Raw genomic sequence first — 54,652 nt, forward strand, 5'->3', positions numbered from 1 at the left:
CGCAGGCCGCGTCCGGGACGCTCGCCGCGCCCTGGACGCTGGCCGTCCTGCTCGCCGCCGCGGCCGTCTGGTCGCTGACGGTCGGCAACTACCCCATCTCGCTTGCCGACCAAGGGAAGTATCTCCTGCATGCGCTGGGCCTCGCGTCGCAGCCGGCCACGGAACAGACGAAGCTCGTCGCCGTGGTGCTCGGCGACATCCGCGCGCCGAGGCTCTTTGCCGCCGTGCTGATCGGCGCGGCCCTGTCCACCTCGGGCGCGGCCTACCAGTCCATGTTCGTCAACCCGCTCGTGTCGCCGGGGCTGCTCGGGGTGTTGGCCGGAGCGTCCTTCGGCGCGGCGTGCGGCATGCTCGCCGACCTCCCCTGGTCGGCCGTGCAGGGCTGCGCCTTTGCCGGGGGCATCCTCGCCGTGGGCCTGGCGCTCGGACTGGCACGCCTCAGTCGCGGCGACCGGCTGCTGCTGCTCGTCCTCGGCGGCGTCATCAGCACCGCGCTTTTCACGGCGCTGCTTTCCGCCGTCAAATACGTGGCCGACCCCACCAACCAGCTCCCGGCCATCACCTACTGGCTCATGGGCGGGCTGTCGCGGGCGGACAAGAATACGGTCATGCAGGCGACGCCGCTTTTCGCGTGCGGCATGGCCGGGCTGTTTCTTTTTTCCCGCCAGCTCGACCTGCTGAGCCTTGGCGACGAGCAGGCGCGCAGCCTGGGGCTTTCCGCCGGCAAGGTGCGGCTGTGGCTCATCGCCCTGTCCACGGTCTTAAGCGCCGCCACGGTCTCCATCGCCGGGCTGGTCGGCTGGGTGGGGCTCATCATCCCCCATGCCGGGCGGCTGCTGGTCGGGCCGTCCAACCGGCGGCTTCTGCCCACGGCCGCCCTGCTCGGCGGGCTGTACCTGCTGCTCGTGGACGACGTATCCCGGCTGGCGTTCGGCGTGGAGATTCCGCTCGGCATCCTCACGGCCCTGGCCGGCATCCCCTTTTTCCCGCTGGTGTTGCGCAATGCCCGCAAATCCTGGGGCTGACATGCCCGTCTTCACGGCGGAGAAGCTGGCCTTCGCCTACAACGGCGCACCGGTGCTGCGCGGGGTCTCGTTTGCGGTGGGCGCGGGGGAGCTCGTCTGCCTGCTCGGACCCAACGGCTGCGGCAAGACCACGCTTTTAAAGCTCCTGCTCGGCCTGCTGCCGCCAACGGCGGGGCGGGCGACGGTCGGCGGCCGGCCGGCCCACGCCCTGCCGCCCCGGGAACTGGCCGCGGCCGTGGCCTACGTGCCGCAGGCGCACCAGGCCGCCTTCGCCTACACCGCGCTCGACATCGTGCTCATGGGCCGCGCCGCCAGATCGTTGTGCTTCGGCCCGCCGCGCGCCGCGGACAGGGACATCGCCATGGACGCCCTGCGCCGCTTTTCCATCGACCACCTCGCGGGCAAGCCCGTCACGCAATTGAGCGGTGGCCAGCGCCAGCTGACCCTGCTCGCCCGCGCCCTGGCCCAGGGCGCGCGGGCGCTGGTGCTCGACGAGCCCGTCACCGGCCTCGACTTCGGCCACCAGGCGAAGTTCCTCGAAATCCTGCGCGAACTGTGCGCCGAGGGCTACACCTGCGTCATGACCACGCACTTCCCGGACCATGCCCTGTGGGTAGCCGACCGTGTGCTCATGCTGCGCGGGGGCCGCATCGTGGCCGACGGCGCGCCCGAGGCGGTGGTCACGGGCGAGCTGCTCGGCCGCCTCTACGGCGTGGACATATCCGTTTTCCCCATTGCCGCGTCCCTGCGGGTCTGCGTCCCGGACCGGATCAGCCGGTTGTGCCGGGACGCGGCCGGGGGCGCATAAGGAGCCTCCCATGCAGTGTCCCGTCTGCGCGCGCGGCTGCGTGCTCGCGCCCGGCAAAAGCGGCGCCTGCGGCCGCTACGTCCTTAAGGACGATGCGCTTGTCGAGCGCTATCCCGACCGCTACCTGATCGCCAGCCCCATCTCCGTGGAGACGATTCCGCTTTTGCATTTCCATCCCGGCGCGCCGTTTTTCCAGATCAGCACGGTGGGCTGCAATTTCGACTGCCCGGGCTGCATCGCCACGGTCACGGCGCGGGAGATGCGCCCCGACAGCCCGGCGCTCATGCGGCTCACGCCGGAAGCCGTCGTGGACAGGGCCGTCGCAAAGGACTGCCGGGGCATCGCCTTTCTCATGAACGACCCCCTGGCCTCCTATTACACGTTCCTGCGCGTGGCCCGCGTCGCCAAGGCGCGGGGGCTCATGGTCGCCTGCGCCACCAACGCCTACTTCACCGAGGCCTCCCTTGCGCCGCTGCTCACGCTGCTCGACGCCGTCAACATCGGCGTCAAGGGCGCGGGCCCGGACGGCATCCGCGCCTGCGGCGGCGGCGATCCGCAGGTGGTCCTCGGCAACATCCGCGCGCTCGTGGCCGCGGGCGTGCACGTGGAGGTCGCCTGCATGGACCGCCTGGACAACCGCGACGACACGCGGCTGCTCGCGCGCACCCTGGCGGCGATTTCCCCGGCCATGCCGCTCCAGCTCATGCGCTACGTGCCCATCGAAACGGCCGACCCGGCCCTCGAGCCGGCCATCGCCGACACCGAGGCTTTTGCGCGGGAGCTGCGGCGCACCCTGCCCCACACCTTCGTCTTCAACACCCCGGGCACACGCGGCCTGGACACGCTCTGCCCGGACTGCGGCGCGCCTGTCGTCGCCCGCGACTTCTACGGCCCCATGGGCGCGCGGCTGCTTTCGCTGGCCCCGGGCGTTCCGGACGACGCCGTGCGCTGTGGCCGCTGCGGCAGGGACGCGGCCATCGCCGGCCCGGTTTCGCCGCCGGCCATGCGCGAAGGGGCGTTCCAGGGCGGCTACCCGTTCACGCGGGGCCTTGAGATCGTGGAATCCATGTGCCTGGCCATGGGCGTGCGCGAGCAGGCGGAGGTCGTGCGCGCCTTCGAGCATCTGCTCGGCGAGGGCATGCTCACGCGCCTGCACCACGACATCCAACATATCGACGGCTATTTCGGGCTGATCCGCCATTTCGGCAAGGCGCTCGGCCGCGAGGCCCAGGCGGCGCGGCTGACGGACTACCTGACGGCCATGATCGAGCCCGTCCGGCAAGGCGTAACCGGTGTCGCGCATCGCCCCCGGGCCTACTACGCCATGGGCAAGCCGCTTTTCGCCATCATGGGCTCGCGCTTCGAAAACCACCTCGTGGGCGTGGCCGGCGGGGAGAGCTGCAACACGACGCTCGACCTCAAGGGCCGGCCTGGGCGCAGCATCACCCCGGAGACCTTGGAAAAGCTCGATCCCGAGGTCATGTTCATCTCCTCGTTTCTCTCCAATACCCCGGAGGCCTTTCTCGCGGACTGCCGCGCCCTGGGCATCGACGTCGCGGCGGTGCGCGACGGGCGCGTCTTCACATCCCCCGTGCCGGCAAGCGACTTCGGCGCGCCCAAGTGGGTGCTCGGACTACGCTTCTTAGCCAACAAGCTGCACCCGGACCGGTTCGCTTTCGACATCGAGGCGGATGCGGCCGCGTATCACCAACAGTTTTTCGGCGTGGCGTATCCCCTGGCCACGGTCAACCGCTCCTTTGCCAAGCCGAGCCGTCTGTGGCGGTTCGACGCGGCCCGGGCATAGTCTTCAACGCCTCCAAAACAAAGCCCCCGTCAAAAGGCGGGGGCTTTGTCCTGCATCGGGCAGGCCGTTTCGACGCGGCCTCAGTTGGTCGTTTGCGGCTGGCCGGACTGCCCGGCGAGGCCGGCCAGGATTTCCGGCCGCATGATCTCCTCGTTGGGCATGGACACGTATTTTTCGATCAGCGCCTGCCAGAGCTTGTAGCCGTCCGGCCGCAGATGCACGCCGTCGGTGGTCAGGGCCGCGTTGAGCGCGCCGTCCACCGTGAAGTGGCTGTAGAGGTCGACGTAGACGCAGCCCGGAATCTCGGCGCAAAGCGTCCGCAACCCGGCGTTGAGGTCGCGGATCTTGTCGTTGGACAGGTCCGGCCGGTTGACCACCGGCAGCACGCTTTGCACGAAGATCACGGTCTTGGGCGAGCCCTGGTGGATGCGCCGCAGGATTTCCCGGTATCGGGAAAGGATGCTGGCGTTGGGGCTCCAGATCTCGTTGATCCCCTCCAGAATGAAAATCTTCTCCGGCTTCATGCCGACCACAGGGGTCAGGGTCTTGAGGATCTTGGCCGTGGTGTTGCTCACCACGCCCTTGTTGACCACCTCGGGAAAGCCCCCCACGTACTTCCAGCCCGCCGTCTGGCTGCCGCCCAGAAAAACCGTCTTGGCCAGCGCCTCGGTCGCCCCCAAAAAAAGAAGCGCCGCCGAAACGACGCCAACCCGAAACCATCCGGAAACCATTTCTCCCCTCTCCTTGCACATACAAATCCGGCCCCGCGCCTCCCGCGAGTACGGATCGCGGAATAGCACGGCCCGAATCGATTGAAAAGACTCCACGCCCGGAGTAGGGTTTCCCCAAAGGCTGTGGCGGGGGCCTCACGAAGCCGTCGGCGAGGACGCCAAGCGTCGTTTTGACGCATCGCAACCCCCAATCCGCAACCCGGGCGGCCGCCTCGCGCGGCCAGGGCCCCGTTGCCGCGAGTCCGTATGAGCGCGCAAGACAAAACGTCCCTCAAGCTGCTTGAAGAGGCCATGGCCCAGCGGGCGCGCTGTTTCCTTTCCCTGCCCGTATCCGTCACCGGCGTGCGCGAACTGGACTGCGCCATGCTGGAATCCTCCACGCGGGGCCTGCTGCTGGAAAGCCAGGGCAAGGCCGCCTGTGGCCCACACTGGACGGGGCTCGACGTCACGGGCTATTTCCGGGTGATACTGCGCCGCAGCGGCATCGACGAAACCTTCTACACCTTCGACAGCCGCATCAAGGCGGCGGCCAACGGGCGCACGGGCATCGCCCGGCTGCTGCTCGAGGAGCCCGCCGCGCTGGTCTTCGGGCAGCGCCGCAAGAGCCTGCGCGTGGAGCCGGACATCGAGCGCATCGCGGCGGCGTTTCTCTGGCGCTACGACAAAAAGGAGGGCTTCGTCCTGGACTGCCCGGCGCTTAAGCGCGTCGATTTCCAGGGCGGACTGGCGCGCATCGCCGACATCTCGGCCGGGGGCATGCGCCTGACCGTGCGCGGGGCGCTCGTGCGCGAGCGCAGCCTGGAACTGCCCCAGGGCCAACGGGTGGTGGTGCATCTGCAACTGCGCGAACCGCGCGAACCCGGGGAGCACGAGTTCTGGATCGTGGCCCGCGTGCGCCACGCGGCCCGGGACTGCCTGTGCGGGGATGCGATCTACGGCCTCGAATTTCTCGCCAGTGGCAGCCTCGACGCCAAGGCCGGCAAGATCCGCTGGCAACCCGTGCAGGAGCACATGATCGGCGGGCTCGCGGACATCTTCCACCACTGGGACCTGGACAAGCGGCGGCAGAAAGTGGACTGAGCCGGCTCTACCCCGCGGCGGCCCCGGCGCGCAGTTCCCGCAGCGTCATGCCGCTGGCCGCCACGCGCCACAGCCCAAGCGCCGTCACGGGCAGGTACTGCAACAGGTGCATGGCCAGGGCCACGGCAAAGGCCCGGTCCCGATCCACGCCGAACCACCCGAGCGCGAGCACCATGGACGCCTCGTACACGCCCATGCCCCCGGGCGCGCCCGGCACGGCGAAGCCAAGCGTGGCCACGGCGAAAACCGTCAGCACCATGGGCCAGCTCCAGGGCAGCCCGGCCATGAAACAAAGCCCCAGGGCATAGAGGGCGAGATAGGCCGACCAGGCGGCCAGGGTCCAAAGCCCCAGCGCGCAAAGGAATCGCGGGCGCAGGCTGGCCTGCAACAGCCCCAGCATCTCGGCCGCGAACAACCGCAGCCGCGCGAACGGCACGAGGCGCAGCAGCGCATGGGCCGCACCCGGGCGCACGCGAAGCAGCCCCAGAAAGCACCACACCCCGCCGACGAGGGCCAGCAGCGGATAGAGCACGAGCCCCTGACCCAGAAGCGCCGCCACGGCGACGCCGAGGACCAGCAGGGCATTGAGGTCGAAAAACCGTTCCCAGAACACGGCCTCGAACGCCTTGCCGAGCGATGCCCCGCTTTCCCGGCGCAAATACAAGGCCTTGGCCATCTCGCCCAGGCGCGCCGGCAGCACGTTGTTGAGCGCGAGCCCGATCAGGCAGGCCCAAAGCCCGGTCAGGGGCCGGATGCTCCCGGACATGAGAAAACGCAGCCGCAGCCCCGGCACGATGGTCATGGCCGGGACCCCGAGCAGGTAGAGCGCCACGGGCACAGGGCGAAAAGCGGCCAGGGCGCGGCCCAGGCCGGCCAGATCCACGCCCCACAAGGCGTAGGTCATGCAGCCCCCCACCAGCAGCAGGCGCAGGGCCAGGGAAAAATGCTTGTTCATCGTCTCCGCCAAGGAAAAAGGCCATGGGAACGTCTTCCCATGGCCTTTTTCCCGGTGCGAATCAAGCGCGGCTCATTTCTTGGGCAAGGAGGCGTAGTAGGCGGCGAGGTCGGCGATATTTTCCGGGGACTGCTTCTGCATGATGGCGACCATGGCCTTGTTCTCGCCCTTGCCATCCTTGAAGGCCTGCATCTTGGCCGTGAGCGTCGCGGCGTCCACGCCGTTGAGGTCGCCCTTGCTCTTATGGCAGGCGCAACCCTTGGCCAGGGCCTCTCCCTTGGCCGCGTCGCCGGCCGCTCCGGCGGCCACGGCCACGGCACAGAAAACCAGCGCGAAAAAAACCGTTCCGATACGTTTCATGGCATCTCCTTGGCGTCTCCAGCGGTGCATCCCGTCGCCCCACGGCGGCGAAGCCAGGGAACATGCATATCCCACGGGGAAAAAAATGCAATCCTCTCCATCGGGTTCTCTTGCGTTTCAGAAATTTTTGTTGCAATTCACCCTGCCCAAGGTAACCTCTCCAGTCGAGGACATCCGTTTTCGCAAAAGGAATACCGCAATGTCGTCCCGCCCCCTTCTGGCCGTCGCCGCCGCCCTGCTGCTGTTCGCCTGCGCTCCCGCTTCCTCGGACAAGGCCCTGCGCGAGACCCTGCGGGAACATCCCGACATGGTTCTCGACGCCCTGAGCCAACGCAAGCCCGAACTCTTCGCACTGGTGGTGCAGGGACAACAGGAAGGCCAGGACGCCGCACGGGAAGCCAAACAGGCCGAGGAGCTCAAAAAGCCCCTGACCCCGGCCGTGGACCCGGCCCGGGCGTTGCGCGGTCCGGCCGACGCGGACACCCTGGTCGTGGTCTACTCCGACTTCCTGTGCCCCTACTGCGCCCAGGGAGCCAAGACGCTCAAGGAATTCATGGCCCGCCACCCGGATTCCGTGAAGGTGCTTTTCAAGCACTACGCCACGGACGACCTGTCCCGGCAGGCGGCGCTGGTCTACGAGGCCCTGGCCGCCCAGGACCCGCAGCTCGCCTTCGCCTTCCACGACGCGGCTTTCGAGGCCCAGCGCGAGATCGAACAGGCCGGCGAGCCGGCGCTGTACGCGCTGGCCATCAAGCTCGGGGCCAATGTGCCGCGGCTCAAGAAGGACCTCAAGAACCCGGCCCTGGCCAAGCGCATCGACGACGACGTGGCCGAGGCCCGCTCCTTCGGCATCGAGGGGACGCCGACGTTCGTCATAAACGGCGTGTCCGTGCGCGGCGCGGCCCCGCTCGGAGAGTTCGAGGACGTCCTGCGCCAGGTGGCCAGGAACAGCGGCGGCCAGGAAGCGCCCTGCGACACCTGCAACAAAAAGAAGAAACCCTAGGGCCAAGGCCCCTTCCGACGCCGAGGTCGAACACCGCCATGCCCACCATCCTGCGCATTCTGGCCCTTGGGGCGTTTTTCGCCATGGCCCCCGTTCTCTGCCTGCCCCCCCCGGCCGTGGCCGACGAACCCAGCCGGCCGGCCAGCCAGGAGATCGACGAGGCCACTCTCGTGGCCATGATGGACGACGTCATCAAGTATTACGACGAGACGCGGCCGTCGGAAGGCCGTATCCTCGAACTGCTGCCGGCCTACGAAAAAAACAAGGACAGCCAGGAATACAAGAAACTGCGCTTCCTCTTCGACACGCACCAGAAGGTCACGACCAGCCTCAACAACCTGATCGACGTCCTCTACATCTCGCTCAAGCACGGCAACTACGACGACGAGGAACTCAACAACTACCTCTACAACCGCTGCAAGAACATCATCACTTTCTTAAACAACATGGTCTACTTCCTGACCGCCCGCAACCAGGAAATGGAGTTGTCCCCGTCCGTGGACGTGCAGCGTCTCTACGAAAGCTACCTGGTGCGCCTGACCACCCTGCTCTACGAGCTCAACAAGCTCCTGGCCCATTTCCACAAATAGGCCGCCCGCCTGCGCCTGAAGGCGGCGTCTTGACAGCCGCCGGAGGCTTTTTATTTCTGGGGAAGCGCCCGGCGCACAAGGAAGCGCGGCGCGGGAGGCGGAACCATGGCCAACGGCTGGGCCGGCGACGGCGCGGTGCAGGATCAGATCGCCCATTCCATCGCGGACGAGGTGTCGCGCATCCGCAGCCTGCTGCCGCAGGGCGAGGGCTGCGACACGTGTGAGGCGTGCGGCGAGACAATTCCCCTGGCGCGGCGCAAGGCGCTGCCCGGCGTGCGCCTGTGCGTGGCCTGCCAGCAGGAACGCGACAAGGAACAGACCGCCGCTTCCCCCTACAACCGCCGGGGCAACAAGGACAGCCAGCTGCGCTGATGCCGCGCGCCTGGATCTTCCTCTCCTTCAGGAAAAGGAACGCGTGAGCGCCGGCTTCGCAGCCGCGGCGCGAGGGCTGCTGCGTCAATGGCAGCGCAGGCCAGCGGCCACGCCCGGCGCGACCTCGAACAGAAGTGGCGAAACGCCGGCAGCCGCGCGCACCTCGTTTCGGGCCGCAAGCGCGGCCCGGCGCTCGCCGTAACGTCCGGCCAGCACCCGATACCGCTTCGTCTTCCCCTGCCCTTCCTCGACCAGGCAGGCCGGAATGCCCCTGCCGCGCAGCTTCGCGGCCTGCCCCTGCGCATTGGCGGCATCGGCGAAAAGCCCGGTCTGCAAGGCCACGAACCCCTTGGGCGCATCCTTGCCCTTCCCCTTTCCCGCCGGCTCCTTGGCTGCTACAGCGGCAGGCTTTGGCGTGGCAGGGACAGGCGAGCCGGCCTTTGGCACAGGCGACGCGACCGTCTTCCCGGCCGCGGATGTCTTTTGGGGTGCCTCCGACGGCGCAGCCGAGGCCGGAGCCTTTTGCGCGATCGCCGGCGCTTGCGGCGTTGCCGCCTGATCGGGCGCGGCAGCGCGTGGCGCCAACGCCTTTGCCGACGCCGGGGGGGGCGGCGGCGCGACAGGTGCGGGCATTGCTTCCGGCGCAGCTTCGGGCGCGGGTTCCGTCTGCGCCTGCTCCCCTGCGTCTGAAGTCGCGGCGGCAGTGACGTCGGGCGTCGCGGCGGCTGTCGGGGCAAGTTCGGGGGCGGCCTGTTGCGGCTGTGCGGCCGCCGCGACGCCTATGGCTGCGCGCACGGCGAACGGCGCCGCGTCGGTATCGGCGCCCGTAGCGGCGGGCTCCGGCATGACGAAGGTTTGCGACGCAACGGGCGCATCGCCGTCGAAAAGCTCGAGCTGCCACGCTCCGGGCGCGGCCGCGCCGGGCGGGAAAAAGGCATAGGTCACGGCGGCGGGCTCGCCGCGGCGCGCGGGGACGAACCAGCGATCGACAACCGGCGCGCCGTCCGTCCCGGACGGGCGCGTGAGCCGCGCCTCGAGGAACAGGGGCGCGCCGCCGGCCTTGCCCGGTGGTACGAAGCGACAGCCGAGGCCCTTGTCCGCAGGGGAAAGGCTCTCTCCCGGGCGCAGGGCCTTGTCTCCGGGCCATGGCTCCCCAGGTCCCGGCGCGACGGACAGGCCGCCGCAGAGCGCAAACCCGGCGTCGCCCCGCTGCGGTGCGGCCGGGACGGGCAACGGCGGGGAAGCCTGCGCGGCGGGAAGCGTGCGGGGCAGGGCCAGGGCGGCCAGGATCAGGCAGGCCGCCAGGGCGCGGCAGGCGTGAGTGCGTACGGGCATGGCAAAGGCGGCGTCACTCGGCAAGGTGCTCGAGCAGCCGTCTGGCCGCTTCGTAGCCGGGCTCGATTTCCAGGGAAATGTTCAGGAACTTTCGCGCTTCGCCCAGATTGCGGCAGCGGTGGTAGGCCGTCGCGATGTTGTAGCCCACGGACGGGGCCTGCCGGGCGAGATTGGGGTCCACGGCCAGGGCCTTCTCGAAATGGTCCAGGGCGATGTCGTACTGCCTGCCTTCGGCGTGGGCCACGCCGATGTTGTAAAGCAGGCCGGCGTCGCCCGGAGCGATCTCCAGGGCCTTGCGGTAGTTGTCCACGGCCTGCTGCCACAGGCCCTGGCGGCGCAGCAGGATGCCCCGGTCGTTGAACATCCACAGGTCGGCCTTGCCGAGCGCCCCGCCCTTGGCTTCGATGGCCTCGGTGACGAAGCGCAGGGCCATGTCCTGGTCCTTGTCGCCGATGGCCCGGGCGATCTCCATGAGCGAATCGCTGACCATGTCCGAGGCGACCCGTGTGACCACGCGCCGGGCCTCCTCGAAATACGTCTTCGCCTTGTCCGTGTCGCCGCTGGCGAGGTACATGCCGCCGATCTCCACCTTGCGCTCGAAATTGAGCGGCGAAAGCGTGTCCAGGCGGCTTAAGTAGGCCAGGCGCTTGTCGCTCTCCCCGGATTCGCGGCAGAGGTCCACGAGCTTTTTGAGCGGCTCGATAAAGAGCTTCTCCGCCTTTGCCGCGGCCAGGTAGTGCTTTTCCGCGGCGGCGTAATCGCCGCGCTTGAGCGATGCGTCGCCCATGAGCAGATGGCACTTGAGGCTGTCGGGCTTGATCTCGAAGGCCTTGGCCGTGATCCGCTCGGCCTGGTCCAGGTCGCCGGCGGCGATGAGCTCCGCCGCCCGGTCGAGCAGGACGCCAAGCTGGTTGTTGGGCTTGATGGCGAAGGCGATCTTTTCGATGAGGGCGTTGGCCGAAATGGGCTTGGTGATGATGCTGTCGGCCCCGATCTCGTGGGTGAGGACGAGCTCGTCGCGGGACATCTCGGTGCTGACCACGATGATGCGCACCCGGTCGCCATAGAAGGTCTTAAGCACCTTGACGGGCTTGATGCAGGCGGCCTTGCGGATGCGCCGCTCGACGAAAAGCACAAGTGGCGCGGGCGCGCGCCCCACCGCCTTGTTGACGAACGCCACCAGCGCGTCGTAGCCGGCGGTTTCGCGAAAGGCGGTCTTGACGTCGATACGCAGCCCGCCCAGGGTGAACTTCACCATGCGGGCGAAGCTCTCGTCGTCCGTGGCCGCCGCGGCCATGCCGCCCTCGGTGAAATAATCGAGGACGATGCGCTCGTATTTCTTGGCCGTCTGCTCGGCCCGGACTCGCATGATATTCGACATGACCCCGTCCGCTCCCCTCACGCGCCGCCCGATGCGCCGCGCACCCGGCGCAGCAGCGCCAAAAGCTCGGGATCGACGATGCCGAGCCCGGATTCCTCATTGGCCGGGGCCAGCACCCGAAGCGGCGCGGGGCAGCATACGCCGATCCCGCGCAGGCGCTCGACCAGGCCCGCATCCACGACCTGCCCGGCCACGGCCACTTTTTCACCCGTGCCAAGACAAATGTCCTCTTCCAGGATCATGCCCGCCGTCAAGCCTGACAACGGCGCTTCGGCGCGCCGGTAGCCCTCGCGGGAACCGGCCAGGAGACCGAGCAGTTCCAGCGCCTTGGGGTCGTACACCCCTTCCCGGGCCTGCATGGCCGCAAGGGCCTCGTCGCGGCCGACGCCCGACGTGAGCAGCCGGTCGTAGTCGAGGGCGACCTTGAGCAGGCGTGCGCCCAGAGGAATGGCCGCGCCGCGCGGGCCGTCGTCCTCTCCGGCGAAGGCGCGCTCCTGATGGCGGATGATGTCGGCCACCTCCCCGAGCTTGGGGATATTGGCGAGCAGATCGGCGCCGATGCCGGGATGGCGGGCGAAAAGCGCGGCCCTGTCCCCGTCCAGGCCACCGTCGGCGCGCAGGGCGGCGAACATGGACTCGGGCATGACCACGGCCCCGAGCTGGGACAGCGTGACCGCAAGCTCGATGCGCCAGACATCCGGGGCGTCCAGGCAGCGGGCCATGTCCGTCACCAGCCGCCGGACCCGGGCGGCGCGGCCCATGGCTTCGGCGTTTTGCAGGGCGAGCAGGTCCGTGAGCAGCTTGATGATGCCGCGAAGCGCCCCCTTGAGAAAATCCCTTTCCCCCGTGGCCTGCTGGTAATGGGCGACGCCGGCGGCCAGGGCCTCCTGCATCGTCTCCTCGGCGCAGGGCTTGGCCAGGAAACGGAAGACCTGTCCGACGTTGATGGCCTCCATGGCCGTTCCCAGGTCGGCGTAGCCGGTGAGCAGGATGCGCGCGCTGTCGGGGCACACCCGGCGCAGGCGGTCGAAAAATTCCAGCCCGTCGAACCCCGGCATGCGCAGGTCCGAGACGACCACGGCATACGGGCCGCCTTCGGTCACCGCCTCCAGCGCGCGCATGGGCCCCACGGCAATGTCCACGGCGTACTTGCGCCGCAGCTTGCGCTTGAACGCCGCGGCCATTTCCGCGTCGTCATCGACGAACAAAATTTTGTGCTTCACGCCCATGCGCCCACATTCCTTGCTGCCGCGCCCTTCGCGTCATGGTTTACGTGCGCCGCCCTCCAGCGGAAAACGGATGAAAAACCGCGCCCCTTCCCCTGGCCTGCTTTGGAAATCGATGGCTCCGCCATGGCGGACCATGATGGCGTTGCTGATGGCAAGGCCCTGTCCCGTCCCCTTTCCCGCCGGCTTGGTGGTGAAAAACGGGTCGAACACGCGTCCGGCATGGGCCGGATCGATGCCCGGCCCGTTGTCGGCCACGATCACCGTCACGGCATCCGGCTCGAGCGCGGTGTCGATGGCGATGCGGCCGCGTTTCCAGGGCTCCCGTTGCGCCTGCTCCTCGAGCGCCTGGGCGGCGTTGAGGACCACGTTGAGCAAAACCTGGGACACCTCGTGGGGTTGACCATAGACCAAAGGCAATTCCGGGGCGAGGTTTAATTCCACTTCCGCGGCCTGCTTCCAGGCGTTGCGGGTGATGGTCACGATGTCGCGCACCTGGGCGTTTATATCGAAAAAAAGCGCCTCGCCCGTGCCGGGATGGGACATCTGGCGCATGGCCGCCACGATCTCGGACACCTGCCGGATGCCCTTGCGGGTGTTGGCGATGGCCAGGGGCACCTCCTGGCGCAGGTAGTCCATGTCCAGCTCTCCTTCCAGTTTCCGCACCCGGTCCAGGGCCTCGGCCAGTGCCCGCCTGTCCGGGCCGGGGTCCGACGCGCTGCCGGCGACGCGCGCGGCCGCGTCGGCGAGCGCCGCCTGGGCGGTCAGGAAGACAAGCAGTTCGCCGAACGCCTCGTCGAGAAACCCCGCATTGTAGCCTACGTACTGGATGGGGGTGTTGATCTCGTGGGCGATGCCCGTGGCGAGCTGGCCGATGGCCTGCATGCGCCGCTCGTGCAGGGCCTTGAGTTCCCGGGCCTTGATCTCCGAGAGGTTCTGGCCGAGCAGGAGCACCCCGGCCTCGCCCCGGGGCTCGGGAACGGGATTGACCGTGAGGCCGAGCAGCCGCTCGTCGCCGCCGGGAAGGCGGCAGCGCACCTCGTCCACGCGCACGGGCTGGAGGGTGCGGCGGCTTTGCGCCACGGCTTCGCGCACGCAATCCCCTTCGAAATCGAGGCCGACGTCGAAGAAATCCCGACCGGCCACCTGCGCGGAAACCAGGCCGAACACGGCCTCGGCGCTGGCGTTGAAGCGCCGGATGCGGTTGTCGCCGTCAAGGCTCACCAGGATGGACCGGATGGAGGAGAGCAGCATCTCGATGTCCTGGGTGACCATGGCCATCTCGCGCTCGAAAGCCTGCCGCCGGGTCATGTCGCGCACGATCTCGGCCAGGCCGATCAGGACGCCCGCCGCGTCGCGCAACGGATGGCAGACGATCTCCAGGCTCCCTTTGCCGCCGCCCAGGCCCGGCACGACGGCCACGCGGGAGGTCTTTTCGCCCGTGGCCAGGGCCTCGGCGGCGGGACAATCCGCGCAGATGCCTTCCGGGGCGTCCGGGCTTGCCTCGCACGGCTCCCCGACCGCGAAGGCCCTTGACGGGAAAAGCCCGCGCATGGCCGCATTGACCGCCAGGACGCGGCCCTTGGCATCCAGGAAACATACGCCGACGTCCACGGCTTCGAAGAAAACGCGGAAAAAAGGCGCCAGGGGATCGGGCGCGCAGGCGGGGGCCTTTTTTCGCGACCGTGCGCGGCTCATCCGGCCCTCTCTTCGAGCCAGACGGCCAGGGCGGCATCGCCCGCAGGGGTGACGCCCCGCACGAAAAGGCAATCTCCGGCGGGGCGGTCAAACGCCCGTTTCCTGTCCACCCTGCCTTCGGCCAGGCACAGGGAGGCGTCGCGCAACATGTCGCCGCATTCCCGCAGCACCGTGTCGAAAACGCCGTCCATGCCGCGAGCCCCGGGGGCATCCCCCAGGCCTGCGGCAACCGCAACCGCAAGGGTGGACGAAAACCCGAGCGCCGCTTCCAGGGCGCGGCCGTCCGGAACCCGCCCCACGAGAAGCGCGCGTTGCGGAAACCCGTCCCAGTCGAGGGGCGCGCCTATGCCCTGCGCCTCCAGGGGCTGGCCGGCAAAGCGCCGCACGGCTCCGGCCAGGGCGGCGAAAAGGGTCTCGGCCACCTTGTTGTCGGCGAAAAAGTCCTGGAGATAGCGCAGGGGGAGTGGGCCCTGCGCGCCCCGAGCGACATGGCGGCCCATGAGCTCCTGGTAGCGCTCCCGGCTGATGTGCCCGCGCAGGAGCAACGCCTCGCCGAGATAGGTGTGCTGGACCTTTTGCAGGAAAAGCAACGCGTCCAGGTCGCGCCGGGACAGGCAGCGCTCACGCACGGCGATGTCGCCGAAAAGTCTCGGGTCGTCCCGTTGCCGCTCGCGAATGGCCATGACCTGCTCGGGAGTGAGCGCCCCCCGGTCCATGGCCACCTCGCCGATGCGGCGGTTGTTTTCGCGCTGGAAGCGCAGGCCGTCCTCGAGCTGCGCTTCGGTCACGGCTCCCTGCTCCACGAGGAAGCGCCCCAGAAAACTCATGCCACGCCCCTTTTCACGGCCCCTCCGGCCGGCTTGTCACCGCCCCAGGCGGCTCGCCAGGGAAAAATCGGGATACGGCTCCGCCTCTTCCTGCTTCTTTTCGACGGCGCGCCGGAGGTTTTGCGCCTCGGCGAAACCGGGATCGAGCGCCAGGGCCATATCCAGGAATTTCCCGGCCAGCCGGGGCTTTTCCTTTTCGTAGTAGGTCCTGGCAATGTTGTAGAGCAGGTGCTCGTCGCGCTTGGTCAGGCGGTACGCCTTGAAATAATAGCGCAAGGCCTGGGCATACATGCCATGCTTGCGCATTTTGATGCCGAACTCGTTGAAAAGATGCTTGTGTTCCTCGCCGAAGGCCGCTTCCAGGGTGATGATGCGGCGGCAAACGAGGTTGGCGTTGTCGAGTTCGCCCCGGTCGAGATAGGTGAGCCCCAGGCCGAAGGTGGCGCGGATATGCTCCTCGTCCACGCGCAGGGCGTTTTTGTACTCGAACTCCGCGGACATGTGCTCGCCCTGGCTGCGATGCGCGTCGGCCGCGTCCACGGTTTCGCGGACCTGGCGCATCATGGGCGCGACCTTGTTGAGGTAGAGATCCGGCTCCGGCAGATAGTTCGCGAGCAGTTCCTCCCTGCTCACAAGCCGCGCCTTGCCCGAAGGGATGAAGTGTTTGTTGAGGTTGCGCACGACGAACGATCCGTCCGCTTGCTCCTCGGCGAAAACGAAGATGTTCTGCTTGACCTTGCGCTTGGTCGTGCCGAACCCGATGACGGATTGGGACTGCGTGGAAAAGACCCCTTTGAACTGCTCGCCGGGCTTCCCGACAGCTTCGTTCCCGGAGCCAGGAGATGCATCCATGCTGCGCGCCTGGTTGGAGGTTTCCGACGAGGCCGGCGGCGGCCCGCAAGCGCCCTGCTCTGGACGCCGCCCGGAGCGGTCTTGCTATCCGTCCAGAATCTTGGCGAACGCCAGCTTTTCAGCCGGCGGCACGAGCACGCGCCAGCGGGCCTTTTTCCCTGAGACGGCCCCGAGGTCGAGCAGGCGGCGAATGGAAAGGGTATTGAGTTCGAGCCCCCGTCCGAACACCAGTTCGCCCTTGAGGTCCGCCACATCCTGATCGAGAAGCATGCCCGCCGCAAGCCCGTCGCCGGAAACCAGCCTGGGCTCGTAGCCGTCGGGCATGGTCGCTAAGGACTCGAGCGCATCAAGCACCTCGGGGTCGTACCAGCCCTCCCGGCCGTACATGCGTTCGAGGCTCTCGGTCACGGCATTTTCCGACTGGCGCTTGAACCGGTACAGGGCCTCCAGGGTGTCGAAATCGAGGGCGACCTTGAGGATGCGCGCGCCAAGGGGGATGCGCTCCCCCTTGACGCCGTCCGGAGGCAATCCGCCGCCGTCGTAGCGTTTTTCCTGGTAGGCGATGATTTCCGCCACTTCGCGTAGGCGGGGGATGTTCGCGACGAGGTCCGCGGCGACCTTGGGATGCATGGCGAACTGGTAGGCCTTGTCCCCGGGCAGAGGTTCACCCCGGTAGGCCTTGCGCAGGATGTCGGCAGGCAGGCCGGCGCAGCCGATCTGGGAAAGCATGGCTGCCAGTTCCAGCCGCCAGGCGTCCTCGAAGCCCAGATACGCGCCCAGTTCCATGGTCAAGCGCTTGACCCGGGAGGACTTGCCGAACGCCTCCGGGCTCACCATCTCGAGCAGGTTGGTCAGGAGCTTGATGGTGCCGCGCACCGTGCCGCGCAACAGCTCCTTTTCCGCGGCCTGCAACTGGTACTGGCGCAAGCCGGCGGTCAGCGCCTCGGCCAGGTCCTCTTCGGGACAGGGCTTGGTCAGGAAGCTGAACACCTTGCTCTTGTTGACCGCGGCCATGGCCACGGCGATGTCGGCAAACCCCGTCAGGATGATGCGCACGGCATCGGGGCGCAACTCCCTGACCCGGCCCAGAAACTCCACCCCGTCCATGCCCGGCATGCGCAGGTCCGAAACGACCACGGCCACGTCCAGGCCTGCCGCCAGCATATCCAGGCCGACCTGCGGCCCGGCCGCGACCTCGACGTCGTAGCTTTTACGAAAGGCGCGCGCATACGCCGCCAGGATTTCCTGGTCGTCGTCCACGAACATGATGCGCGGTTTTTCCATGGGGCTCCGGGGCCGGCCGGGTGTCCAGGAGCCGGCGGCCCTACCCGCGTTTCCTAGGCCATGCGCCACGCTTTTTCAAGACGGGCGGGCAGCCCTCAGGCAAGGGGCCAAGCCACGCCGTCGCGGGCCGCGATAATGCCCGCAGCATCCGCAGCCTCCTGGACGGCCTTTTTCCCGGCCAGTCGCGCACGCTCCACCAGCCGGCCGTAATCGCGCCACTTCTCCGCTGCGGCCAGCACCGCCGCCGCCACTTCCGCCGCGCTGTCCGCGGTCACGCCGATCTCGTTGAAAATGTCCGGATACTCGGCCTCGGTGGGCGTGGGGTCCTGAAGCAGAGCCGTAGCCTGCGCCTCCTTGGCCTGGTAGGCGGCCATCTGGCCGGCACCGGGCGTCAGCACCGTCTGGCGCAGTCCCTCGGCTTGGGCATCGATGGCCGCGCAGGCGGAAGTCCTGGCCGCATCAAGGTCGATCGCCCAGGGCTGCCCGATCTCTATGGGTGTGCCGTCGGGGACGGAGAGAACTAAACAACCAGGATAGAGGCCGGAAATATTCTGGGTGTCGCCATGATATGCCACAATGTCATTGTCAAAGATGATGAGTTGCATATTCCCACCTAGAAAGATGACGATATATAGGAGTTGCTGTTTCCGACCGTATTCAAGGCAGGAGAATAATCCGTGCCATTCCCTCGCGTAATCATGTACGCCGTAACGGCCAGGATATTGGACCAGCTGGCCGCCCGGACGCCTATCGTGGTGCAGTTATCGACAATCGTCAGGACGTTTACCGATATGATGCCGCCGATATACGCGTAAAGTCCATATTGAGTGCCCTTGATCACGCCGCCTTGCACGCCGACGCTTGCCGCTTCTTGTGCGAAAATCCCGTTTTGTCCTCCGTAGACGATGAGACTACCGACAAACGTTTTGCCCTGGCTCCGGGCTTTCACGGCCGTCGCTGTCCCGGACTGATCGATGCGTATCCCCGCCAGCAGTTTGAGCCCCTTTAGGATGTCGATCATCACCAGTCCGCTTGCGCCGGACAGCACACACCGATTGCACGGCTTGATGACGATGCTGCCGCCGCCGACCGTGGCCGAAGCAATCGTTTCCGCCGCGCACGTGATGACGGTGTTTGTGCCGTCGAAAGCCACCCCGGAGGCCAGATAGCCACCCTTGAGGCCACTCGTACTGCTGCCAGTCAGGCCGAAAATGTCGCCATCCTGCAGGACGCCCGTTCGGTCGCCGGCCACAGTGATCGTCTTGGCCGTGGTGTCGATGCTTGCAATGGGCACAGTCATTTCGGTCGATGTGTTGCCAAGAATCTGGATCTTGTCCGCGTCGGGATGGTCGATGGTGATCGTGCTCGACACCAAATACGTCCCGTCCGCCACCTGGATCGTCACCGTCACGCCCGAGGCGATCAGTTTGTTGCGGATGCTTGCCAGCGCCCGGGAGATGGAGGCGAAAGGGGCGTTCGACGAACCGTCACCCGTGGAATCGCTCCCTGTCGTGGCCACATGGAGTGTCGTGTCCGCGGCGATGAGCCCCTTGGCAGATCCGGCAAGCCCGGCCGGGGTGACGGCTTTATCGACGCAGGCACCTGCCTGCGTCTCGGCCACCGTGGCCAGCTGCACCTTGCCCTTGCCGCCTGTCGCGGCGTCGGAAACCCAGGCGTCGACCGTTCCCGACGCGTCGGACATGACGATTTTCGTCCCGCCGGGTGTTGCCGTGGCGTTTGCCTGGTCCTGCACGACGCGGGAAGCGGCATCAAGGGAAGCCAGACCGGATGCGGCGGCCTTGGAGGCGAGAAACGCATCGATGACGGCATGGCTGTTGGCCCCGACGCCGGAAAGCGCGCCGTGGGCCACCACGCCGCCATCGGCCGTACCCGTGTGCCCATGGTTGGCCAGCGACGCCGGGATGTCGTTGCCGTGGAGCACGGCCGCAAGATTTGCCGTAAGCCCGTCGGCATCCAGGGTCAGGGTCACGGTGGTCCGGTCCGCATCGGCGACGTAGAGCGCCGCAGCCACGGTGCCGTAGCGCGCGCCGTCCGCGCCGCAGTCGGCAAAAATCCGCACGCCGGGCGAAAATTCGGCCGTCCGATCGCCCGTGACGGCAAAAGCGTTCGATTCCAGGAAACTGGCGGTCATAAGGCTCCCTCCGCAAATCCGGTCCGAGCAGGATGTTGGGGTGTGGCTGGCTCCGACGAAGATCAGGAGAACCGCGCGCGCACGGCAAGGCACGCCGTGCGGCCGACGCCGGCCCAGCCGCCGAGCGTCAGCGAGGCCTGGATCCGGTAGACGCCGGCCTCGGCCAGGTCGCCGGCCTTCGTGACGTAGCGGATATGGCGCGTGACGCCGTCTTTTTCCACGAGGCTGCCGGCAAAGGCACGCACCGCGCCCGAGGGCGCGCGCACGAGCAGGGCCGGCGCGCCCGCGCCGGCGATGTCCCGGCCGCAGTCCACCAGCAGTTCGACGCCCGTATCGCCTTGGTAAATGCTGTCCATTGCGACTCCGCTCAGGTTTGTTCGATTGCGACCAGGGAGGAAAGGACGACGGACGGGGCCACGGCGCTCCCGAGCGCGATGCGGGTCGCAAAGGGCGAAACCAACCGCGCCACCGCGCGCAGCCCGGTTCCGGGCAGGGATTGCGGTGCCGTCAGGGCAAGCACGGCCGCGCCCGGTCTCGCGACGGTTCGGCCGCGCCAGCCGGCAGTCCCGGTATGCCCTTGTGCCTGCGCAGGCGAAGCGTTCGCCGCCGCGAGGGAGTCTCCCCTTCCCGGACCGGCTGCCGCCCTGGTCCAGGCACGGGAAGCGGCCGCGCGCGCCGCGCCTGCCGTGGTCACAGAACCGCAAACCGCCTTGCAGGCCGCCGCCGCGCAGCCGGCGCGGCCCGCGACCGTCACGCCCGCGGCGACCAATGCCGCGCGGCAGGCGGCGATGTCCGTGGCCACGGCTCCCCCGCCGAAACCGGCCGCCTGATCGGTCCAGGCCGCGATCCCGTCCAGCCATGGCGTCGCCACGGCTACTCCAGAACCAGGACGCCGGCCGCGTCAAAGGTCACGGAGAAGGTGCCGCCGGTCACGCCCACGTCCTGGCCGAAATCGAGCAGGCACAGCAGCGGATTGGTCAGGCCGCCGGCCGTCTTGGCGGCGTAGACCACGGCGTAGCGCGCCGTGACCGTGGCCTCGGTCCAGGATGGATCGGCGGCGTCGAGCACGGCGGCGTCGCCGGAAACGCCCCAGGTCACGCCGGAGAGGACCGCGCCGCCTGTGGCGTAGCCCGCGCCCGAGACCTCGGCCGCGACCACGTCGGCGAACGTGGCATGGCCGGAATCCGGCACGTAGGCGTGCGTCAGGAGCGCGCATTTGAGCGTGTCGGAACCCAGGGCGAACATCCCTTCGCCAAACCCCCGCTTGCAGGACGCATAGATGCGATTGGCCATAAACCCTCCTGTCGTGCGTTGTTGCGTTAGACCTTGTAATTGTAGTTGTGGTTGTAGCTCTCGCGGTAACCGCTGGATTTTGACGTTGCTTCGCTGACCGAGCGCTGGGTGGACTCCGTCGTGCTCGTATTTGTGCGTTGTCCGATGGACTCGCTGTAGCCGATCTGCGCCGAGGCGTTGACGGAACTGAGCGCGCTGGCCGCCATCTGCGCCGAGACCTGCGCGCCGGAGCGGATCTTTTCCGCCTCCAGGCGCAGTTCGCCGAGCGAGTTCTGGAGAAGCATGTCCGCTTCCTTGATCGAAACCTCGGCGGACTTGAGGTAGGCGTCCACCTGGGCGGCATGGTCCTTGGAGCGCAGGTCGGCCGCGTCGCGGCGGGCGGCGAGCCCGGCCTCGTAGGCGCGCAGCGAGAGTTCCTTGTCCTTGAGCAGGACTTCGGCCGCGGCCCGGGCCTTGGCCAGGTCGGCCTCGTAACGGCTCACGTCGGCCTTGTAGGCGTCGAGCTTGACCTTGTTCTCCTCGGCGGACACGGCAAGCCGTGTTTCGGCCGCAGCCTTGGCCGCGGCGACGCGCTCGCCGTAGGCGCGCACCTGCTCGGCATAGACCCGCGCCTTGGCCTCCTGGCCGGCCATGGCCGCGGCCTGGGCGTTGTAGCGGGCGGTATTGGCATTGACCGTGGCCACGTAGGCCTGCACCTGCGCCTCGTAGGCGCTGATGCGGTCCCGGCTCACGGCCGCCTTGGCCGCCGCGCCCTCCATGCGTGCCTTGTAGAGCGCAACGAGCGTGGACGCGCCGGAAAGCTCGGCCAGGTAAAGGTCGGCGGCGCGTTTTTGCGCCTCGCCAGTCAGCCGCGCCCCTTCCAGCCGGGCCTTGTAGGTCTCCAGCTCGGACAGGGCGGCGCGGATGCGCGCCTCGAACACGGCGGCGTCGGCCTGGTAGCGGGCGAGCTGGGCGTTGTGCACGGCCACCTCGGCGTGCAGAGCCTCGTAGCCGTATTGCGCCAGGGCCTTGGCCCCGTCGAAGGCGCGGGCGGCCGACTGGTTGAAGAGCTCGATGCCCTGCGCCTCCAGAGCCAGGGAGTCGCTCACGGCGGCCCTGCCTTCTTGCGCGGCCATGTCCGCCTGTTTGGCCAGGATGTCCAGGTTGCCGGCGGCGACCTTGTCGGCGTGCGCGGCGTAGGCCTGGCGCAGGGCGTCGGCCAGGGGGCCGGACAGAGCGGCCGTGCCCCGGGCGGCGAAGCCGTCGGCAAGCTCGGTGAGCCGCGTCGCCAGTTCGTCTTCCAGGCGACTTTTCGCCCGCTCCCACAACCGCGTTTCGAGTTCCGGGCCGTACCCGGCCCCGCCCGCGCGCACCTCCCCTTCCAGGCGCGCGGCGAGCGCCTGGCGCAGGGAAGAATCGTAGGCCGCCTCGCGGGGCATGACGAAGAGATTGCCCGGGGCGAGGAGCTCGGGCATGGGTGGCCGCTCGCCCTCGAAGGTCGGGGTAATGGGGCCGGGCAGTTCGGGAATGGCCACGGGATCGAAAACCGGCGGATCCGGCAGCACGATGGCGGGATCGGCGGGCGTTTCGATCTCAGCCAGGGCCGGCGCGCCGCTCGGGGCCTCGGGCCAGGCGAGGTCCGGCTCCTCGGGCAGGATCACTTCCGGCGGGACCACGGCGAAGTCCGGCACGGAAAACCCGTCGAGACGCGACGTGGAAAACTCCGGCGCCTCCGGCGCGGCCACGTCGTCGACGACGACGGCGGCAAGCCCCGGGACGTCGGGCACGCCGGGGTATTCCGGCGTGCGCGGCAGTTCGGGCAGGTCCACGGACGGATACGTCAGCTTGGCCACACCGCCCAGACGCTCCAGGAACGTCAGCGCGGAATACCAGGCGTCGCTGGCGTAGTTCTGTGCCGTATCGAACTTGTTGCGGACAATGCCGGCCGCGCCGGTGGAATCGCTCATGACGCCTCCTTGGGGATGGTGATGGCGGTCAGGCCCAACGCGGCGGCCTGGGACGCCTCATGGTCGTCGGCCACGAACAGGCCGGTCAGCGCCTCGAGTTGCAGCAAATAGGCCTGGGCCGGAGACAGGGCGTAGTGGAAAAAGCGCGGCAGGCAGACGTCCATGACCGGATTCATGCGGTATGCGCCGATGGCCGCGTCGGTCGCGCCGTTGTGCAGGGTCCAGGCGTTGACGCCGCTGGCCTGGTAGGCGCAGGCCGCGTCCATGGCGCAAAGGGGCTGGCGTCCGGCGTAGACGACGGCGTCGGCCGCGTCTGCGGCGGCGACGTAGAGCCGCACGGCTCCGTCCGCCGCATGGGTCATGACCACATGGTGCCACACGCCGCGCGCGATCGGATCGCTGACCGCCGGGGCGTAGCCGAACTGGCTTTCGAAGCGGGACAGGCGCGCGCCGAGGAGCCGATCGCCGTTGTAGAGGAAAAGCCCCGCCGCCTGCAGGCCGATCACGAAGCCCCAGGGATGGGGATAGGCCGCGCCGCGCGCGTCGGCATAGGCCTCGCCGGCAAGAAGCGGCGCGCCGTCGCAGGCGGTTTCCACACGCTTCGCGCCGAGGAGGGTTTCCGTATAGGCGGCGTAGTCGGCATTCCAGGGCGCCCAGGGATAGGTGACTGTGGCCGACCAGTCCGGATGCAGGTGCGGCGAACAAAACCCCAGCAGCGGCGAGATGGAGCCCGGGCACTCCCAGGTGTAGTCCGCGCCGTCGGCGCTTTGCAACAAATAGACGCGAAAGGGGTTGTACACGCCGCGCGCGTCGTAGGTGTAGTCGTAGTCCAGGGCTTCGCGCAGCCGCACCAGGCAACTCACGGAAAAGGGCGCGTCGTCCGGGATGTGGTCGCGCCCGAAAAGCAGGCCCGAGGCCGCGCCGCCCGGCAGCACGAACACGCCGCGCCGACGCGCGATGCCGGCTTCGGGCAGGCCCTCGGGTTCGGCCAGGCCGACCTCGCCCGGGGCAACGACCGTCACGGCGTCGCCAAGGCCCAGGCTCCAGCCGGCGAGCGTTCCGTCCGTCACGGCGTTTTCCAGGCCGTCTCCGCCTTCGTATCGCGCCAGGCAGTCCGGGATGGCGAAAAAAGAGCCCGCCTCGCGCACTTGTGTCCCGGGCAAGGCTCTGCGACGCGGCGCGGCCTCCCACCCGGCCGGAGCGAGGATGTCCACGCTGTCGAGGCTCCCGTTGCGGCGGCAGACGAGGGTTTCGCCGCCGGGCAGGCGCACCGTGCGGGAAAAGACCGGCAGCTCGAAGACGTTTTCCCGGTGCATGACGCCCAGTTCCCGCAACGCCCGCGCGCGCAGCCGGGCCAGGTACGTTTCGCCGTCCTCGAGGCCCGCGCCGGCGAGCCCGCCGGGGACACGCAGCCGCGCCGTCGGCCGGAAATCCGCTAGCTCCCGGGCCGTCGGAATCCGAAGTTCCGAAAGCTCCAAAGCATCGAAACCGCCTTCCGCCCCAGAGAGCCCCTCCACGGAGCGCGCGCCTGCCATCGACCGCCCATCCGCGTTCACGGCCGCCTCCGGTCAAGGGGCACGACCGCAAGGGCAATGGCCCCGATGTCCAGGGCCGCACCGTCCACGTTTTCAAGCGCCACCCGCCAGGCCGTGCCATAGCCGCGCGCGAGCCGCGCCGTGGCCCGGCCGGGGAAATTGCCTTCCCCCGACGGGCCGAGCCGGCCGCAAAGCGACGCGTCGGCCCCGCTTTGCGCCGAGACGGCCAGTTCGCCCGCAACGACGCCTTCCACGGCCACGCCCACAAGGCGCTTGGCCCCGGGCAGGCCGCAATCCGTGGCCGGCAGGGCCGCGCGGGCGGCAATGGCGACGCCTGCGTCGTCGTCGCCGCCCACGCGGTAAAGCCCGTCGGCATCGGCCAGCAGGACCGCGCCGTCATGGACGCAGGCGGCCCCGGACGGCAGGCCGACATGGGTCGTAAGCGCGCCGCTTGAAAGTTCCAGGGAAAATCCCAAGGTGGTCGTCATACCCATTCCTCCCCGGCGGCGGGATCGAAAACATAGGCTTCCAAATCCTCTCCCGGCGCGACCGCCTCGCCCCGGACCGCCAGCGCCTGGGCAAAGGCCGCGGCCACGGCAAAACGAAGCGGCGCGGCAAGGCCCAGGCAGTCCGGCAGCGGCGACCCAACGGCGGCTGCGGCCAGGAGACCGTCCAGGCCGTGCAGGCGCGCGACAGACGACGGCAAGGCGCAGCCGCCGCGGCCCAGCATGCCGGCAAGCCCCCACGCCTGCGCCCGGGCGCGGGGCAGGCGCGCACCGGCAGCTGCGGCCGTGCGCTGCCGAGCATCCGCCGCCGCGCGCTGGCGCGGCAAGCGGCACGTGCCCCGGCCGGCGCAACCGGCAAGGCCAGAAAGCGTCGCCAGGGGTGTCGCCACAGCGCCCCTTGCGCCGACAAGGCCGACCACGCCCGGCCGCTGCAGCGCGGCCTGCCCCCAGGCCGATCCGGCCGAAGCCAGCGCAACCGGCGCAGGCAATTGGCAAGCCCCGGCAGCCGCGCTCGCCGCCTGGCACGCCAGAAATCCCGAGGCGACCTCGACCGCGCCCCGCGCGCCAAGCGAAGCCTCGCCGACCAAGTCCAGGGTGGGCAACAGCACGGCATCGGCCGCCGCCCGGGCGAAAAACGCCGCCGCGGTGGCGCGCACGGTGAAAAAAGCGGAAGCAGTCAGGGCGTAATCGACCAGACCGTAGTAGGCCGCCTCACCCAGGACCGGCCGCGCGGCGACCGCGCCCTGGTCCGGGCCGAGTGTCCAGTCGAGCGCCGTCCACAGGCCATCGCTTTCGCGCTTGTAGGCGACCCAGGCATGGCCGATCTTGTCGATGCCCACCCGGCCGAAGGCCGTGACCACGCGGTCGGCGGGAATCCCTGCGGCGAGCAGCAGGCCGTGGAGCAGGATCGCCCCGTCCTCGCAGTCGCCGCTGCCCAGAGAATAGGTGCCCAGGGCGCAGTTCCAGACGTCCGCGCCGTCCTCCTCCGCCACGTAGGAGACCGCCCGGGCCACGGCGTCGCACAGCGCCACGGCCACGGCGTCGCGCCCCGTCGCACCAGCGGCAAGGGTCGCGGCCAGGGCCGCAAGTTCGGAGTCGCCTTGGCCGAGCAAGGCCACCACCGCCGCGGAACCCGATGCGTTGACCACGGGATTGTCCAGGCCGCAGGCAAAAGCCCTGCTCCCGAGAGCGGGAAGCGCCAGGGCAGTATCGCCGTTGCGGTTGGCGTCGCTTTGCGCCGCCGCGGCCGTGCCCGGCAGGGTCACGGCCGCCGTGCCGCCCGTTGCGGCCACGGCGAAAAGGGGTGTTGCGACAAGGGAAACCAGGATGGCCGGGGAGGCCGCGCCAACGGTTCCGGGCATGGGCATGGCGCACGTCGCCCCGTTATGGACCCAGCCCGCGACAGCCCCGGTCAGGCCGCACGCCGGCAGCGCGCACGCGCCAAGCGGCCGCCAATCCCCGACGGCGGCGACCTGCGGCAGGGGCAGGGGCAGGCCACCCTCGGCCGTGGTCACGCCGCACGTGCCGCTGGCCGCGACGACGCAGCCCACGGGGACGAGTCCCGTGCCGGAGAGAGCTTCCTCGGCCAGTGGCTCGACGGAATAGAGGTAGTCTTCAAGGGCGGGCATGGGGCCTCCCGATGCCGACGCCGCGCCCGCCGCCGTGGCGCACGCACACGAAACGCGTTTGGGCGAAGGGATCGGTGCGGTCGGGGACGGGCGCACCCGTCCCGCTTTCCGACGCGGCAAGCGCCGCCAGCGTCTCCGGCGTCGCCAGAGGCGGCACGTGGCGCGCCGCCGTGTCCGTTTGCTGTGGCATCGAGGTCACCTGTGCCTTTGTTCCGAGCGTTGCGGCCACGGCCTTAAAAATCCCCGTACAAGACGAGTTCCGCCACGTTGTAGATGCCCTTGATGTTGGGCTTGAACGCCCGCACGACCATGCGATAGGCCAGGAAGTGGCGCGGATCGGCAATGTCCATGCGATCCGAAAGAAAGACGCCGTCGTCCCACCAGTCGCAATCCTCGTCATAGTACGGGCTCGAGAACGTGACGCGCATGCCGGCAAACTGCGTCATGGAGAGCAGCGTCGCCCACTCCGTCTCGTCGTTGGAGCCTTCCAGGGAAAAATCCGTGGGATAGCCGCAGGGCGCGGCGCTCATGGGACAGTTGTAGGAAATGGAGGCCACGGAAGAGAACTGGAAGCTGGTGACGAGTACGGGTTCCTCGAAGCGCAAGCCCACGTATTCAGGCACGGCGTTACGAGGACTAGGCATCCAGCTGCCGTTGTAGAGGTCGCCGTTGCCGATCAGGAAGTTGTGTACCTCGTTGGGATTCTCCACCTCCATGGAGGAATAGAAGACTTCGCCGCGCGTGCGGCAGATCCTGTCGGCGTCGGCATGGACGCAGCCGGGGACGTCGTCAAAGCGCCGGGCGAGCAGCAGGTCGCGATAATACTGGGGATCGTAGGGATCGGGCGTGACCGTGACGAGGCCGTCCGCCGTTTCCCGGTAGAGGGCAAGGGTCTGCATGGCCTCTCCTTAGAACAGCAGTGCGGTGTCGCCGCCGAGTTGCAGGCGTCCCGTGACCACAAGGCCCCCGGCCGGCATGTCGCCGACGAACCAGGTGACGGCGACGCCGCTCGAGGCGTCGGCGTCCTGGACGGTCGCACCCTGGGACGCGACGTCGTCGAGATCGGTGTCGGCCGCCAGGAGCGTGTCCCAGACGTCCACGGTCTCGAACGCGCGCCGGATGCCGAGCGCCTCGACGCGTACGCCCTTGATCACGGCCAAGGCGTAACGCGTGGAATCCGCGTCCGGCAGGTAGAAGCGGCCGTAGCCGTAGTGAGAGACTTTGAGGTCGAACACGTCGTCGTCGCCGGTGTCGGAATAAATGATTTCCAGGCTGGGCAGGGCCTGGCCGGAGACGCAGGCACCCTGCAGGACGCCGCTTTTGGGCGTCTGCGCCAGGTTCACCCGGCTGCCGAAGGAATAGGGCGTGGCCCGGGCCTCGGAAAACGCCCGGCCGCACGCGACCCGCACGCGGGCCGGAAAGCCTTCGAAGCGGCAATGCATGGACTGTGGGTAGATCTCGGACATGGCCTTCTCCACCGCATGCGCGCGGTTCCCGCGTTTTCCCTGCGGAGCCGGGAAACACCTTCCCCGGCTCCGCGCCGCAACCGGTCGCCTCCGCCTAGGAAGCGGGCATGGTCACGGTGAAGCTGTCGATAGTGGTGGTCGCGCCGGCGGTAATGGCGGTGCTGCTCATGTTGAGCTGCGCGCCGGAGGTGGAGACCGAACCGTCGAAACGGGCATGGGTCGTGTCCGCGCCGGTGGTGCGGTCGGTGGCGTAGAAGCGGAACCAGCCCGCCGTGCCCGTGGCCGAGGCCACGCCGGACCAGACTTCGGCAGCGGCCTTGGCGCACGCGCCGTCGACCGGGTCGTCGAAGTTAAGGCCGTTTTCCCCGGTGCCGGGGCTGAAGGTCCCCGAGGAGACGGTGATTTCCAGAAGCGGCGTCGCACCCTCGGCGTCGTCGGCGCTGGAGGGCTGCACGCCCGGGAAGAGACGGATCACGCCGTACTGCATGATGCTTTTGAATCCCGAGGTGCCAAGCAGCTTGTTGCGAAGACCGGTGGAGAGACGAAGGGCCATGCTGGCGCTCCTTGCGGCAAGAGGTTGCGGCAAAAATGCCTAGGATTTGAGGAACAACAGGTATCGGCCACTCCCGGCCACGGCGCGGGCCCGGGCGGCGGGGATGCGGGCGGCGGCCAGGCGCGTGACCCGGCCCGAGGGCAGGCCCAGGTACACGCCGTCGCGGCCGGCCCAGACGGCGGCGTCGCCCGTGAGCTCCCGACCGGCCACGGCATCATGGCGGCCGGCGGCCAGGGCGGCGTCGCTGCCGGCAAGGGGTGGCACGGGGCTTGCCCGGACAAAGGTCATGGTTTTCGGGTCGGTGCCGGCGGCGAAGATCACGCCGGCGGCGTCGCCGACGAAAAGCCCTCCGGCCACGGGCCGCAGCATGCGCACCCGGCCCGTGGCCGGCGGCAGGTAGCCGGCCAGGGCATCGACCCAGTCGTTGAGCCCGGCCCCGGCGGTGAAGCGCACGAGCGCGCCGTCGGCGATCCATATCCGGCCGGCGAACGCGGCCAGCAGATGCCCGGCGGGCGGCGCGACGTAGCGCCCGTGGCGGTCCGGACCGGGATAGCGCCCGCCGCCCCAGGGCTCGGCCGCGCCGTCGCGGATGCGGCCATTTTCGAAGCCGTTGGCAAAGTAGACGTCCGCGCCGACGCCGAGGAAGGCGACGTCCGCGCCGGGGGTCAGGCCCTCGCGCAGCACGCGCGGCTGCCCCCCGGCCGGGACACGCAGGATCGCGCCGTCGCGCGCGGCATAGAGGTCGCCGTCGTGGGCAAAAAGGGCCTCGTAACCGCCCTCCCCCAGCCGGACGTACCCCGGCCGGCTCCTCAGCCTCCCATCGACCACATCGACGTTGACGGCCTCGGCCAGGGCATAGGTTCCCTTGTCCGGGTCGCAGGCGAGCCCCAGGGGCGACGCCGACGCGCCAAGCCCGAGGCAGCGGGTCAGGCGACACTCCCGGCTCACAGCCAGCCCTCCCCGAAGGCGCCGGGCACGTCCACGGGCTCGGCCTGGACCGTCGCCGGGCCGTAAAGCCCGACCAGCTCGGCCAGGGCGGCTTCGTAGCGCGCGGCATAAGCCTGGGTCTGCGGTTTCCTGCCTTCGGCCCCCTCCTCCAGGCGCTCGAAAAGCTCCCGGCAGGCAAAGGAGACGAGGAGCCTCCCGGCCAGGTGCGGCGGCAGGCAGGATGGCTTGTCGGCATACCCGGCCAGGGGGTCGGGCAGGCGGTAGTAGCCGACGGCGATCTCCACGGACGTTTGCGGCACGGGCAGCACATGGAGCCTTCCCGCGCCGGGGGCGGCGAAGCGCACGGGACCGTTGGCGGCAAGGCGCGAGGTCCGCCGCAACGCGGCCGGATCGGACAGGATGCGGATCCGGCCGCGCCCGGGGAGGAGGAAGGCATCGGTCGGGCCGTGCTGCAAGTCCGCCGGCAGCGCGGCATGTTCCTGCCCCGGTCCGAAGGGGAGCCGGGATTCGGTAGCGAGGGCCGGCAGGCGCGTGGCCGCGGCGGCACCCAGAAGCCCGCGCAGCAAGGCGCGCGCGACCTCTTCTTCGCCGACCGCGGGGTCGTCCACAATTGCCGTCACCTCGGCCACCAGCGCGCCCAGGGCGTCGGGGCAGGCGCTGCGCATCCCCTCGGCCGCCGTCCGGGGCAGAAAGAGTCGAGCCTCGGCCATGTCTGGCTTCCTCCGCTATCGTTGGCAGTTGCGTGTTCGGGGGCGACAGGGACTAATCGAGGGTCAGGAAGCAGGGCTGACAGCGGCCGTCGGTGAAGGCGGCGGCAAAGGCCACACCGGTCACGGGCTGGTCGGTGTCCAGGGTCGCGTTCATGGCGGACAGACTGCCGGGTGCGGCCCCGGGCACGAGCATGCTGCCGACCGGAGCCGCGCCGGCGGCCAGGCAGCAGGCCACGCCCCCGGTCTGGGCGAAGTAGTAGTGCCCGGCGGGCACGTCGCAGGGCGCAACGCCCACGGGCAGATTCTCCTCCGTGGCCGAGGCCGTGACCCCGCCCCAGGGCGAGGGCACGAGGGAGATCTTGGAATCGACCGTGAGCGCGGCGCGAAGCGGCTCGGCCAGCGTCAACACCACCGTCCCGCCCGCGGCGCAGGCCGTGTTGGAGAGGATGCGGCACTGCATGCCCTTGCCGGCGGCGTCGGCCACCTGGAGAAAACCGTCCTCGTAGGCGTTTTCGGCCACGGCCGATGCGCCCACGGTGAGCGACAGCACCCGGTCGCCGACGGCGGCCGGCGTGGCGGCCAGGTTCTGGTGCGCGGCCACGGCCGCCGGGGCCAGACCCAGGGTGCCGGCGGCGAGCGAGGCCGCGCCGGCCTTGGCGTAACGGAACTTGCGGCCGTCGGCGGTGATGCGCAGCGCGCCTACGGCTTCGCGCTTGGCCGGCGAGGTTTCGGCCACGTCCTGGGTGAAGCTCAGTTTCATGGGCTGGGCCATGTTTTCCTCCGTTTGTCGACGTTTTTGGGGGAAGGCTAGGACAGGTTGGAATGGCAGGCGTGGGCGCGGCGGTTGGAGCAGATGAGGTTGCCGTGCCAGAGGATCTTCATGGAGCGGCCGGCCGGTCCGGCGAGATCCACCCAGGGCTGGCGGGCGAAGAAGCCGTTCTGGTGCACGGCGAATCCCAGGTAGTTGGTATTGAGCGCGAACAGGTGGCCGGCAGGGCAGTAGTCGTCGGCGGCCACGACCATGCCCTCGTAGACGAGGTGGGTGAAGCCGGCGCTGGCCACCCCGTCGTCGGTGACGAAGCGCTGCTGTACCTGGAGGATGCGCGAGACCTTGTTGTAGAGGGACTCGGTGGTGACGGCGATGTTGGGCTTGCCGTCGCGGCCGTCGGAGACCTTGGCCGCGCTGCGCAGCTCCTGGAGCACCTCAAGGCTCACGGTCGCGGCGTCGGAGACGGTCACGCCCTTCCAGGGCTTGGTGCCGTCGGCGGCCAGCAGGTCGTTTTCGGCGATGCCGCCGTAGGCTTTGTCGGCGTCCGCGCTGGTCAGGGCGCGCAGGCCCGTGAGCGTCGGGGCCTCGTCGCCGGCGGCGGAATAGAGCGTGGCCGCGAGCCAGCTCGAGCAGGTGCGCTGGGCGGTCTCGATCTTCTGGGTCACGAACTGCACGGCGGCATAGTCCCCGGCGGCGGCCACCTCGTCGGTCAGGTAGACGGTGGCGTTGCCGTAGGCGTGCTTCCAGTTATAGGCGGCGGCGTTGACCGTGACCCGGTCGTCGCTGGACAAGGTGTCCGAGCGGGTGAAAAAGCCGCCCTCGGCGTCGGAGTAGTTGAGCGGCACGCGGATCCTCTCACCGCCGCCGGGCCGCTCGAACAGGCCCGCCTGGCGGTTCATGAGCAGGTCCAGGAGGAAGGAGTTGCGGAAGTAGATGTCCACGGCCTTACCGCCGGCGGCGGCGAAATAGTCGCTGGTGATGGACTCGATTTCGGTCATCGAAAGGGACATGCGGTCTCCTCCTTGGGGTTAGACGCCGGCGGACTGGCGGCGGGCGGCAAGACGGGCGGCGAGGACGGCATTTACGCCGCCGAACTTCTCGGGCGCGGCCAGGTCGGGATCGACGCCGCGTCCCCGCCCGGCGTCGGCCGGGGCGACGCTCAAGGTGCGCGCCAGCCCCTTGGCGCGGAAGCGTTCCATGGCCCGGGCCTCGGCCGCGGCGGCAGCTTCCTGGCGCGCCGTTTCCAGGGCGGCGGCGTGTTCCTGGCGCTCGGCCTGGAGATGGTGGGCGAAATACGCGCCCACGTCGTCGAGGAGCCCGTTGGCGCGCTGCTGTGCCTCCAGGGAGCCGTCCGCGGCCAGGCTGCGGAAATCCGGGTGTTCGGCCACGAAACGGTCCATGAGGGACTGGCGCTCGACTTCGCGACGCCGTGCGTCCAGGGCGTCGAGGCGGTTTTCGAGCAGCGCGTCCAGGCGTTTTTCCAGTTCGGCGAAAAACGGTTCCACGGCGGACAGGCCGGGATCGACGGACACGGCCGGTTCGGGCGGCGCGACGAAAGTGGCTTCCATGAACCTCCCCTTTTCTCGGGTTGACGGTTGGTATGCTCAAGGCCCCTGGCGGAGGCCGGCGGCCGAGAGGGCGCGATCAGGACGCGGCGCGGCGCGCGGCGAAGCGGTCCAGGACTTCCCGGGCGATCTCCGGCCGGGGCGCGGGGGCGCGGCGGCCTTCCCCGGCTTCCTGGGGACGCAGGCCTTCGCCGGCCATCCAGCGGCGGTAGTTGGCGCGGCTCGGGTCGGCAAGAAAGGCGCGTACGTGGGGTTTGGGCGAGTCCTTCTCGACCACGGCGGTCACGGACCCAAGCCAGTCGGCGTCGGCGCGGTAGCCCCGTCCCACCGAGACGAGGCGTTTCGCCGTTCCGCCGCAGGCGCATACGGCCTCGACCTCCTCCATGCCCGCCATGGCCTCGAACACCCGCCCGCAAACCCGGCACTCGAAGTCATAAAGCGGCATGCTTCCCCTCCCCCTCCTTCTCGGGGGTCCGGGGGGGATAATCCCCCCCGGCCGCCGGAGGCATCTTTCCTCTTTTCTCTCCTCCTCCCCCATCTCCCCCCTCGCCCATGCGCCCGAGCACGGCGGCGCGGCCGGACCAGTCGAGCTTTTCGAGGAGATCGCGGCGGTCGATGGCCCCCATTTGATAGAGACTCAGGGCCTCTTCGCGCTGCTGCACCTTGGACACGGGCATGGTGGAACCGGAAACGACGGTCAGGCGGGCGGGCACGCGGCAGCGCGCGCCGTGAAGCGGAGCCACGGCGGCGCGGCCCTCCTCGGTGAAGCTGATCCAGCGTTCCTCGGTGTACCAGTTCTGCATGTGGCTCAGAAACATCCGGCCACGTTCGCGAATGAGGCGCGAGTAGTTGCGGATCTTGCCGCGCAGCAGCGTCGCGGCCTGTTCGATGAGCGCGGCGATGGCCCGGTAGGCGATGACCGGCCGGTCGGGCGCGGCGGCGCGCTCCAGGTCGGACAAGCCCGAGATCTGGCTGAACAGCTCGCGGTAGAGGGCGAGAACACTTTCGATGTCCTTGGTGTTGTTGACGAATTCCAGGTAGCGGATGCCCTGGGCCGCGGCCATGGACGTGGGGTTGACTATCCCTAAGCGGTTGGTGAAGGCGGCGTTGGCCACGCCCGAGTCCCGGGGGTTGATGATTTTCGGCCGGGCGCAGCGGTCCTTGTGGGAGGTGAGCTGGGCGAGGCACTTGTCGATTTCGTATTGCAACTCGGCGAGTTGCTCGAAATCCGACGCCCCCCAGAGACTGACCGGATCGGTCAGGGAATTGGCCAGGGCAAAGGGAAAGCGGTCGTAGAGGTAGGTGGCCATGGCCTCGTCCGGGGCCAGGGCGGGATTGACCGAGGGATTGGGCCGGTCGTCGAGCACGAGCCGCCCGGCGCTGGCCACGGTGACGCAGCGGATGGAGCCCGGATAGCGCGGGCCGTCCCCGGTCATGGTGTAGTCGCGCACCCAGCATTCGCAGACAAGGGCCGTGTCCTCGCTTGGAGCCGCCGCGCCGCTTGCGCCGGCAAGGCTTCTGAGCACCTCGCCGAAGCGCGAGAAGAGCCCGCGCCGGGACCCGTCACCCGTGGCCATTTCCTGGCGGTTGTCGCCGAGGCTCGCCAGGAGCGCGGCGTCGCTTTGGATCTTGCCGGAGGCCTGGGGCCAGCGGCGTGCGACCTCGCGCAGGGGCATGGGCGTGAAATGCAGCACCGCGGCGGCGTCGCGCAGGTCCAGGCAGTCGGTCGGGAACACGCCGAAAGCGAAGGGATCGACGACCACGGTGCGCACCTCGCCGAGGCCGTACTCGAGGTCCGGGTCGAAGACGACCTTTTCCACGGCCACGCCGTAGGTCTCGCCGTTTAGGACCGAGCGCTCGAACACGGCCTGCTGCTCCTGTTCGGTCCACCAGCAGGCGGCGGCGCGCTCCAGGGTGCGAAAGAGCGTATCATCGCCGTTGGGGCCCACCCGCGTGACGTTGAAGGTGGGGTTGTTGTCCGTGAGCATGTTGACGGTGCGCTGGCGGTGCAGGTGCAGCAGGTTGGCCGAGGCCGCGCCGGTCGGGGCTGTTCCGCGCCAGGCGCGGTTTCGGCCCAGGCGGTAATGACTGGTCCATTTTTCGGCCAGGCCCAGGCGGGCCTTGTCGGCGACCACGGCCTCGAGAAGCTCGAAAACGCGCGGTCCGACCAGATCCGGGCGCTCGGCCGGGGGCAGCAGTTCGCCGGAGCAGGCGGCAACGGCCATTATTTTCCCTCCTTGCGGCGACGGGTAGCCGGGGTTGCGGGGGCGGCGGGAAGCACGAACGCGCCCGCGTCGGTTTCGAGGCTGTCCGCGCCGGCCGGCTCGTAGCCCTGCGGGTGGTGTCCGCAGTAGGGGCAGCGGGCGTGGGCGAAGGCGGCCTCGGGATCAAAGGGCGGGGGGAAGCCGGGCTCGAGGGGACCGAACATGGCGCCGAGAAGCGGCAGGCGGAGGTCGGCGGGATCGAAGGCGGCGATGGAGGCATGGCAGAGGCGGCAGCGCAGGATCATGTCGGTTCTCCCCTTTTCGCGGTGGCGTTCCCCGCCGCCCGCAAAGCCCATCAGTCCATGCAAAGCGGACAGGAACCAGCCAGTTCGCGTCAATTTCTTCGTTTCAGGGGGAAAAACCCGCCGGCATCCTGCGGCACCGGCTGAGCGTTCACTCGGTTTTCACCTATAGCTGATGAAAAAAGTCACGCGGAATCGGGATGTTGCTTTCTTTTTCATTGTAGCGAACAGCACTTTGGGGTATGTAGAATCGCATTCCAATTTATCCCACGGAGGAACCGCCTTATGCTTGGCATGGAGAAAAAAGTCCGGGCCCTGTACGGCGACGATGTGGAAAGCAAAGTGGACAATCCCGTTGTGGAAGCGAAAGAAACGGCCAATTCGGCGCGGGCCGGCCTGGCGCTGGCCATTTTGGCCATCGTCCTGGCTTTCGGCGTCTACGTGGCCCTTGACGCGAAACTGTCGAGCGTGGCCCAGTCCGTCGCCGACGTGCCGGCCAAGGTCGCGGCGCTCGACGCCAAGATCGCCCAGTTCGAGGGCCTGCCGGCCAAGATCCGCAAACAGATGCAAGCGGACAAGGTGGCGGAGTTCGCCGCCGCGGCCGATCGCCTGGCCGCAGGCCTCGATGCGGCCGAGCACAAGGCCGCCATGGCCAAGATCTCGGAAATGGCCAAGCAGCTGCAAGCCGACGTGGCCAAGTAGCGTCCTGGCAAAACGGGAGCGTATCGCCTCTCTCTCATGAGATGAGCCTCCGACGGCCAACAGGCTGCCACCCGCCGGAGTCCCCACGGGACTCCGGCGCACGGCGAAGCCGCTTCAAGGGCAGGATGCGGGGGCAAGGAGGGGAGTCATGGGACAGTATGTGGTCGGCGTCACCGACGGCTACCATTCCATCGCCTTCGCCGACGGGCTGGAGCCCGCTACGCGGCGTCCCTTTTCCATCACCTCCCCTTCGGACCTGACCCGGGCCGAGGCGGAGATGCCCGCAGCCATGCCCGCCTTGGCGGAAATCCGGCGCGGGGCGCTCACCGATCTGTCCGCCTGAGCCTCACGCGCAGGCCGCAACGACGACAAAGGCCGTCGCCCATGAGGGGCGGCGGCCTTTTTTTTGCGCGATGCGAACGAAGCGGAATCGGGAAGGCGACGAAAAGCCTCAGCTCTTGGGCACAAAACGGCCGTCGCTGCGCAGGCCGGCGACGTCGCTGTCGCGGCCTTCCATCCAGCCGCAGCGCACGGCCGCGCCCGGGGCGTCGAAGCCCGGGGCGTAGGGTTTGATGTCCAGAAGCGGCGTGCCGTCGAGCACGTCCACGCCGCGCACCTGGACCACGGCGCCCGCGACGGAGACGACCTCGACCACGGACAGGCCGATGGGGTTGGGACGCCTGGGCGCGCGCGTGGCGAAAAGCCCGCGCGGCGTGCGGTCGAGAAAGGGAGTGACGGTCAGGTCGTAGCCCGACGAGGCGTGGAACAGATAGAGGAGATAGATGTGGGAAAAGCCGTCCAGGTCGGCCAAGGCCGGAGCCAGGGCCGGATCGAGTTCGAGCCGCCCCAGGACGTCGCGCGCCCCGCCCGGCTGGATGGGCATGCCCGACAGGCTCGTAAAGGGCGAACGGATGGTGCCGATAGGCGTCAGGGTGACAGGTTCCTGCATGTATCGCCTCCCGGGAAAGCGGCGCGATCGCGCCGTGGTCAGTTGCGCTTGTCGAAGCTCTCGCTGGCCGCGGCCACGCCGTAGGCGAAAACCATGCCGGCCACGCCGAGCAAGGGAGCGTAATAGGCCGGGGCGGCCAGTGCGAAACGAATGAAAAGCGTGGCCAGGGCGAAGCCGGAGTTGCGAAACACCGAGTAAAAAGCCGGCTGGTAGGTGTGGGACAGCAGCACGATGAAAATGTCGCTGAAGATGAGCACGGTGTAAAAGACCGTGAAGAAGTCGTGCGCCTCCCCGGTGAGGGCGCTTTGCCAGGCGACCCACAACCCGAAGGTCAGGAAGAAGACGAGCAGGCAAAACGCGAGGAATTTCTTGTTGGCCACAAAGGGATACAGCCACGGCCCCTTGGGCGCTTGCGGTTTTTTGCTGTAGCGGCGGTAATACATGCCAAGGCCGATGAAGCACAGCAGCGCACCCGCGCCGTCGGCGAGCATGGGCAAAAGCACGTGGACGGATTCGATGAGGATGATGGGCTCGTGGAGGTGAACCAGTTCCTTGAAGGCGTCGCGCAGCAGGATCAGGCACAGAATTTCGAACTGCTTGCCCAGGGACTTGGTCACCGAACAAGGCAGCACGAAGATGAGGTCCACGACCTCCTGGATGAGCACCAGCGTGAAGGCCAGGTTGATGGCGTAGAAATGGGACGTGGGCGTAAGTCTGGCCAGCACCGGCGGCACCAGTCCCCGGCGGTTCAATTCTATGCCGATCAGGCCGATGCAAAACGCCGCGACCTGGCTCATGGCCACCGCGCGCCGCGTCTTGGGGTTTTCCCAAAAGGAATGCAACGGATCGAACAGATTCGTGGAGAATTCGTAGAAGGTCATCATGCTCTCTGCTTCCGGCCGCCTTATGCCAAAGGCCCGGGAGAAAGGAAAGCCCGCAGGTACCGCCTGAAAGACATTTCACGCGCCGCAGTGCAATCGCACTGCTTAGAATCCGCGGAACCGGAAGAGATGCGCGCGAACCGGCAATCGGCCTCGTTCAGGGCTTGCCGGTGGCCAGGGCCTTGCGGGCCGCAGCATAAACGGTGTCGCGCCAGACCGCGGCGGCTTTTGCGCCCAGATGCACGCCGTCCACGGTAAAGCCGTCCGGCTGGCCCTTGCGCCAAGTCTCGAGCACGGCGTCGACGTCGGCCACGGTCACGCCCAGGCGCTGTCCGATCTCCCGGATGCGGTCGTTGTAGGCCGGAATGCTGGCGTGATCGAACTTGTCCGCAGCGAACTTTCCGGTTTCCATAGGCGGCAGGGTGACGAGCACGAGCACCCGGCCGCTGTCGAGAACGGAGCGGGCGAGGGCTTCGTAGCCGGCGGCGAAGCGCTCGGGCGTGGCCACATTGTTCCCGAAGGCATCGTTGGCGCCCATGGACACGATCACCAGCGGCCCCTTCGAATCCGCCAGGATCTGACGCAGAAACGGCAGGGACTCCAGGGCCTTTGAACCAGATATGCCCGTATTGATGACATTGAGACCGTCCAAGGTGGGGAAATACATCTGCTCGACGATGCTGTCGCCGAACACGACGACAAAGGGGGCATCAAGGGACAGCAGCTGTTTCAATATAATGCCGGATCGCGTCCGGTTGTACAATCCGCCAAGGTCGTTCATAACCTCGTTGACCGTATTGACGTTGGTCGCTATTTCCCGCAACTGCCCGTCTACGGTATCCCATCCTCTCTTGTAATAGAATGCCGCAAAGGTCAAAAGGGCGACGCTGCTGCAAAGCAGCCAGACGATGGCTTTGTTGTATCGCAAGGGGGACCGTGCCGGTGGGAAGAGGTTGAGCCAATCAGGCCGTAAGCGGCAGTCAGTAACAGATTCCCGTCCCGGCGTAAACCACGCGCCACATCCCCACACCGAAAAACACGGGCCGGCCTTGACGCGACCGCGCTCCCGGGGGAAAAAAGCACACTCCGGCCAAGCGCCCTCCCGCAAGACCACCGGGCCGGCAACCCGTGACAAGGAGACCCGCCATGCGCAGACTCGCCGTCCTTTTCGCCCTGTCCCTGCTCTGTTGCGCCACTGCCGCCCGCGCCGCCGACGTTCCCGACCTGCGCGGCGTATGGCGCACCGTCGACCACGAAGGCATCACCACCGGCAGCCGCCACTTTCCCCAGGCGGACCAGGAGCCGCGCTTCGTGAAGAGCGCCTTCGTCATGGAGATCACCCGCCAGGAAGGCCGACGTTTTCTCGGCGTCAAGAAAAGCGACAAGCACCAGGAACGCATCATGGGACTTGTGGCCTACGACAACGTGACCGTGCACATCCTGGAGGAGGAAGGCGCTTTCCACGGCCGCCTGCTGCCTGACGGCTCCCTGGAGCTCATCTACAGCCACGATGCCGGCGGCAGGCAGGCCATCGGCATCGCCCGCTACGTCAAGGAGAAGCCGTGAGCCGCCCGCGGCATCGCCATGCCCTGCACGGGCTCGCGCCGCTCCTCCTGAGGGCCGTATTGCTCTCCTTTTGCTTTTGTCCGTCGCCCGGCGCGGTCCTGGCCGCAGGCATGGACTGCGCCAAGGCCGCCACCGCGGTGGAGAAAACCATCTGCGCCGATCCTGCCCTGCGCGAGGCCGACAGCGCCATGGCCGACGCCTTTTCAGATCTGCTGGCGACGACCCCGGACCAGGACAAGGCAGCGCTACGCGCCGCCCAGCGCCAGTGGCTGTCGGTCCGAAACGCCTGCCCGGACGCCGCCTGTTTGCAAAAGCATCTTGCCGCCCGGCTCGACGCCCTTCGCAAGGCGCAGGCGGCGGCGCGACAACGCTTTCTGGAGGATCGTGCCAAGCTGCGGGCCGTGCTCCACTGGCCCGCGACCTGCGAGGCGTCCTATCAGGAGATGCTCTCCCCCGAGGGCATGCAGGTTCCCGTAACCGGCCCGGGCGTCGAGACCTTCCCTTTGCAGGAAGGCCGGACGCTGTACCTGGTGCAATGCGACCGGGCGGCCTACCAATCCATGTTCACGGCTGTGCTTCAGGAGAAACCGGGCAGTCCGGGCAAGACGCTGCGCTTCCCCACGGTTGCCGACAGTGCTGCGCATGCGCCGCCCACCCTCGAGGAAGAACTCGTCGGAGAGCCGGATTTCGATGCCGCGAAAGGCGAGCTGACCCTGCTGACCAAGGCGCGCGGTGCGGGCGATTGCGGTTCGCGGGCCGTGTACGCCTTCCCGCCGGGCGGGGACGCGACACTTGTGGAACTGCGCATAAAGGAGTGCCCCCGCACGTCAAAGGCCTATGTGCCGCCGCAGCGCTGGCCGCTGGTGCAAATCCGGTAGCCCCCGCCGGCAGTGCGCCGTATGGCGCAGCGATCGCTTGAGTTTCGACCCGTTTCACAAACGCGGCGCAACACAGCGTCGCGACAATGCAAAAGGCCCTTCCCGCCGGCGGGAAGGGCCTTTGTTTTTCGGGTTACGACCGAATCCTGACGTCTAGCCGAGGATACCGGTGCCGGATTCGCCGGTGCGGATGCGGCGGGCGTCCACGATGTCCTGGACGAAGATCATACCGTCGCCTTCCTTGCCGGTCTGCGCGCCTGTGGTGATGGCGTCCATGACCTCGGCGACCTTGGAGTCGGCAACGGCCACTTCGAGACGGACTTTCTTGAGCAGGTTCACTTCGACGATAACGCCGCGGTACTGTTCCGTATAGCCCTTCTGGCGGCCGGAGCCGGCGATGTTGGTGACGGACATGCCGTGGACGCCCTTGGCATAGAGGGCCTGCTTGACGGCATTGAGCTGTTCGGGCCGAAAGTAGGCAATAACGAGTTTCATATGCGTATCTCCCGCGTTCCGCTGATTACTCGGTGATGAAGATCTGGAAGCCGCTGTAGGCCTCGGAGCCGTGCTCGGTGATGTCGAGGCCCTTGAGCTCCTCTTCCTCGGAAACGCGGATGCCGGTGGTGGCCTTGAGCAGCGAGAAGACGATGAAGCCGGTGCCGAAAGCCCAGATGAAGACCGAGCCCACGCCGATGACCTGGGTGATGAGCTGGGTCAGGCCGCCGCCGTAGAACAGGCCGGCGACGCCGCCGAAATCGGGGTTGGCGAGCAGGCCGACCATGAGGGTGCCGAAGGCGCCGCACACGCCGTGCACGGAAATGGCTCCGACGGGATCGTCGATCTTGAGGACCTTGTCGATGAATTCGACGGAGATGACGACGAGGATGCCGGCGCACAGGCCGATGATGATCGCGCCCATGGGCGAGACGTTGGCACAACCGGCGGTGATGGCCACGAGGCCGGCCAGGACGCCGTTTAAGGACATGGACACGTCGGGCTTCCCGTAGCGGATCCAGGTGGTCATCATGGCCGTGAGCGCGGCGGCACAGCCGGCCAGGTTGGTGGTGACGGCGATGAGGCCGATGTTGCCCGTGGCGGTGGTGGTGGAGCCGGGGTTGAATCCGAACCAGCCGAACCAGAGGATGAAGACGCCAAGGGCCACGAGGGGCAGGTTATGCCCGAGGATGGCGCGGGAAACGCCGTCAGGAGTGTACTTGCCGAGACGCGGGCCGATCAGCATGGCTCCGGCCAGGGAGATCCAGCCACCCACGGAGTGGACGACGGTGGAGCCGGCGAAGTCGATCATGGGAGCGTCGAGCTTGGACAGCCAGCCGCCGCCCCAGATCCAGTGGCCGGAGACGGGGTAGATGAGGGCGGTGACCACGAAGCTCAGGATCAGGTAGGACACGAACTTGGTGCGCTCGGCGATGGCGCCGGAGACGATGGTCACGGCCGTGGCGGCGAAGACGCACTGGAAGAACCAGTAGGTGTAGGTCCACAGGCCGTCGGGCGTATCGGTGACCGCCTCGGACAGACCGAAGTTGGAAAAGCCGATGAAGCCGCCGATGTCCGTGCCGAACATGAGCGCGTAGCCGAACAGAAAGAAGGCGATGGAGCCGGCGGCGAAATCGAACATATTTTTCATGAGGATGTTGCCGGCGTTTTTCGCGCGGGTGAGCCCGGTTTCGACCATGGCGAAGCCGGCCTGCATGAACATGACGAGGACGCCGGCAATGAGCGTCCAGACGGTGTTGCCGTTCATGATGCTGAGGAACTCGGGCTTGGCGGCCTCTTCCTCGGCCAGGGCCAGGGCGGGCAACGCCAGGAGCACCAGCGCCGCGAACAAAACCATTTTGTAAAAATTCTTCCTGCTTGCCATAAACCCCCCTTCTTTTAAGAAGATCGTTGAATTTTTTCGGCTTGTCAGCCGCCGAAAACCCACCTCATGCGTTCAGGACCGCTCTCCTCGGCCCCGTCCACTTTCTGCAAACCTGGGACCAATCAGGCATCACTTTGATTTATTACGATATTTTGCAAAAGGCCCATCTGGCTTCCTACAGAATTGAGGGACCGGGTACATTCTTCATACAAATTTGAAACTCATTGCGCAGATGCAATCAATGCCCTGATAACGCCAAAAACAGGGCATACCTTGCACAACGCGTCTTTCCTGGCAAGAAAAAAATGACATTTTTGGCAGTCATCATTACGCCATGGACAGACTGCGGAAAGGATCGTGTCACCTGAGGCGGGAACGCGAAGTTGTCGCACGGCGCAAGGTCGCGGTGCGACCCGACGGAAGCGAGGGCGACGGGGGCGTGTGCGCGGCGGGAACCGGTGCGCACGACTTGGAGGCTTCAGGGACAAGGCCGGCAGGACGCCGGCGGACGGGGAAACGCCCCGGCCTCCGGGAGCGGGTGCGAGGGAGGCGCACCTGGGGCGGGAGCCGACAGCAGGAAGGGGCGCGGCCGGGGGACGTGACGCCCCGACCGCGCTATTTCGTGCCGAAAATCTTGTCGCCGGCGTCGCCGAGGCCGGGCAGGATGTAGCCCTGCTCGTTGAGGCGCTCGTCGATGGCCGCGGTATAGACGGCCACGTCCGGATGCTCGCGTTCCAGGCGTGCAAGGCCCTCCGGGGCGCAGACCAGGAACAGTCCCATGATGTCGCGGCAGCCCGCTTCCTTGAGCAGGTTGATGGTGGCGATGAGCGTGCCGCCCGTGGCCAGCATGGGGTCGAGGATCATGGCGCGGCGCTTGTGGATCTTCTTGGCCAGCTTGACGTAGTAGCGCACCGGCTCGAGGGTTTCCTCGTTGCGGTACATGCCGACCACGCTGACCTTGGCCCCGGGGATCATGTCCAGCACGCCGTCCATCATGCCGAGCCCTGCCCGCAGGATGGGCACGACCGTGATCTTCTTGCCCACGATGCGGTCCACTTCCACGGTGCCGGCCCAGCCGTTGATGGTCACTTTTTCGGTGGGCAGGGATTTGGTGGCCTCGTAGGTGAGCAGGCGGGCGATTTCTCCGGCCAGTTCGCGGAATTCCTTGGTGGTGCGGCCGTTTTCGCGCAGATGGCCGAGTTTGTGGCGCACCAGGGGATGATCGACGACAGTGACGGGCATGGGCTGCTCCTGGCGTTTGAAGTTTGTGGGCGATGGCGACCGGCGCCGCATGCGGCAGCCCGGGCGTGGACAAGCAGATAACGGAATTCGGCCCGGGAGGCCAATGCCGCGCCGCTGCCCGGTGCCGGCCCGTTTACGGCTCCAGTGCGGCGGCCACCCGTGCCAGTTCCCGCACGAGCGCATCCACGGCCCGCCGCAGCCCTTCCCCGTTCCCGGATGCGGCCAGGGAGAAGACCTCCTCGGCCAGCAGGCGGCAGCCGTCCGCGCCGATGGCCCCGCAGCTGTTCTTGATGGAGTGCGCCGTCTGGCCGAGACTTTGGCGATCGTCCCCGGCCAGGGCCGCTTCCAGGCGGCTGCCGTATTGCGGCACTTCCTGCAGGAAAATCCGGCACAACTCGTCGTAGAGTGCCCTGTCGTCGTCGAGGCGGGCCATGGCCTCGACCCGGCGCACCGGATCGGGAGCGGCCGCCTCCCCCACTTCCCGGCGCGAGGCGATGGCCCGCAGTACGTCGGCCAGCTCCCCGAAATCCACGGGCTTGGCCACGAACGCGTCCACCCCGGCCTGGCGGCAGCGCTCGCGAAACGCGGACAGGGCATGGGCGGTCATGGCCACGACGGGCACGGTGCGGCGCGCCTCCCCGGCTTCGCCGGCGCGGATGCGGCGCGTGGCTTCCAGACCGTCCATCTCGGGCATCTCCACGTCCATGAGCACCGCGTCGAAGGGTTCGGCGGCCAGGCGCGCCAGCGCCTCGCGCCCGGAACCGGCCACGGTCAGCTTGTGCCCGAGCCGCGCGAGCAGGACGCGAGCCAGCCGGACGTTCATAGGGTTGTCCTCGGCAAGGAGCAATTGCATGGGGCGCTGCTCCCGGCGCAGCGCGTCGAGACTGCGCGCGCCCTGGCGCGCGGGTTTGGCCAGGGCCTTGTCCCCGGGCGGCAGGGGCGCGCGAAACGTGAAAACGCTGCCCTGGCCCGGCGTGCTTTCCACACTGACGCCGCCGCCCATGAGTTCCGCCATCTGCCGGCAGATCGCCAGCCCCAGTCCCGAGCCGCCGAAGCGGGCCGTGATCTCGCCGCTGCCCTGGCGGTAGGGCTCGAAGATGGAGGACAGGGCCTCGGGCGCGATGCCGGGGCCCGTATCGGTAACGCGAAATTCCAGCCACTCGGCTTCGCCGGCATGGCCCGGCGGCGGCGCGACAGGTCGCACGCGCAGGGTCACGCCGCCTTTTTCCGTGAACTTGACGGCATTGCCCACGAGGTTGGCCAGCACCTGGCGCAGCCGGGCCGGGTCGCCGCGGACCACGGCGGGGCAGGAGCGGTCGGGCAGCAAACGCAGGCGCAGGCCCTTGTCCCGCGCCTGGGGCGCGAAGGAACGCACCACGGCCGCAAGCAGCCCGGCCAGGGAGAAATGTTCGTCGCGTAGGGTGAGGCTCTTGGCCTCGGCGCGGGAGAAATCCAGCAGGTCGCCGACGAGGTCTAGCAGGCCCCTGGCCGCTTCCAGCACGTTTTCCAGGTGGTCGCGGATCTCCGGCGACAGCCGCGATTGCAGGCTGATGTCGGTCAGCCCGATGATGGAATTAAGCGGCGTGCGGATGTCGTGGCTCATCTTGGCCAGAAAGTCCGACTTGGCGCGATTGGCCTCTTCGGCCGCCTCCTTGGCCGCCTCGAGCTGGCGCTCCACCTCCCTTTGCTGGCTCACGTCCATGAGGCACTCGATATGCCCCCAGACCGCGCCCCGCGCGTCGAGGATCGGCGCGCTGTAGGCCAGGAAGGGCATGCCGAGCAGAGCCTCTTCGCCCGGCGTGGACGCGCGCACGCGCACCCCCGTCCCTGCGCGCGGCTCGCCCAGCGGACAGTCGGGACAGGCCGTTTGCAGGCCGTGAAAGACCTCGTGGCAGTGGCGGCCGAGCACGTCCTCGCGCGGCAGGCGCATGGCGCGCAGCAGGTTGTCCCCAACGTCCACCACGCGCAGTTCGCGATCCACCACGTGGACGTAGCCGGGAATGGCGTCGAAGATGGCGCGCAACCGGTTGTGCATGTGGGTCAGTTCGGACGTGCGCTCGCCCACGCGCGCCTCCAGGGTCTTGTTGGAGGCGGCGATGAGGGCGTGCTGGCGCTTGAGCCCCTCGATGGCCTGGCGGAGCTGGCCGGCCATGCGCTCGAAGGCCCTGGCCAGAAGCAGCATCTCCCGGCCCCGGGGCGCGGGCAGGGCCAGCTCCCACTGCCCGCGCGACAGGGCGTCGGCGGCGCCGGCCAGCCGCTCGGCGGGCAAGGCGATGCGCCGGGCCATGAAAACGCCGACCCCGGCCGCGGCCGCCAGAGCCAGGACGCCCACGGCCACGCTTTGTCGCATGCCCGCCTCGATACGCCCCATGAAATCCGAGGCCGGGGCCGCAACCACGAGCAGCCAGTCGATGCCATGGCCGTCGGCAAACGGTTCGGCCAGCACGTAGATGTCGCCGGCGGCGCTTGGAGCCTGGGTCAGCCGCGGGCCGTCGATGCCGGCCAAGCCGCCCGGCACATCGCGCAGATGGGCGACGGCGGCGGCGAGCAAGGCGTCGCCGGCTTCCCCGGCTTGCAGGAGCGCGTACGAACCGTCCGGCCTGGGCTCGAGGATGCGTTTGCTTTCCAGGGTGGAGGCGGCCACGAGCGCACCCGTGCGTTCGAGCAGATAAACCGCGCCGCGCCGTCCCACCGTGATGGTGCGCAAGAACTCGTGGATGCGCGTCAGTGGATAATCCGCGCCGAACACGCCGCGAAGCGTCCCGTCCGGGGCATAGGCCGGCAGGCAGGCGGTGAGGGTGGGCACGCCCAGGGCGAAGTGGCGGTAGACCGGGGTCCAGACGGGCCCTGCGGCCGCGACTGCGGCCTTGTACCAAGGGCGGGTGCGGGGATCGAAGTTCTTGTAGACCTGTTTGAGTTCGCCGGCGTCGCCAGCGGCCGTGACCGCGTAGTTGTGGGAATCCCCGCCGGTTTCGACACCGGCGCGCACGACCTGCACGTCGTTTGGGGCGAGACGGCGCGCGCCGTAGAACTCGCCCTGCGGGGTGCCGAAAAAGCTGTAGGCCACGGACGGATTGGCTTCGATGACGGCCGTGAAATAGCGTTGGACGTTGCGGGGGTCGCCGGGATCGAGCAGGCCGCGGCGGAGTGCTTCTGCGTTGAGGTCGTTGAGGGCGACGGGCACGCTCAGGTAGGCGCCCAGGGTCTGGCGCACGCGGGCGAGCACCTCGCCGCGCAACTGTCCGGCGGCGTTGCCCACGGCCTCCCGGCCGCCCCGAAGCTCCAGCCAGCCGATCAACGCGCCGGTCACGAGCACGAGCAGCAGCACGGGGAAGGTGAGCCAGACCCGAAGGGACGGCTCACGCACCGGATCGGACGCCATGGGGAAACGCTTGGGCATGGCTGCTCGACGCGTGGCTGAGGGTTGCGACCGGCAACACGGAGGCTGCGAAGCGTTACTCTAACGTCAGGGCCGGGGTCGGTGTCAATTGGAAGCGCGATGCGCCGGAAAATGCGTCCCGGCAAGGCGGGCGCGGCGATCCGGGTTTCGAACCGCCGCACACCGGTTACGAAGCGTCTTTTTCGCCCCGGGTGGCGGCAACCTGCTCGCCGGTGAGGCCGAAGCGGCGGGTGCGGCCCTTGAATTCGGCCAGGACCGCGTCGAGTGCGGCCGGAGTGAAATCCGGCCAGAGGGTGTCTGGAAAGGCGAACTCGCTGTAGGCGGACTGCCACAGCAGGTAGCCGGACAGGCGCATTTCGCCGCTGGTGCGGATGATGAGGTCGGGATCGGGTTGGCCGGCGGTGTAGAGTTCGGCGGCGAGCCTCTCCTCGGTCACGGCCTCGGGCGGCACGCCTTGGGCGATGAGCCGCCGGCAGGCGCGCAACACCTCTTCGCGGCCGGAATAATTGAGCGCCAGATTGAGCGTCATCTCCGTGCAGTGGGCCGTTTTGCCGATGACGTGGGAGAGTACCTTGCGCGTGGCCAGGGGCAGGTCGGCCATTTCGCCGAGCACCAGGAAGCGGATGGACTGTTGCAGCAGGGTGTCCAGTTCCCGGTTGAGGAAGCGCACGAGCAGGTCGAAGAGGAACTTGACCTCGTCGGCCGGGCGTCCCCAGTTCTCCTTGGAAAAGGTGTAGAGCGTCAGGTGGCGGATGCCCAGCTCGCGGCAACGGGTGACCACCCCGCGGGCGGCTTCGGTGCCGGCCCGGTGGCCTTCGCTGCGGGGCAGACCCCGCGAGGTGGCCCAACGGCCGTTGCCGTCCATGATGATGGCCACGTGCCTGGGAAGAGACGTGGAATCTGCCACTAGATCTCCATGATTTCCTTTTCTTTCTTGGCCAGGGCCTCATCGGTCTTGGCGATGTAGGCGTCGGTGAGCTTCTGGACGTCTTCCTGGCCCTTGTGCTGGTCGTCCTCGCTGATGGCCTTGTCGTTCTTCTTTTTTTTGAGGCCTTCGTTGGCGTCGCGGCGGACGTTGCGCACGGCGACCTTGGCCTCTTCGGCGTATTTCTTGGCGACCTTGGCCAGGTCCTTGCGGCGGTCCTCGGTCAGCGGCGGGATCGAGATGCGGATGATCTTGCCGTCGTTGACCGGGGTGAGCCCGAGGTCGGACTTGAGGATGGCCTTTTCCACGTCGTTGAAGGCCTTGCGGTCCCAGGGCTGGATGGTGATGGTGCGGCTGTCCGGCGTGGAAACGGACGCGATCTGGTCAAGCGGCGTGGCCGTGCCGTAATAGTCCACGCGCACGCCGTCGAGCAGGCTCGTGGTGGCCCTGCCGGTGCGCAACCGCGAAAACTCCTTGTCCAGCGACGCAAGCGCCTTTTTCATGCGCTCTTCGGCGTCCTTGAGCACTTCCTGCATGTCACTCGTCTCCTTTGACCACGGTGCCCACCGGCTCCCCGGTCAGCACGCGGGCCAGATTGCCGGACGTGAACATGTTGAAGACCACGATGGGCAGATTGTTGTCCATGGCGAGGCTTATGGCCGTGGTATCCATGACGCGAAGCCTTTTTCCCAGCACGTCCATGTAGGTTAGCGTGTCGAATTTGACGGCGTCGGCATGCTTGGCCGGGTCCTTGTCGTAGACGCCGTCGACCTTGGTCCCCTTGAGGATGGCGTCGGCCTTGAGTTCCATGGCCCGAAGCGCCGCGGCGGTATCCGTGGTGAAGTACGGATTGCCGGTTCCGGCGGCGCAGATGACCACCCTGCCCTTTTCCAGGTGCCGCAGGGCCCGGCGGCGGATATAGGGCTCGCAGACCTCGCGCATGGTGATGGCCGACATGACGCGGGTGGAAAGTCCCTGCTTCTCCAGGCCTTCCTGCACGGCCAGGGCGTTGAGGACCGTGGCCAGCATGCCCATATAGTCGGCCGAGGCCCTGTCCATGCCGGCGGCCTGGTCCGAGACGCCGCGAAAAATGTTGCCGCCGCCGATGACCAGGGAGATCCTGGCGCCGGCCGCCGCGGCATCGACGATGTCCCGGCAGAAATTGGTGATGGTCAGGTTGTCGATCCCGAAGGGTCGTCCCCCGGCCAACGCCTCGCCACTGATCTTAAGCAAAACCTGGGAAAACCGCAATTTCGACATGGAACCCCCCTGGGTTGCGGGCGGAAGGGGGACGGCCGACGGGCCGCCCCCGACAAGCATGCAAAAAAAACGGGCCTTGCGGCCCGTTTCAAAGTCGGTGCGCGACGGCCTAGGCGGCGTCCTCGCCAAGGGCCATGCGCGTGAAGCGCCCGATCTGCACGTTCTCGCCGAGCACGCCGACGAGCTCGTTGAGCAGGTCCTTGATCGAGACCTTGTCGTCCTTGATGAAGGGCTGCTCAAGCAGGCAGATTTCCTTGTAGAACTTTTTCACGCGGCCCTCGACGATCTTCTCGGCAATGGCTTCGGGCTTGCCCTCTTCCATGGCCTGGTGCTTGAAGATCTCCTTCTCCTTGGCGAGCAGGTCGGCGGGCACCTCCTCGGAGGACAGGCACACCGGGTTGGCGGCGGCGATCTGCATGGCCACGTTTTTGGCGAACTCCAGGAAGCGCTCGGAGCGGGCGACGAAGTCCGTCTCGCACTTGATCTCGACCATGACGCCGAGCTTGCCGTTGGAGTGGATATAGGAACCGATCACGCCTTCGGAGGTGGCGCGGCCGGCGCGCTTCTGGGCCTTGGACAGGCCTTTCTCGCGCAGCCAGGCAACGGCCTTTTCCTCGTCGCCGGAGCATTCGGTCAGGGCTTTCTTGCAGTCCATCATGCCCGCGCCGGTCTTGTCGCGCAGGGCTTTTACGGAGCTTGCGGTAATATCGGCCATGGGGAGGTCCTCCTACTCGTCGGTGGTTTCGGATGCGGTTTCCTCGGCGACGAGGGCCGGGGCGGGTTCGGGCTTTTCGTCCGAGTCATCCTTGTCGGGAGCGGGCGCGGCGTCCTTGTTCTGGGCGTCGCCTTCGAGGCAGGCCTCGGCGATGCTCGCGGCGAAGAGCTTGATGGCCCGGATGGCGTCGTCGTTGCCCGGGATCACGTAGTCGATGACGTCGGGATCGCAGTTGGTGTCCACCACGGCCACGATGGGGATGCCGAGCTTGCGGCATTCCTGCACCGCGATCTCCTCACGCTTGGGATCGATGATGAAGGCGGCCTGGGGCAGGCGGTCCATGTCCTTGATGCCGCCGAGGGTGGCGTTGAGCTTTTCCACCTCGCGGCCCATCATGACGATTTCCTTTTTCGGAAAGCGCTTGATGGAGCCGTCCCCGAACATGCGCTCGAGGTTCTTGAGGCGATCGATGCTCTTCTTGATGGTCTGGAAGTTGGTGAGCATGCCGCCCATCCAACGGTTGGTGACGAAGAACTGGCCCACGCGTTCGGCTTCCTTCTTCACGGACTCCTGCGCCTGGCGCTTGGTGCCGACGAAGATGATGCGGCCGCCGCCGGCCACGACGCTGGCGACGAAGTCATGGGCCTTCTGGTAGAGCTTGACGGTCTGCTGGAGGTCGATGATGTGGATGCCGTTTCGGGCCCCGAAGATGAAGGTGCGCATTTTGGGGTTCCAACGACGGGTCTGGTGACCGAAGTGGACACCGGTCTCGAGCAGCTGTTTCATGGACACGTAAGGCATGGGATCTCCTTGGGTTTTTCCTCCGCTTCGCAGGCGAGCCACCGGACCGCCCGGCACCCAGGAAAAAAGGCGAAGCGTGTGTTTTCGGGAAACGACGGTTTGTAGGCCGCTTCAAAAAAAAAAGCAAGGGGGCAGCGCCCGGCCGCGTTGACACGCCCGCCCCGCGCCGGCTACCCAGCCGCAACCCTCCGAAGGAGCAAAGAGTGCGCATCGAGCTGCACGCGGGACTGAAAAAAACAGGCTCAACGGCCATCCAGGTCGCCCTGGCCCGCAACGCCCAAGCGCTACGCCGCCAGGGCGCGTTCGTGCCGGAAACGGAATTTTCCCAGGCAGGCGCGGCCACGCGCACCTCGGGCAACGCCTACGCCTACGCCCTGACTGCGGCGGAGGCCGCCATCGACCCTGCGGGCGCTGCGGCGCGCGTGGCGCAGCTTGCCGCGGCGCACGCCGCCGCAGCCACGGCTGCCGGCTGCGACCGGCTGCTCCTTTCCTCGGAAGCCCTGTGCGCCCTGCCCCGGGCCGGCTGGCAGGCCCTGGCAGAGGGGTGCGGCAGCGTCGGGGCGCGCGTGCGCTGCATCGTTTTCGAGCGCGACCCGTACGCCTGGTTTTTTTCCGTGTGGCTGCAGGCGCTCAAGCGCGATGGCTGCCCGCACTGGCTGGACGCGGCGCTCGCCGGCAACGAGGAAGGCTACCTGCGGCCGCTGCTGACGCGCCGTGTCCTGGAGGGACTCGGCACGGACGCGTTCGAGACCCTCTTTCTCGATTACGACGCCTGCCGTGGCGACGCCGCCGGGGCCTTCGCCGCCGCCCTGGGGCTCGCCCTGCCCGAGGCAGGGCCACCGGCCCGGTACAACCGGTCGCTGACGGCCGACGAGGTCTTCGCCTTCCTCGCGTGCAACCGGGCAAGCGGCGGCAACATGAAGCTGTGTCAGGAGCTGTGCGACAAGTACGTCCGCGGCGACGCCGACCGGGAGCCGTTTTTTTTCTTCGATCCCGCAGTGCAGGCGCGCATTCACGCCTTTCTCGCGGCCCACGGCGCGGACCGGCCCAAGGCGGCCTACGCCGGCGCGCCCAACCTGACCGAGGCGGCCCTTGCGGCGGGCGTGGCGCCCCTGGCGCGGCTCGTTGCCGCCATGCTCGGCGACGCCGTGGCCCATTTCCGGGATTTTTCCGGCTCGGTCGCGGCCCTGGCCCTGCACAAGGCCCGCCATTTCGCCGCCTCGCCGGCCCGGACACTGGTCCCGGACGACTTCGACGTCCTGTGCTACCTGATCGCCAATCCCGACGTGCTGGCCGCGGACTGCGACCCCTACCGGCATTTCGTGGAATGCGGCCAGCGCGAAGGCCGCACGTACCGGCGCTTTTAAGGGAAGAGAGAGGACGGGGGAAACGCCTCCGGCGGCCAAAGGGCTACCGCCCTCTGGACTCCCTTAAGGGTTCCACGGCATTGCCATTCCAGCCCTTGCCGAAGTTGGGAAACCGAGCTGTTGTGAAAACCTGGAGACTCTCGCAGCCGGGGACCGGGCGTTACTGGAGCGGCCCGCTCTCGGCCTCGCCCCGGGCGGCATTTATCAGCACACCCACGGCGTCGATCTCCACCCGCACCTCGTCACCCGGGGCGAGCACCCCGCCGCCGGCCGGCGAACCGGTGAGGATCACGTCCCCGGGCAGCAGGGTCATGATGGTGGAGACGAAGCTGACCAGGGCAAACGGCGAAAGCACCATGTCCGCGGTGGTCGCGTCCTGGACCACGGCGTCGTTGATGCAGGTGCGCAGGCGCAGCCCCGTGGGATCGGCCACGGACGTCTCGATCCAGGGACCGATGGGGGCAAAGGTGTCGTAGCCCTTGGCCCGGCCCACGGGGCCGTCGGCGAGCAGGTCTCCCGCCGTGACGTCGTTGGCGCAGGAAAAGCCGAACAGGCAGCGCGGCACGGCCTCGGGGGCGATGTCGCGACAGGCCCGGCCGAGCACCAGCGCCAGTCCGCCCCAGGCCTCCACCCGGTTCACGGCCCGGGGCAGGCGGATGGCCTCGCCGCTGCCGATGATGGCCGAGGGGGGCTTTAAAAACAGCATCGGCGCGTCGCCGTCGTCGCGGCCGAGTTCGCGCAGCCGGCCGCGGAAATTGCCCTGCGCGCAGACCACCTTGGACGGAGCCACGGGCGGCAGCACCGAGACCTCGGACAGGGGCGTCGTTTCCGGCAGCCCGAGAGTGGGGTCCAGGCAACGCACGGCCCGTTCCTCGAAGAGCAACTGGCCGTAGAAGGTGGTATCCCCCCGGCGCACGCGCAGCACTTTCATGGCCAAGCCCCCTTCGGCGTATTGCGACCCTCAAAAAACACGTCAGTATTTTTTGAGAAAAAACAGCTAGATAATAACCCCATAAATACTGCCGGCTTCTTCGAGGACGCGGCCCTAGAGCGTGATGACCAGCGGCACCACGACGGGATCGCGTTCCAGGACCTTGCGGAAGAAGCGACGCAACGCCGAGCGGATGCGCTCCGTCAGGAGGTCCGACTGGCCCGGCCGCACGTTTTCGAAGATATCGAGCACGATGCATTTGGCGTCTTCGAGCACGTGGCTGTAGTGCTGCTCGAAGACGAAGCCCTTGGACAGAATGTTGGGCCCAAACGTCAGCTCGCCGGATTTTTCGTCCACCACGAGCACGACGATGACAAGGCCCTCGCCGGCGAGCAACTGGCGTTCCTTGAGCACCGTGACGCCCACGTCGCCCACGCCCTTGCCGTCCACGTAGATGTGTTCGACCGGGATGGCGTCTTCCAGGCGCACGAGCCCGTCGCAAAAGGTCACGGGCTGCCCGTCCTCGATGACCAGGGCCCGCTCCGGGGCCACGCCACAGCTGACGCCGATGCGGGCGTGCTTGACCAGATGGCGGTACTCGCCGTGCACGGGGATGAAATACTTCGGGGACACGGTCTCAAGCATCAGGCGCAGTTCGTCGCCGTGGGCGTGGCCCGAGGCGTGGATGGCCTGCACGCTCTCGTAGAGCACCTCGGCCCCGAGCTTGTAGAGGCGGTTGATAAGCCGCGTGATGGCGCGGATGTTGCCCGGGATGAAGCGCGAGGACAAAATGACGGTGTCGCCTTTTTGCGCCTTGATCTGGCGGTGCTCGCCATACGCCAGCCGGGACAGGGCCGAAAGCGGCTCACCCTGGGAGCCGGTCACGAGCAGCACCACCTTTTCGTCGGGAAGGCTCGGCAGTTCGTCGAGGCTGGCCTCGGTTCCCGGCGGCACGCGCAGATGCCCCAGTTCCCGGGCGATCTCGATATTGGAGAAAAGCGACTTGCCCGAGACCGCCACCTTGCGGCCGCAGGCGTGGGCGAGGTCGTAGATCTCCTGCATGCGCTGGATGTGGCTCGAAAAAAGCGTCACCACGATGCGCCCGGCCGCGTCCCGGAAGATGTTGCCGAGCGCGGACTTGATCTCCCGCTCGGCCAGGGCGAAGCCCTCGCGCTCGGCGTTGGTGGAATCGGACAGCAAAAGCATCACGCCCGGCTCGCTGAAGGCCTTGATGGCCGGCAGGTCCGTGGCGTGGCCGTCGAGCGGCGTGCGGTCGATCTTGAAGTCGCCCGTGTGCACGATGCGTCCGGCCGGCGTCTCGATGCCCAGCGCAAAGCCCTCGACGATGGAATGGCACACCGGGAAAAATGTGATCCTGAAATCGCCGAGCGCAATGGTCTGGCCGCCCTTCACGGGCTCGAACCGCGTGAACTCCTTGAGGTTGTGCTCCTCGAGCTTCTTGGCGGCCAAGGCCAGGGTGAAAGCCGAGCCGTAAAGCGGCGCGTCGCAGGAACGCATAAGCCACGGCAAGGCCCCGATATGGTCCTCGTGGCCGTGGGTGAGCAAAATCCCCTTGAGCTTGTCCTTGTTGGCCAAGAGGAAATCGAAACGCGGAATGACCACGTCGATGCCGAACAGGGAGTCGTCGGGGAACATCAGGCCGCAGTCCACGACGATCATCGAATCGCCGCTGACCATGGCCATACAGTTGAGCCCGATTTCGCCAAGGCCCCCCAAGGGGTAGAGGGTCACGGCGGATTTGGCGTTCATTGTCGCATCTCCTGGTAGGCCGCGTCCATACGGGCCCAAAGGTCGTTTTTAAAGGCCTCACGCTCCTTGAGCGTGTACGTGTCGTGGGGATTGAACGGCGGCAAGGCGCGCACGGTCACATGCGCTGCGCGCACCCATTTGCCGTGCTTGGGCAGGATGCGGGCCGAGCCCGTGACGATCAGCGGCGCGACCCTGGCCCGGCACTTGAGGGCCACGATCATGCCGCCGGTCTTGAACGGACCCAGGCAGCACGGGTCCATGCCGCGGGTGCCTTCGGGAAAGACGAGCAGGCCCACACCCCGGTCGACGAGGTCCGTGGCCTCCTTGATGGATTCCATGGCCTTGCGGCGGTTCTGCCGGTCGATGGCCACATGCCCCACCCGGCGCATGGCCGGGCCGAACACGGGGATGGAGAAAAGGCTTTCCTTGGCCAGAAAACGGAAGTTGAACCCCGAAAGCACGGAAAAAAGAATCGGGA

58 protein-coding genes (2 of these 58 running past the window's edge) are annotated in these 54,652 nt (G+C 67.8%); 12 read left to right on the top strand and 46 right to left on the bottom strand.

Going from position 1 to position 54,652, the window contains the following annotated elements:
• The 3 genes in view from Q368_RS0113880 to Q368_RS0113890 are tightly spaced (at most 10 nt apart) and all read left to right on the top strand, a layout consistent with a single transcriptional unit that may run on beyond the window.
• Positions 1-1,025, top strand: partial view of a FecCD family ABC transporter permease gene (locus tag Q368_RS0113880; RefSeq protein ID WP_084158800.1) — the 3' portion only. Its footprint begins 25 nt before the window's first position; only the last 1,025 of its 1,050 coding nucleotides appear in the window; its start codon lies off the left edge, out of view; the stop codon is at positions 1,023-1,025.
• A gap of 1 nt (position 1,026) precedes the next feature.
• The gene (locus Q368_RS0113885) at positions 1,027-1,833 is read left to right on the top strand and encodes an ABC transporter ATP-binding protein (protein ID WP_029459659.1); all 807 of its coding nucleotides are present in this window, start codon (positions 1,027-1,029) and stop codon (positions 1,831-1,833) included.
• 10 nt (positions 1,834-1,843) lie between these two features.
• Positions 1,844-3,637, top strand: a complete 1,794-nt coding sequence (locus Q368_RS0113890; RefSeq protein ID WP_029459660.1) for a radical SAM protein — start codon at positions 1,844-1,846, stop codon at positions 3,635-3,637.
• An 80-nt stretch (positions 3,638-3,717) separates the two neighbouring features.
• On the opposite strand, the gene Q368_RS0113895 is transcribed toward Q368_RS0113890, so the two are convergent.
• Positions 3,718-4,368 (bottom strand): GDSL-type esterase/lipase family protein, encoded by a 651-nt coding sequence (locus tag Q368_RS0113895; protein ID WP_043785997.1) that lies wholly within the window; start codon positions 4,366-4,368, stop codon positions 3,718-3,720.
• A 246-nt stretch (positions 4,369-4,614) separates the two neighbouring features.
• Between Q368_RS0113895 and Q368_RS0113900 the strand changes: the two genes are divergently transcribed.
• Positions 4,615-5,448, top strand: coding sequence for a PilZ domain-containing protein (locus Q368_RS0113900; RefSeq protein ID WP_029459662.1), 834 nt, complete (start codon positions 4,615-4,617; stop codon positions 5,446-5,448).
• Positions 5,449-5,455: 7 nt separating this feature from the next.
• Here Q368_RS0113900 and Q368_RS0113905 read toward each other — a convergent pair whose 3' ends face one another.
• A complete protein-coding gene (locus Q368_RS0113905; protein WP_029459663.1) occupies positions 5,456-6,403 on the bottom strand; it encodes a lysylphosphatidylglycerol synthase transmembrane domain-containing protein in 948 nt (315 codons plus the stop codon).
• A gap of 72 nt (positions 6,404-6,475) precedes the next feature.
• Positions 6,476-6,763: a c-type cytochrome gene (locus Q368_RS0113910; RefSeq protein ID WP_029459664.1), complete on the bottom strand. Its 288-nt coding sequence runs from the start codon at positions 6,761-6,763 to the stop codon at positions 6,476-6,478.
• 199 nt (positions 6,764-6,962) lie between these two features.
• Between Q368_RS0113910 and Q368_RS0113915 the strand changes: the two genes are divergently transcribed.
• The 3 genes from Q368_RS0113915 (at position 6,963) to Q368_RS0113925 (ending at position 8,728) form a co-directional block, all read left to right on the top strand.
• Positions 6,963-7,766: a DsbA family protein gene (locus tag Q368_RS0113915; RefSeq protein ID WP_029459665.1), complete on the top strand. Its 804-nt coding sequence runs from the start codon at positions 6,963-6,965 to the stop codon at positions 7,764-7,766.
• A 38-nt stretch (positions 7,767-7,804) separates the two neighbouring features.
• On the top strand, positions 7,805-8,356 hold the full coding sequence (locus Q368_RS0113920) for a hypothetical protein (protein ID WP_029459666.1): 552 nt from the start codon (positions 7,805-7,807) through the stop codon (positions 8,354-8,356).
• Positions 8,357-8,461: 105 nt separating this feature from the next.
• Entirely contained in the window at positions 8,462-8,728 is a 267-nt protein-coding gene (locus Q368_RS0113925) for a DksA/TraR family C4-type zinc finger protein (protein WP_029459667.1), read from the top strand.
• Positions 8,729-8,812: 84 nt separating this feature from the next.
• Here Q368_RS0113925 and Q368_RS0113930 read toward each other — a convergent pair whose 3' ends face one another.
• From Q368_RS0113930 to Q368_RS0114065, 28 genes are all read right to left on the bottom strand, one after another.
• Positions 8,813-10,063 (bottom strand): SPOR domain-containing protein, encoded by a 1,251-nt coding sequence (locus tag Q368_RS0113930; protein WP_043786042.1) that lies wholly within the window; start codon positions 10,061-10,063, stop codon positions 8,813-8,815.
• A 13-nt stretch (positions 10,064-10,076) separates the two neighbouring features.
• Positions 10,077-11,444, bottom strand: coding sequence for a response regulator (locus tag Q368_RS0113935; RefSeq protein ID WP_029459669.1), 1,368 nt, complete (start codon positions 11,442-11,444; stop codon positions 10,077-10,079).
• A gap of 17 nt (positions 11,445-11,461) precedes the next feature.
• Complete coding sequence (locus Q368_RS0113940) at positions 11,462-12,673, bottom strand: HD domain-containing phosphohydrolase (RefSeq protein WP_029459670.1); 1,212 nt, start codon at positions 12,671-12,673, stop codon at positions 11,462-11,464.
• Between the two features lie 33 nt (positions 12,674-12,706).
• Positions 12,707-14,368, bottom strand: coding sequence for a PAS domain-containing protein (locus Q368_RS0113945; protein WP_029459671.1), 1,662 nt, complete (start codon positions 14,366-14,368; stop codon positions 12,707-12,709).
• The gene (locus Q368_RS0113950; protein WP_029459672.1) at positions 14,365-15,195 is read right to left on the bottom strand and encodes a cyclic di-GMP-binding domain-containing protein, MshE-related; all 831 of its coding nucleotides are present in this window, start codon (positions 15,193-15,195) and stop codon (positions 14,365-14,367) included. The genes Q368_RS0113945 and Q368_RS0113950 overlap by 4 nt, the downstream gene beginning before the upstream one ends.
• A 36-nt stretch (positions 15,196-15,231) precedes the next feature.
• Entirely contained in the window at positions 15,232-16,047 is an 816-nt protein-coding gene (locus Q368_RS0113955; protein ID WP_029459673.1) for a tetratricopeptide repeat protein, read from the bottom strand.
• Between the two features lie 84 nt (positions 16,048-16,131).
• Positions 16,132-17,331: an HD domain-containing phosphohydrolase gene (locus Q368_RS0113960; RefSeq protein ID WP_029459674.1), complete on the bottom strand. Its 1,200-nt coding sequence runs from the start codon at positions 17,329-17,331 to the stop codon at positions 16,132-16,134.
• A 95-nt stretch (positions 17,332-17,426) separates the two neighbouring features.
• Positions 17,427-17,936 (bottom strand): hypothetical protein, encoded by a 510-nt coding sequence (locus Q368_RS0113965; RefSeq protein ID WP_029459675.1) that lies wholly within the window; start codon positions 17,934-17,936, stop codon positions 17,427-17,429.
• An 8-nt stretch (positions 17,937-17,944) separates the two neighbouring features.
• Complete coding sequence (locus Q368_RS23210; protein WP_043786005.1) at positions 17,945-19,483, bottom strand: hypothetical protein; 1,539 nt, start codon at positions 19,481-19,483, stop codon at positions 17,945-17,947.
• 62 nt (positions 19,484-19,545) lie between these two features.
• Entirely contained in the window at positions 19,546-19,839 is a 294-nt protein-coding gene (locus tag Q368_RS0113975; protein ID WP_029459677.1) for a hypothetical protein, read from the bottom strand.
• An 11-nt stretch (positions 19,840-19,850) separates the two neighbouring features.
• Positions 19,851-20,354: a hypothetical protein gene (locus tag Q368_RS0113980; protein ID WP_029459678.1), complete on the bottom strand. Its 504-nt coding sequence runs from the start codon at positions 20,352-20,354 to the stop codon at positions 19,851-19,853.
• A 2-nt stretch (positions 20,355-20,356) separates the two neighbouring features.
• The gene (locus Q368_RS0113985; protein WP_029459679.1) at positions 20,357-20,776 is read right to left on the bottom strand and encodes a hypothetical protein; all 420 of its coding nucleotides are present in this window, start codon (positions 20,774-20,776) and stop codon (positions 20,357-20,359) included.
• 26 nt (positions 20,777-20,802) lie between these two features.
• Positions 20,803-22,722, bottom strand: a complete 1,920-nt coding sequence (locus Q368_RS0113990; RefSeq protein WP_029459680.1) for a coiled-coil domain-containing protein — start codon at positions 22,720-22,722, stop codon at positions 20,803-20,805.
• Complete coding sequence (locus Q368_RS0113995) at positions 22,719-24,257, bottom strand: hypothetical protein (RefSeq protein ID WP_245611349.1); 1,539 nt, start codon at positions 24,255-24,257, stop codon at positions 22,719-22,721. The genes Q368_RS0113990 and Q368_RS0113995 overlap by 4 nt, the downstream gene beginning before the upstream one ends.
• Positions 24,258-24,274: 17 nt before the next feature.
• A complete protein-coding gene (locus tag Q368_RS0114000; protein WP_029459682.1) occupies positions 24,275-24,745 on the bottom strand; it encodes a hypothetical protein in 471 nt (156 codons plus the stop codon).
• Positions 24,742-26,391: a transglutaminase domain-containing protein gene (locus Q368_RS0114005; RefSeq protein WP_029459683.1), complete on the bottom strand. Its 1,650-nt coding sequence runs from the start codon at positions 26,389-26,391 to the stop codon at positions 24,742-24,744. Before Q368_RS0114005 ends, Q368_RS0114000 begins: the two co-directional genes overlap by 4 nt.
• Positions 26,378-26,581: a hypothetical protein gene (locus tag Q368_RS0114010; protein ID WP_029459684.1), complete on the bottom strand. Its 204-nt coding sequence runs from the start codon at positions 26,579-26,581 to the stop codon at positions 26,378-26,380. The genes Q368_RS0114005 and Q368_RS0114010 overlap by 14 nt, the downstream gene beginning before the upstream one ends.
• A gap of 43 nt (positions 26,582-26,624) precedes the next feature.
• The gene (locus Q368_RS0114015; protein WP_029459685.1) at positions 26,625-27,290 is read right to left on the bottom strand and encodes a hypothetical protein; all 666 of its coding nucleotides are present in this window, start codon (positions 27,288-27,290) and stop codon (positions 26,625-26,627) included.
• Positions 27,291-27,299: 9 nt separating this feature from the next.
• Positions 27,300-27,857, bottom strand: a complete 558-nt coding sequence (locus tag Q368_RS0114020) for a hypothetical protein (RefSeq protein ID WP_029459686.1) — start codon at positions 27,855-27,857, stop codon at positions 27,300-27,302.
• Between the two features lie 94 nt (positions 27,858-27,951).
• Positions 27,952-28,410: a hypothetical protein gene (locus Q368_RS0114025; RefSeq protein WP_029459687.1), complete on the bottom strand. Its 459-nt coding sequence runs from the start codon at positions 28,408-28,410 to the stop codon at positions 27,952-27,954.
• A gap of 39 nt (positions 28,411-28,449) precedes the next feature.
• A complete protein-coding gene (locus tag Q368_RS0114030; protein ID WP_029459688.1) occupies positions 28,450-29,358 on the bottom strand; it encodes a hypothetical protein in 909 nt (302 codons plus the stop codon).
• Positions 29,355-30,068, bottom strand: a complete 714-nt coding sequence (locus tag Q368_RS0114035) for a phage adaptor protein (protein ID WP_029459689.1) — start codon at positions 30,066-30,068, stop codon at positions 29,355-29,357. Before Q368_RS0114035 ends, Q368_RS0114030 begins: the two co-directional genes overlap by 4 nt.
• A gap of 52 nt (positions 30,069-30,120) precedes the next feature.
• On the bottom strand, positions 30,121-30,840 hold the full coding sequence (locus Q368_RS0114040) for a hypothetical protein (RefSeq protein WP_029459690.1): 720 nt from the start codon (positions 30,838-30,840) through the stop codon (positions 30,121-30,123).
• Between the two features lie 35 nt (positions 30,841-30,875).
• Positions 30,876-31,847 carry a phage major capsid protein gene (locus tag Q368_RS0114045; RefSeq protein ID WP_029459691.1) on the bottom strand — a complete coding sequence of 324 codons (972 nt, stop codon included), beginning with the start codon at positions 31,845-31,847 and terminating at the stop codon, positions 30,876-30,878.
• Positions 31,848-31,865: 18 nt separating this feature from the next.
• Complete coding sequence (locus Q368_RS0114050) at positions 31,866-32,405, bottom strand: hypothetical protein (RefSeq protein WP_029459692.1); 540 nt, start codon at positions 32,403-32,405, stop codon at positions 31,866-31,868.
• A gap of 76 nt (positions 32,406-32,481) precedes the next feature.
• Positions 32,482-32,847: a zinc ribbon domain-containing protein gene (locus Q368_RS0114055; RefSeq protein ID WP_029459693.1), complete on the bottom strand. Its 366-nt coding sequence runs from the start codon at positions 32,845-32,847 to the stop codon at positions 32,482-32,484.
• Positions 32,834-34,627 (bottom strand): portal protein, encoded by a 1,794-nt coding sequence (locus tag Q368_RS0114060; RefSeq protein WP_029459694.1) that lies wholly within the window; start codon positions 34,625-34,627, stop codon positions 32,834-32,836. The genes Q368_RS0114055 and Q368_RS0114060 overlap by 14 nt, the downstream gene beginning before the upstream one ends.
• On the bottom strand, positions 34,627-34,911 hold the full coding sequence (locus Q368_RS0114065) for a hypothetical protein (RefSeq protein WP_029459695.1): 285 nt from the start codon (positions 34,909-34,911) through the stop codon (positions 34,627-34,629). Before Q368_RS0114065 ends, Q368_RS0114060 begins: the two co-directional genes overlap by 1 nt.
• A gap of 282 nt (positions 34,912-35,193) precedes the next feature.
• Between Q368_RS0114065 and Q368_RS0114070 the strand changes: the two genes are divergently transcribed.
• Both Q368_RS0114070 and Q368_RS0114075 read left to right on the top strand, forming a co-directional pair.
• The gene (locus tag Q368_RS0114070) at positions 35,194-35,610 is read left to right on the top strand and encodes a hypothetical protein (protein ID WP_029459696.1); all 417 of its coding nucleotides are present in this window, start codon (positions 35,194-35,196) and stop codon (positions 35,608-35,610) included.
• A 148-nt stretch (positions 35,611-35,758) separates the two neighbouring features.
• Positions 35,759-35,953: a hypothetical protein gene (locus tag Q368_RS0114075; protein WP_029459697.1), complete on the top strand. Its 195-nt coding sequence runs from the start codon at positions 35,759-35,761 to the stop codon at positions 35,951-35,953.
• A 108-nt stretch (positions 35,954-36,061) separates the two neighbouring features.
• On the opposite strand, the gene tsaA is transcribed toward Q368_RS0114075, so the two are convergent.
• The 3 genes from tsaA to Q368_RS0114090 all read right to left on the bottom strand — a co-directional run bounded on the left by tsaA (position 36,062) and on the right by Q368_RS0114090 (position 38,368).
• Positions 36,062-36,559 (bottom strand): tRNA (N6-threonylcarbamoyladenosine(37)-N6)-methyltransferase TrmO, encoded by a 498-nt coding sequence (gene tsaA / locus Q368_RS0114080; RefSeq protein ID WP_029459698.1) that lies wholly within the window; start codon positions 36,557-36,559, stop codon positions 36,062-36,064.
• Between the two features lie 38 nt (positions 36,560-36,597).
• Positions 36,598-37,443, bottom strand: a complete 846-nt coding sequence (locus Q368_RS0114085) for a hypothetical protein (protein ID WP_029459699.1) — start codon at positions 37,441-37,443, stop codon at positions 36,598-36,600.
• 154 nt (positions 37,444-37,597) lie between these two features.
• Positions 37,598-38,368, bottom strand: coding sequence for an SGNH/GDSL hydrolase family protein (locus Q368_RS0114090; RefSeq protein ID WP_029459700.1), 771 nt, complete (start codon positions 38,366-38,368; stop codon positions 37,598-37,600).
• A 218-nt stretch (positions 38,369-38,586) separates the two neighbouring features.
• Here Q368_RS0114090 and Q368_RS0114095 point away from each other — a divergent pair, with 218 nt between their 5' ends.
• Positions 38,587-39,006 carry a DUF2147 domain-containing protein gene (locus Q368_RS0114095; protein ID WP_029459701.1) on the top strand — a complete coding sequence of 140 codons (420 nt, stop codon included), beginning with the start codon at positions 38,587-38,589 and terminating at the stop codon, positions 39,004-39,006.
• On the top strand, positions 39,003-39,884 hold the full coding sequence (locus Q368_RS0114100) for a DUF1176 domain-containing protein (protein WP_245611350.1): 882 nt from the start codon (positions 39,003-39,005) through the stop codon (positions 39,882-39,884). Before Q368_RS0114095 ends, Q368_RS0114100 begins: the two co-directional genes overlap by 4 nt.
• A gap of 153 nt (positions 39,885-40,037) precedes the next feature.
• On the opposite strand, the gene Q368_RS0114105 is transcribed toward Q368_RS0114100, so the two are convergent.
• From Q368_RS0114105 to rpsB, 9 genes are all read right to left on the bottom strand, one after another.
• On the bottom strand, positions 40,038-40,379 hold the full coding sequence (locus tag Q368_RS0114105) for a P-II family nitrogen regulator (protein WP_029459703.1): 342 nt from the start codon (positions 40,377-40,379) through the stop codon (positions 40,038-40,040).
• Positions 40,380-40,404: 25 nt separating this feature from the next.
• Entirely contained in the window at positions 40,405-41,736 is a 1,332-nt protein-coding gene (locus Q368_RS0114110; RefSeq protein WP_245611351.1) for an ammonium transporter, read from the bottom strand.
• A gap of 642 nt (positions 41,737-42,378) precedes the next feature.
• Complete coding sequence (gene upp / locus Q368_RS0114115; RefSeq protein ID WP_029459705.1) at positions 42,379-43,005, bottom strand: uracil phosphoribosyltransferase; 627 nt, start codon at positions 43,003-43,005, stop codon at positions 42,379-42,381.
• Between the two features lie 133 nt (positions 43,006-43,138).
• Positions 43,139-46,405, bottom strand: a complete 3,267-nt coding sequence (locus Q368_RS23215; RefSeq protein WP_084158801.1) for an ATP-binding protein — start codon at positions 46,403-46,405, stop codon at positions 43,139-43,141.
• Between the two features lie 166 nt (positions 46,406-46,571).
• The gene (gene uppS / locus Q368_RS0114125; RefSeq protein WP_245611354.1) at positions 46,572-47,270 is read right to left on the bottom strand and encodes a polyprenyl diphosphate synthase; all 699 of its coding nucleotides are present in this window, start codon (positions 47,268-47,270) and stop codon (positions 46,572-46,574) included.
• A gap of 41 nt (positions 47,271-47,311) precedes the next feature.
• Positions 47,312-47,866, bottom strand: a complete 555-nt coding sequence (gene frr, locus Q368_RS0114130; RefSeq protein WP_029459708.1) for a ribosome recycling factor — start codon at positions 47,864-47,866, stop codon at positions 47,312-47,314.
• Between the two features lies 1 nt (position 47,867).
• Positions 47,868-48,590, bottom strand: a complete 723-nt coding sequence (gene pyrH / locus Q368_RS0114135; protein ID WP_029459709.1) for a UMP kinase — start codon at positions 48,588-48,590, stop codon at positions 47,868-47,870.
• 109 nt (positions 48,591-48,699) lie between these two features.
• Positions 48,700-49,305, bottom strand: coding sequence for a translation elongation factor Ts (gene tsf / locus Q368_RS0114140; protein WP_029459710.1), 606 nt, complete (start codon positions 49,303-49,305; stop codon positions 48,700-48,702).
• 12 nt (positions 49,306-49,317) lie between these two features.
• Positions 49,318-50,106: a 30S ribosomal protein S2 gene (rpsB, locus tag Q368_RS0114145; protein ID WP_029459711.1), complete on the bottom strand. Its 789-nt coding sequence runs from the start codon at positions 50,104-50,106 to the stop codon at positions 49,318-49,320.
• Positions 50,107-50,309: 203 nt separating this feature from the next.
• Between rpsB and Q368_RS0114150 the strand changes: the two genes are divergently transcribed.
• Positions 50,310-51,473 carry a hypothetical protein gene (locus Q368_RS0114150; protein ID WP_029459712.1) on the top strand — a complete coding sequence of 388 codons (1,164 nt, stop codon included), beginning with the start codon at positions 50,310-50,312 and terminating at the stop codon, positions 51,471-51,473.
• Between the two features lie 160 nt (positions 51,474-51,633).
• On the opposite strand, the gene Q368_RS0114155 is transcribed toward Q368_RS0114150, so the two are convergent.
• The 3 genes from Q368_RS0114155 to Q368_RS0114165 form a co-directional block, all read right to left on the bottom strand.
• Positions 51,634-52,404, bottom strand: a complete 771-nt coding sequence (locus Q368_RS0114155) for a fumarylacetoacetate hydrolase family protein (protein ID WP_029459713.1) — start codon at positions 52,402-52,404, stop codon at positions 51,634-51,636.
• A 114-nt stretch (positions 52,405-52,518) separates the two neighbouring features.
• Entirely contained in the window at positions 52,519-54,174 is a 1,656-nt protein-coding gene (locus tag Q368_RS0114160; RefSeq protein WP_029459714.1) for a ribonuclease J, read from the bottom strand.
• A protein-coding gene (locus tag Q368_RS0114165) for a lysophospholipid acyltransferase family protein (protein ID WP_029459715.1) crosses the window boundary here: on the bottom strand, positions 54,171-54,652 show its 3' portion. It continues 235 nt past the right edge of the window; the window shows 482 of its 717 coding nt (coding positions 236-717); its start codon lies beyond the right edge, outside the window; the stop codon is at positions 54,171-54,173. The genes Q368_RS0114160 and Q368_RS0114165 overlap by 4 nt, the downstream gene beginning before the upstream one ends.

Origin of the sequence: Solidesulfovibrio alcoholivorans DSM 5433 (assembly GCF_000702665.1) — a bacterium.
Lineage (GTDB): Bacteria > Desulfobacterota > Desulfovibrionia > Desulfovibrionales > Desulfovibrionaceae > Solidesulfovibrio > Solidesulfovibrio alcoholivorans.

Excerpts from the sequence above, each read along its gene's own strand:
- Q368_RS0113975 (WP_029459677.1), bottom strand. The coding sequence starts at position 19,839 with ATGGACAGCATTTACCAAGGCGATACGGGCGTCGAACTGCTGGTGGAC.
- Q368_RS0114105 (WP_029459703.1), bottom strand. The coding sequence starts at position 40,379 with ATGAAACTCGTTATTGCCTACTTTCGGCCCGAACAGCTCAATGCCGTC.
- Q368_RS0114005 (WP_029459683.1), bottom strand. The coding sequence starts at position 26,391 with ATGCCCGCCCTTGAAGACTACCTCTATTCCGTCGAGCCACTGGCCGAG.
- tsaA (WP_029459698.1), bottom strand. The coding sequence starts at position 36,559 with ATGCAGGAACCTGTCACCCTGACGCCTATCGGCACCATCCGTTCGCCC.
- Q368_RS0113965 (WP_029459675.1), bottom strand. The coding sequence starts at position 17,936 with ATGCAACTCATCATCTTTGACAATGACATTGTGGCATATCATGGCGAC.
- Q368_RS0114050 (WP_029459692.1), bottom strand. The coding sequence starts at position 32,405 with ATGGAAGCCACTTTCGTCGCGCCGCCCGAACCGGCCGTGTCCGTCGAT.
- Q368_RS0114025 (WP_029459687.1), bottom strand. The coding sequence starts at position 28,410 with ATGGCCCTTCGTCTCTCCACCGGTCTTCGCAACAAGCTGCTTGGCACC.
- Q368_RS0113935 (WP_029459669.1), bottom strand. The coding sequence starts at position 11,444 with ATGTCGAATATCATGCGAGTCCGGGCCGAGCAGACGGCCAAGAAATAC.
- Q368_RS0113915 (WP_029459665.1), top strand. The coding sequence starts at position 6,963 with ATGTCGTCCCGCCCCCTTCTGGCCGTCGCCGCCGCCCTGCTGCTGTTC.
- Q368_RS0113955 (WP_029459673.1), bottom strand. The coding sequence starts at position 16,047 with ATGGATGCATCTCCTGGCTCCGGGAACGAAGCTGTCGGGAAGCCCGGC.
- frr (WP_029459708.1), bottom strand. The coding sequence starts at position 47,866 with ATGCAGGAAGTGCTCAAGGACGCCGAAGAGCGCATGAAAAAGGCGCTT.
- uppS (WP_245611354.1), bottom strand. The coding sequence starts at position 47,270 with ATGGACGGCAACGGCCGTTGGGCCACCTCGCGGGGTCTGCCCCGCAGC.
- Q368_RS0113945 (WP_029459671.1), bottom strand. The coding sequence starts at position 14,368 with ATGAGCCGCGCACGGTCGCGAAAAAAGGCCCCCGCCTGCGCGCCCGAT.
- pyrH (WP_029459709.1), bottom strand. The coding sequence starts at position 48,590 with ATGTCGAAATTGCGGTTTTCCCAGGTTTTGCTTAAGATCAGTGGCGAG.
- Q368_RS0114020 (WP_029459686.1), bottom strand. The coding sequence starts at position 27,857 with ATGTCCGAGATCTACCCACAGTCCATGCATTGCCGCTTCGAAGGCTTT.
- Q368_RS0114015 (WP_029459685.1), bottom strand. The coding sequence starts at position 27,290 with ATGCAGACCCTTGCCCTCTACCGGGAAACGGCGGACGGCCTCGTCACG.
- Q368_RS0114000 (WP_029459682.1), bottom strand. The coding sequence starts at position 24,745 with ATGACGACCACCTTGGGATTTTCCCTGGAACTTTCAAGCGGCGCGCTT.
- Q368_RS23215 (WP_084158801.1), bottom strand. The coding sequence starts at position 46,405 with ATGCCCAAGCGTTTCCCCATGGCGTCCGATCCGGTGCGTGAGCCGTCC.
- Q368_RS23210 (WP_043786005.1), bottom strand. The coding sequence starts at position 19,483 with ATGACCGCCAGTTTCCTGGAATCGAACGCTTTTGCCGTCACGGGCGAT.
- Q368_RS0113890 (WP_029459660.1), top strand. The coding sequence starts at position 1,844 with ATGCAGTGTCCCGTCTGCGCGCGCGGCTGCGTGCTCGCGCCCGGCAAA.
- Q368_RS0114055 (WP_029459693.1), bottom strand. The coding sequence starts at position 32,847 with ATGCCGCTTTATGACTTCGAGTGCCGGGTTTGCGGGCGGGTGTTCGAG.
- Q368_RS0113885 (WP_029459659.1), top strand. The coding sequence starts at position 1,027 with ATGCCCGTCTTCACGGCGGAGAAGCTGGCCTTCGCCTACAACGGCGCA.
- Q368_RS0114060 (WP_029459694.1), bottom strand. The coding sequence starts at position 34,627 with ATGGCCGTTGCCGCCTGCTCCGGCGAACTGCTGCCCCCGGCCGAGCGC.
- Q368_RS0113905 (WP_029459663.1), bottom strand. The coding sequence starts at position 6,403 with ATGAACAAGCATTTTTCCCTGGCCCTGCGCCTGCTGCTGGTGGGGGGC.
- Q368_RS0114075 (WP_029459697.1), top strand. The coding sequence starts at position 35,759 with ATGGGACAGTATGTGGTCGGCGTCACCGACGGCTACCATTCCATCGCC.
- Q368_RS0113910 (WP_029459664.1), bottom strand. The coding sequence starts at position 6,763 with ATGAAACGTATCGGAACGGTTTTTTTCGCGCTGGTTTTCTGTGCCGTG.
- Q368_RS0114070 (WP_029459696.1), top strand. The coding sequence starts at position 35,194 with ATGCTTGGCATGGAGAAAAAAGTCCGGGCCCTGTACGGCGACGATGTG.
- Q368_RS0113995 (WP_245611349.1), bottom strand. The coding sequence starts at position 24,257 with ATGGCAGGCGCGCGCTCCGTGGAGGGGCTCTCTGGGGCGGAAGGCGGT.
- Q368_RS0113950 (WP_029459672.1), bottom strand. The coding sequence starts at position 15,195 with ATGAGTTTTCTGGGGCGCTTCCTCGTGGAGCAGGGAGCCGTGACCGAA.
- Q368_RS0113895 (WP_043785997.1), bottom strand. The coding sequence starts at position 4,368 with ATGGTTTCCGGATGGTTTCGGGTTGGCGTCGTTTCGGCGGCGCTTCTT.
- upp (WP_029459705.1), bottom strand. The coding sequence starts at position 43,005 with ATGCCCGTCACTGTCGTCGATCATCCCCTGGTGCGCCACAAACTCGGC.
- Q368_RS0113900 (WP_029459662.1), top strand. The coding sequence starts at position 4,615 with ATGAGCGCGCAAGACAAAACGTCCCTCAAGCTGCTTGAAGAGGCCATG.
- rpsB (WP_029459711.1), bottom strand. The coding sequence starts at position 50,106 with ATGCCTTACGTGTCCATGAAACAGCTGCTCGAGACCGGTGTCCACTTC.
- Q368_RS0114040 (WP_029459690.1), bottom strand. The coding sequence starts at position 30,840 with ATGGCCCAGCCCATGAAACTGAGCTTCACCCAGGACGTGGCCGAAACC.
- Q368_RS0114095 (WP_029459701.1), top strand. The coding sequence starts at position 38,587 with ATGCGCAGACTCGCCGTCCTTTTCGCCCTGTCCCTGCTCTGTTGCGCC.
- Q368_RS0113930 (WP_043786042.1), bottom strand. The coding sequence starts at position 10,063 with ATGCCCGTACGCACTCACGCCTGCCGCGCCCTGGCGGCCTGCCTGATC.
- Q368_RS0113925 (WP_029459667.1), top strand. The coding sequence starts at position 8,462 with ATGGCCAACGGCTGGGCCGGCGACGGCGCGGTGCAGGATCAGATCGCC.
- Q368_RS0113920 (WP_029459666.1), top strand. The coding sequence starts at position 7,805 with ATGCCCACCATCCTGCGCATTCTGGCCCTTGGGGCGTTTTTCGCCATG.
- Q368_RS0114045 (WP_029459691.1), bottom strand. The coding sequence starts at position 31,847 with ATGTCCCTTTCGATGACCGAAATCGAGTCCATCACCAGCGACTATTTC.
- tsf (WP_029459710.1), bottom strand. The coding sequence starts at position 49,305 with ATGGCCGATATTACCGCAAGCTCCGTAAAAGCCCTGCGCGACAAGACC.
- Q368_RS0114155 (WP_029459713.1), bottom strand. The coding sequence starts at position 52,404 with ATGAAAGTGCTGCGCGTGCGCCGGGGGGATACCACCTTCTACGGCCAG.
- Q368_RS0114160 (WP_029459714.1), bottom strand. The coding sequence starts at position 54,174 with ATGAACGCCAAATCCGCCGTGACCCTCTACCCCTTGGGGGGCCTTGGC.
- Q368_RS0113985 (WP_029459679.1), bottom strand. The coding sequence starts at position 20,776 with ATGGCCAATCGCATCTATGCGTCCTGCAAGCGGGGGTTTGGCGAAGGG.
- Q368_RS0114085 (WP_029459699.1), bottom strand. The coding sequence starts at position 37,443 with ATGATGACCTTCTACGAATTCTCCACGAATCTGTTCGATCCGTTGCAT.
- Q368_RS0113960 (WP_029459674.1), bottom strand. The coding sequence starts at position 17,331 with ATGGAAAAACCGCGCATCATGTTCGTGGACGACGACCAGGAAATCCTG.
- Q368_RS0114035 (WP_029459689.1), bottom strand. The coding sequence starts at position 30,068 with ATGGCCGAGGCTCGACTCTTTCTGCCCCGGACGGCGGCCGAGGGGATG.
- Q368_RS0113940 (WP_029459670.1), bottom strand. The coding sequence starts at position 12,673 with ATGGGCGTGAAGCACAAAATTTTGTTCGTCGATGACGACGCGGAAATG.
- Q368_RS0114065 (WP_029459695.1), bottom strand. The coding sequence starts at position 34,911 with ATGATCCTGCGCTGCCGCCTCTGCCATGCCTCCATCGCCGCCTTCGAT.
- Q368_RS0114110 (WP_245611351.1), bottom strand. The coding sequence starts at position 41,736 with ATGGTTTTGTTCGCGGCGCTGGTGCTCCTGGCGTTGCCCGCCCTGGCC.
- Q368_RS0113990 (WP_029459680.1), bottom strand. The coding sequence starts at position 22,722 with ATGAGCGATTCCACCGGCGCGGCCGGCATTGTCCGCAACAAGTTCGAT.
- Q368_RS0114010 (WP_029459684.1), bottom strand. The coding sequence starts at position 26,581 with ATGCCACAGCAAACGGACACGGCGGCGCGCCACGTGCCGCCTCTGGCG.